The following is a 56,187-nucleotide window of genomic DNA, read 5'->3' as shown; positions in this document are numbered from 1 at the left end:
GCTGCTCCATGAGCTGACCGGGTACCTGCAACGCACCGGCTTGGAGGACCTGGACGAGCTGGACGTAGCTCTGTCCCCGCTGATCGAGCGGCATGGTGACGTGCTTGAGGTGTGGTCGGCGGTGGCGTGGCCTACAGCCTGTCTCTCAGACATCACGGCAGGGCTGGCTCACGAGTCAGATCGCAGTTTGGGCCAGGCAAGCAGACGATTGGTCAATGACAATCGCCATGTGAATGATCGATTCAGCTTGGCCCTGTCAGCGTGGGGTGTGCTGGTCTCGGCCGTGCTTGCAACTGATGCGCTGCGGGCGTATCTGACCGACGGTGAGTCGGCGTGGTTCGCGACATGTACGTGTCTACTGCTGGCCTCCACTGTCTGGCAGCTCGTGCGTGACATCCGCCGACGTCGCAGGGCGCAAAGCGAGACGAGCTGACTTCCACATGCCGGTCACCGCCTGCTCGAGAGCAGAATTGCGGCACGGTGGAGTGCGGCCTGGTAAGTGAGGGCGAGCTTGTCGGTTCGCATGGCCAGGCGGCGCCACTGCATTAGGCGGTCGATGCACCGCTCGACGGCATGGCGCTTGTTCTACGCCTCAACGTCGAAGCTGGGCAGGCGGCCTCCCCCGCGGCCACGCCGGAGGCGGTGTCCGATCTGGTCGGCGGGCTGCGGGACGACCGCCTGGATCCTGCGGCGCCGAAGATGCTCGCGCGGTGGCGCGGGAGGAGTACGCGCGGTCCGCGAGGACGACTGCCGGTAGGGTCCTCGGCCTCCCGGGTCCGGTTCGTGGGACAACGGGACTCTGGCCCGTGAGTGGGCCTACCTCCGCGACTACACCAGCGAACGACATCGCCGCGCCGCGGTCGCCGACTTCCTCAACTACTACAACCACGAGCGCCCACACGCCGCCCTCGGCGGCCAGCCACCGATCAGCCGGACCGCCGGCAGCGACTACCTAGTCACCTTCGACGCACCGCGCGAACGCCCGAAGCATTCCCTCAGCGCCCTGGACGACCTCCCGACCATGACACCTAGTGGACGATGCGCGCGACCGCCCCGTCTTTGGGGTCCCCGTACCTCGAGATCAGCTGCTCGTCGCTCAGGCGGTCAACTTCTTCGCTTCGTTGGACGGGAAAGATCACGTGGGTGTCCTTGTCCGTCCAGTACTCGACGACCCTGTGCGTGTCGGTGGCTCGGCTCATGCTGTGGCTCCCTTGCGGCGCGTGGGGTTCAGGGTGCGTCTGTGCACGTTGAGGGTCAATAGGGAAAGGGCCTTCCGTTTCGACTGGCGGAAGCGTATGTTCCGTTTACCTCGCGACGGCGCCCTTCGAGGGCGCCGGCCCGCCGGTCCCGGGGCGGCGGGCCACGCGGGGGCTAAATGCCTTTTTCCCTGCCCGACTCACGCTGGTCGAACGTCGCCGGGTTCCCGCGCCGCGTCGGCCTGCGCCGGCTTCAGGCGATCGGGGTCCTGATCTTGTACCCGTGAGCCCGGTTCGCGCAGGGCGGCGATCGGCGCGAGTTCGGCGCGGGTCCGGGCCCACAGGACGAGGTCCGTAGGCGAAGACGGGTACGGCCGCGCGCCGGCCGCGGCGGGCGCCGCGAACGGCATCAGCGACAGCCCGGTCGGCACGCCTCCGCCGGCGATCAGCGCGGAGCCGACGGCTCGTCGGTGATCCGGTGGGCGACAGCGTTCCGGCCCGCGTGCGTGACGGCGGCCGCCAGCACGGCCGCGGTGACGGCAGGGGTCACACGGAGGGCTCGCGCACGTCCACGACGGTGGCGCCGGCGTGCTCGACCAGAGCGGCGGGCTCGATCGGGAAGACGGCGTGCGGGGTGCCGGCGGCGGCCCACACCACGTCGTGCCGCAGCAACGCCCGGTCGGCGAGCACCCGTGTGCGCGTACGGTGCCCGAACGGCGGCACGCCTCCGATGGCGTACCCGGTCGACTCGCGTACGACGTCCGCCTTGGCCCGGGTGACCTTCTCGGCGCCGAGTTCCTTGCGGACGAGTTCCACGTCGACCCGGGAGGCGCCGTCCATCAGCACCAGCACCGGGACCCCGTCGGCCGCGAAGATCAGCGACTTGCAGATCTCGCTCAACTCGCACCCGATCGCCGCGGCGGCCTCCGCGGCGGTACGGGTCGCGTCCGGGAATCGCCGAACCCGCGCGGTCAGCTTCCCGAGCCCCAGCTCCTCCAGGGCGGAGGCGAAACGAGGGTGGGCTCCGGAGCCCCCGGAATCGGCGTCAGTGGCGGCTGTCGTCGTCATGGAGGGGCACGCTAACGAAGCAGCCGAGGCGATGCGAGTGGTTAACGCCACAGTCCATGACGGCACGAGAAAGCCGGTGAGGGCGCCCCGTCCCCACGGACCCTCACCGGCGGTCTGTCAGGCGCCGTGCGTCAGGCGCGTACCAGTTCCCGGTCCTCGTCGTCCTTGCCGGCGTTCTTGTCGGACAGGGCGCGCAGGCCCTCGCCCTCGACGTCGACGTTGGGCAGGACGCGGTCCAGCCACCTCGGCAGCCACCAGGCGCGCTTGCCGAGCAGGGCGAGTACGGCCGGGACGATGGCCATGCGGACGATGAACGCGTCGAAGAAGACGGCGATCGCGAGGCCGAAGCCGATCATCTTGATCATGGACTCGCTGGAGCCGATGAAGCCGGAGAAGACGGCCATCATGATGACTGCGGCGGCCGTGACGACCCGCGCCCCGTGCCTGAAGCCGGTGACGACGGCCTGGCTGGGCTTCTCGCCGTGGACGTACGCCTCCCGCATCCGGGTCACGAGGAACACCTCGTAGTCCATGGCGAGGCCGAAGACGACGCCCACCATGAAGATCGGCATCATCGACATGACGGGGCCGGTCTCCTCGACGCCGAGCAGGCCGGACAGCCAGCCCCACTGGAAGACCGCGACCACGGCGCCGAGCGCCGCCATCACGCTGAGCAGGAAGCCGAGGGCCGCCTTCAGCGGGACCAGGATCGAGCGGAAGACCACGATCAGGAGGAGGAAGGCGAGGCCGACGACCAGGATCAGATACGGGATCAGCGCGTCGTTCAGCTTCTGCGAGACATCGATGTTCATCGCCGTCGAGCCGGTGACCAGGACCTTGGCGTTCGTGGCGGCGGTGATCCCGGCGCCCTGGTCACGGATCGCGTGGACCACGTCCTCGGTGGTGGTCGAGGACGGCTTGGAATTCGGGATGACGGTGATGGTCGCGGTGTCGCCGGCCGTGTTGGCCTTGGCCGGGGTCACCGTGACGACGTCCTTGAGACCCTTGATCTCGCTGTCGACCTTGTCGAACGCGGACTTCGGGTTGGCGCTGTCCTTGGCGTCGACGACAACCATGAGCGGGCCGTTGAAGCCGGGGCCGAAGCCGTCGGAGAGCAGGTCGTAGGCGCGGCGCTGGGTGGTGGAGGTCGGCTGGGAGCCGTCGTCGCCGAGACCGAGCTGCAGGGAGGACGCGGGGACCGCCGCCGCGCCGAGGCCGACGACGCCGAGCAGCAGGACGGCGACCGGGCGCCGTACGACGAAGCCGGCCCAGCGGGTGCCCATGTTGGGCCTGCCGGCCTTCTTCGCGGCGCGGCCGCCACCGAGCAGCTTGCTCTTCTCACCGGCGGGCTTGATCTTGCGGCCCGCGTAGCCGAGCAGCGCCGGGATGAGGGTGAGGGCGATCAGGACGGCGATGGCGACCGTGCCGGCGGCGGCCACACCCATCTTGGTGAGCATCGGGATGTTTACGACGGAAAGGCCGACCAAGGCGATCACGACGGTCAGACCGGCGAAGACGACGGCCGAGCCCGCCGTGCCGACCGCGCGGCCGGCGGCCTCCTCGCGTTCGCGGCCCTCGGCGAGTTCCGCGCGGTAGCGGGAGACGATGAACAGCGCGTAGTCGATGCCGACCGCCAGGCCGATCATCGTGGCCAGCGTGGAGGTGGTGGAGCCCAGGTCGAGGGCGCTGGCCAGGGCCGTGATCGTGGAGACGCCGATACCGACGCCGATGATCGCGGTGAGCAGCGGGAACCCGGCCGCGAGCAGCGACCCGAAGGTGATGACCAGGACGACCGCGGCGATCGCGATACCGATGACCTCGCTGGACCCGGTCCCGGGCGTGGCGCTGAGCGCGTCACCGCCGATCTCCACGGTCAGCCCGGCGTCCCGCGCGTCCTGCGCGGCGGCCTTCAGGGCGTTCCGTGAGGAGTCCTCCAGCTGCATGCCGGAGACCTTGTACCTGACGGAGGCGTACGCGATCGTGCCGTCCTTGCTGACGGCCTTGCCCTTGTAGGGGTCGGTGACCGAGTCCACCTCGGAGCCGTCGGCCAGTTCGTCGACGGTCTTCCTGACGGTCGCCTTGTTGAGCTTGTCCGTCATCTTCTCGCCGGCCGGCGCCTTGAAGACCACACGCGCGGTGGCGCCGTCGGAGCTGGTGCCGGGGAAGCGCTGGTCCAGCAGGTCGAAGGCCTTCTGGGCCTCGGTTCCGGGGATGGAGAAGGAGGTGTTGCCGGCGGCGGGGGCACTGGCCGCGCCGACACCCGCCAGGGTCAGCAACGCCACCCATATGAGGGCGACGAAGTGCCGTCGCCTGAAGGCGAGTCGGCCCAGTTTGTAGAGGAACGTGGCCACGAGGGCGTACTCCCGGTCAGGTCGTGGGGTATTCAGGGCAGGGGTGATCAACCCGGTGGGTGGCAGGGCTGATCGGCCCGACGACGTGAGCGGAGGCGTCAGGTGGGCTGTCTGTGGGGAATGGTCAGCGGGTGGCCGCGCCGAGGGCGGGGAGCACGACGGCGTCGATGTACTTCAGGAGGAAGGCCTGAGTGGGCGGCTGCTCGTCCAGGAGCGTGCGGGCGACGAACGCGCCGAGCATCATGTGCATCATGAAGTCGATCGCCGGGTTGTCCGCGCGGACCTCGCCCCGGTCGATCGCCCGTTGCACGATGTTGCGCAAATCCGCCATCTCGGGCTCGACGAGATGCTCCTTGAACGCTTTGAGGAGGTCCGGGTTGGCATGGACCGCCATGGCGAGCCCTCGCATGAGCGCGGAGTTCTGCTCCATCTCGCAGTCATCCGAGCGCAGGGTGACGGCACGCAGATCGCCCTGGAGCGACCCGGTGTCGACCTCGCCGAGCCGGGCGCCCGGTTTGTTGTACCGCACCGCCTTGGCCACCAGCTCGGCCTTGCCGCCCCACTGGCGGTAGAGGGTGGCCTTGCTGGACTTGGTACGGGAAGCGACGGCGTCCATGGTGAGGGCGTCGTAGCCGACCTCACGAAGCAGATCGAGCACCGCCTCGTACAGCTCGGCCTCACGCTCGGGCGTGATGCGACTGCGACGCGCCGTTGCGACCTCAGTCATGCCACTCACCCTTTCCGCTCCGTCTGGCGCCTTCGTGCGTACACGACGAAGATACCCCGAGATCTAGAGAAACGAAACCGTTTCGTACGTGCACTGTCTCACGTGCGCAGACGACGCGCGCGCTCCCACGAGTTGCTGGCCCCCTGTACCCGGAAAAGCATGGGGAGGTGAGCTATCTGCGCATGCCGCATCTCCACGGTGACCTCCTGTGCTTCGTGGCCGAGGACGACCTCTGGCTGACCTCGCTGAACGCCCCGGGCCGCGCCTGGCGGCTCACCGTCGACCGCACCAAGGTCGGCCATCCTCGCTTCTCCCCGGACGGCCGTCGGGTCGCGTACACGAGTTGGCGCAGCCTGGTGCCCGAGATCCACCTGGCCGACGTGGACGGCGGCCCCGGGCGGCAGCTGACGTACTGGGGCAGCGCCGACACCCAGGTCTGCGGCTGGACTCCGGAGGGCGACATTCTCGCGGTGGCCTCACAGGGGCAGCCGTTCTCCTACTTCACGTGGGCCTACAAGGTGTCCCCCGACGGCGACCCTGGACGCAAGCTGCCCTGGGGGCCGGTCTCCGACATCCAGGTCGCCGACATCGAGGGCGAGCGGAAGACCCTGCTGCTCACCGGCACCCCGCCGCACGAACCGGCCACCTGGAAGCGCTACCGGGGCGGCGCCATGGGCAGGTTGTGGCTGCACGGGCAGCGGCTGCTCGCCGGCATCGGCGGCCATCTGCACTCCCCGATGTTCGTCGCCGGCCGGATCGCCTTCCTCTCCGACCACGAGGGCATCGGCAATCTCTACTCCTGCGCCTACGACGGCTCCGACCTGCGCCGGCACACCGACCACGACGCCTTCTACGCCCGCCACGCCGCCAGCGACGGCACCCGGGTGGTGTACCAGTGCGCGGGCGACCTGTGGCTCGTCGACGACCTCGGCCCGGACTCGGCGCCGCGCAGGCTGGACGTACGGCTCTCCGGGCCGCGCGCCGGGCGCCGCCCCTACCAGGTGCCGGCCGCCCAGCACGTCGACGGCGTCTCCGTCGACGAGACGGGACGGGCCAGCGCCGTCGTCGTACGCGGCAGCCTGTACTGGCTCACCCACCGCGACGGCCCCGCCCGCACCATCGCCGACACGCCAGGGGTACGGGTGCGGCTTCCGGAGATGCTGGGCTCGACCGGGCAGATCGCCTACGTCACCGACGCCGACGGCGAGGACGCGATCGAGATCGCCCACCTGCCCCGGGCGAGCGGCGACCGGCCACCGCGCCGGCTGGCCTCCGGGAAGCTGGGCCGGGTTCTTGAACTGGTGTCCGACCCACTGGGCGAGCGGCTGGCGGTGGCGGCGCACGACGGGCGGCTGCTGCTCATCGACGTGACCGAGGGGGTTGAGGGCGTCGAGGGATCTGTTGATTCCGTTGATGCCGTCAATGCTGTTGATGCTGCGGATACCGCGGATGTTGATTCCGCCGACGCCGTTGATTCTGTTGACGATATTGACCATGTTGATGCCGCCGCCCCTGCCGGCATTGAGTCTGTTGACGGCGAGGACGCCGACGACGGGGTGACCGAGTTGATCCGGTCGATCAACGGTCCGGTCCGTGACCTGGCCTTTTCACCGGACGGGTCATGGTTGACCTGGTCGCATCCAGGGATCGGCCGTACGCTGCGGCAGATCAAGATGGCCCGCATCAGCGACCGGCTCGTCATCGACGTCACCAACGGCCGATTCGAGGACGAGAACCCGGTCTTCACACGCGACGGCCGCTATCTCGCGTTCCTGTCCTGGCGCGGCTTCGACCCGGTGTACGACGTGCACACCGGCGACCTGTCCTTCCCGCTCGGCTGCCGCCCGTACCTGGTCCCGCTCTCCTCGGCGACCCCCTCCCCCTTCGCCCTCAGCCCCGACGGGCGCCCGGCGGCGGGCGGTCTGGACCCCGTGGAGGACGAGGGGCCCGGCGAGGGCGGCGCTGTCACGGTCGAGGTGGAGGGCCTGGAGAGCCGGGTGACCCCGTTCCCGGTCACCGCCTCCAAGTACTCGGCGCTGTACCCGGTCGCGGGCGGTGGCCTGGTCTGGCTGCGCTGGCCGATCTCCGGCGCGCTGGGCGAGACCTTCGTCAACCCGGCCGACACCAGCGGCCGGCCGACCCTGGAGTACTTCAACATCAGCAAGGCGAAGAAGTCCGAACTCGTCGACCACCTGGACTGGTTCGCGGTCAGCGGCGACGGCAGCCGCCTGGTCGTCGTGGACGAGGGCGAGCTGCGGGCCGTGCCGTCGACCGAGTCCGGCGACGCGGACACGACCGTCTGGATCGATCTGCGCCGCATCCTGCACCAGGTCGACCCGCCCGCCGAGTGGCGCCAGGCGTACGCCGAGGCCGGCCGCCTCACCCGCGACTACTTCTGGGACCCCGGGATGTGCGGCATCGACTGGGACGGGGTGCTCGACCAGTACCGCCCGCTGGTCGAACGGGTCGCCTCCCCCGACGAGTTCGCCGACCTCCTGCGCGAGGTCCTCGGCGAACTGGGCACCTCGCACGCCTATGTCGCCCCCGCCCGCCGCAACGAGGGCCCCCCGCACTACCAGCGCTTCCAGGGCCTGCTCGGCACCGACTTCGTACGCCGGGAGGGCCGCTGGATCGTCAAGCGGATCCTGCCGGGCGACTCCTCCGACTCCAAGGCGCGGTCACCGCTCGCGGGCACGGGGATCCGGGAGGGCGCGGTGCTCACGCACGTGGACGGCAGGCCGGTGGATCCGGTGACCGGCCCGTATCCGCTGCTCGCGGGCGCGGGCGGTACGACGGTGGAGCTGACGTTCGTGCCGGGCGACGGCGAGCCGGGCCCGCCGCGCCGGGTCGCCGTCCTCCCCCTGATCGATGAGCGGCCGCTGCGCTACCAGGACTGGGTGGCCAAACGCCGCGCGGTGGTACGGGAGGTGAGCGGCGGCAAGTGCGGCTATCTACACATCCCGGACATGGGCGGTTCGGGCTGGGCCCAGTTCAACCGCGACCTGCGCATGGAGGTCTCGCGGCCGGCGCTCATCGTCGACGTGCGCGGCAACGCGGGTGGCCACATCAGCGAACTGGTCGTCGAGAAGCTCACCCGGACCATCCTCGGCTGGGACCTGACGAGGAACGCCCAGCCGGTGTCGTACGCCTCCAACGCCCCGCGCGGCCCGATCGTCGCGCTCGCCGACGAGGCCACCTCCTCCGACGGCGACATGATCACGGCTGCCATCAAGCTGCTCAGGCTCGGGCCGGTGGTCGGGCAGCGCACCTGGGGCGGGGTCGTCGGCATGACCGGGCGGCACCGGCTGGGCGACGGCACGGTGATCACGGTGCCGATGAACGCGGCCTGGTTCGAGGACTACGGCTGGTCCGTCGAGAATTACGGCGTCGCCCCCGACGTTGAGTCCCTGCGCACCCCGCTGGACTGGGCGGAGGGCCGCCACGTCGAGATGGACGACGCGATCCAACTGGCCCTCGACCTCCTGACCGACCACCCGGCAGCAACTCCACCGGACTACAGCGACGTCCCGGACAGATCCCGCCCGAAACTCCCCCCACGGCCGACGTCTACTTGAGCGCCCCCAAAAGGGCGCGGGGAACTGCGCGAGCAACCACAACGGACCCGCACACGCCCCCTTACGGCACCCCCGCTCCTCCATCCAGCCGCCCAAAAGCGCAGGGCGCCCTCCAAAGAGAAGGGCGCCCTGCGTACTTCGGTCAAGCCAGTGCAACGACTACGCGTCGTAGTCCTGGTCGAACCGGTCCTGCATCTCCTGCTCGGTTTCTTCCAGGTTCTGGCGGCCGCGCTCACGCATCTGCTGGCCGCGCTCCTGCGCCTGCTGGCCGCGCTCCTGCGTCTGCCGGCCACGCTCCTTCACCTGCGGGCCACGCTCCTTCACCTGCGGGCCATGCTCCTGCGTCTGCTGGCCACGCTGCTTGGCCTGCTCCTGGCCCTCGCGCATCTTCTGCTTGGCCTGCTCCTGGCCCTCGCGCATCTTCTGCTTGGCCTGACCCTGAATCTTGTCGGCCTTGTCCTTCATACCCATGTGGGTTCACTCCCGTGGGTGGGTGAGGGGATTGGCCCATCGGTGGGGCCTCGACCAGACTCACACGGAGCGCTACAGCCCGCATTTCGATCAATGACGCTGCGTAGCGCGCGCCTCCTCGTCAGCCGCCCCACCTGCGCCGACGAGCCCGGTGCGCATGCCCTGCAAGCGGGGCGCGAACCGCTTCATCTCGCGCTGCCCGACCGTCCCGATCAACGCCGGCAGGTACCCGCGCACGCCCTGCATCCCCCTCAGCCACCACTGCCCGTACACGTGCGCCGAGCGCCGTTCGATCCCGGCCACGATCCGGTCCACCGCCGGGCCGAGCGCATACGTCTTGTTCGACGGCCACGGCAGCCGCTGCCGCAGCTCCCGCATCACCTCGTCCTGGTCGGCGCCGCGCACCATGTCGGTGTCCGTCCAGGACAGGTACCCGACCCCGACGCGCACCCCCTGGTGGCCGACCTCGGCGCGCAGACTGTGCGCGTACGCCTCCACGCCCGCCTTGGACGCGCAGTACGCCGTCATCATGGGCGCCGGCGTGATCGCGGCCAGCGACGCTATCTGCAGCAGATAGCCCCGGCTCTCCGTGAGCACCGGCAGGAACGCGCGGGCCGTCACCGCCGAGCCGATCAGGTTGACCTCGATCACCCGCCGCCAGGCCTCGGGATCCGACTCGGCGAACGGACCGCCATTCGCCACACCGGCGTTGGCCACCACGATGTCGGCCTTCCCGAACCGCTCCTTGACCTCCCGCGCCACCCGGCTCATCGCCTCGTGATCGGTGACGTCGGCGTACCAGTAGGCGCTGTCGGTGTGCAGACGTCCGCAGACCTCCTTGAGCGCCTCCTCCTCCAGCCCGACCAGCGCGACCTTCGCCCCGCGCGCGGAGAGCTTGCGGGCGAGCAACTCGCCGACCCCGCGCGCCGCTCCGGTGACGACGGCGACCTGTCCTTCGAGACCGACCCTGCTCATGAGCCCTCCTTGATCTGCTCGGGCGCCTCGGCGCCGGCTCGGCCGGGGGTGTCCGTCACATACGCGGTGACCAGTTCCCGGATCTTTCCGTTGACCAGTTCCGGCGCCTCGACCGGGGTCATGTGGCCCATGCCGGGCAGCTCGGTGAGACCGAGGGAATGCGGCAGCGCCGCGGCCAGCGCGCGGGCGTGCGCAGGGGGCGTGAGCCGGTCGGACGCGCCACTGATGACCGCCGTGGGCGCGCGCAACTCCCGCACGCCGCCTTCAAGGTCGAGGTGTGCGAGGACGAGCGCCCAGGCGTGGCGGACGGTGCGCGGGCAGGCGTGCACGATCCGCGCGCACGCCTCCACCATGTGCGGGGCGGAACCGGCGCCCATGGTGGCGTACTTGAGGATGCTCAGGGCGACGGGCGTGACCGGCCCGAGCGGGGCGCGCGAGGCCAGGACACGCGTCGTGAGCCAGGTGCGCACAGCTCCGGCGCGCAACGGTATGACGCGCGCCTCCGCGACCAGCCGCGAACTGCCGGTGCTGCACAGCAGGACCGCGGCGGCATGCTCACGGAAGCGCGGGCGGGCGGAGGCCGCCATGACGCTCATGCCGCCCATGGAGTGCCCGACGATCACGGCCCGCTCCCCGCGCGCGAGCGTGTGCCCGAGCACCGCTTCGAGGTCGTCCGCCAGCGCCTGGGTGGTGCACGCGGGGCTCGCGGGACTGCGCCCGTGCCCTCTCTGGTCGTACGCGATGACCCTGTGGTCGGTGGCCAGTTCCCGTATCTGCGCCGCCCAGAAGGCGGTCGAGCAGGTCCAGCCGTGGGAGAGGACGACGGTGGGCGCCTTCTCGGGGCCGTGCACCTCGACGTGCAGGCGCGCACCGTCAGCGGAGACGGCGGTGAGTTCACGCGCGGGCGCGGGCGGAGCGTACGGTCCGGTGGTCACGTGGGTGAGCCGGCTCACGCGCCCACCTCCGCGCCGGACCTGGCGCCGTGCGCGCCGGCCGCCCCGCCGGTCAGCGGCGCGCGGATCACCTCGTACTCCGCGAGGTCCACCCGCTGGGTCGCGCGCCGGAACTCCGACGTCGTGCCGGGCCAGATGGTGGTGTTGCGGCCGCTCGCGTCCAGGTACCAGCTGGTGCAGCCGCCGGTGTTCCACACGGTGCGCTTCATGCGGTCCTGGACCTTTTGGTTCCAGGCGGCCACGGCCGCGGGGCGCGCGTCGAGGGCCGCACGCCCCCCGAGGACATGGAGCTGGCGCAGATAGTCGGCCATGTAGTTCAGCTGGGACTCGATCATGAGGATCATGGAGGAGTTCCCGAGGCCGGTGTTGGGCCCGATGATCGTCATCCAGTTGGGGAACCCGGCGGCGGCGGCGCCGCGCAGCGCCTCCATGCCGCCCTTCCATGCCTCCGCGAGGGTCCGCCCGTCGGCGCCGACGACCCGCTCGGCGATGGGCATGTCGGTGACGTGGAAGCCGGTGCCGAAGATGATCGCGTCGACCTCGGCGGTGCTGCCGCCGGCGGCCACCAGCGTCGATCCGCGGATCTCGCTGAGCCCGCTCGCCACCACGTCCACGTTGGGCTGCGCCAGCGCCGGATAGTAGGTGCTGGACAGCAGGATCCGCTTGCAGCCGATGCGGTAGTCAGGGGTGAGCTTGGCGCGCAGCGCCGGGTCCTTGACGGCGCGGGCCATGTTGCGCTTGGCGAGGCTCTCGACCAGGCCGAGTTCATCGGGGCGCTTGGTGAACGCCTGGACCTGGAGCTCGCGGATGCCCCACAGGAACCCGCGCCGGGCCTGGGCGGTGAAGGGCAGCGCCCGGTGCAGTCGGCGTTCGGCGGCGCCGATCGCGCGGTCCACGCGGGGCATCACCCACGGGGGCGTGCGCTGGAAGAGGGTGAGTTTCGCGACCTCGGGCTGGATGGCGGGCACGATCTGGATCGCGGAAGCGCCGGTGCCGACCATGGCGACCCGCTTGCCGCGCAGGTCGTAGTCGTGGTCCCAGCGGGCCGAGTGGAAGACCTTGCCGGGGAAGGAGTCCAGCCCAGGGATCTCGGGGATCTTGGGGTCGGACAGCGGCCCGGTGGCGGAGACGACGACGTCGGCGGAGAGCGAACCGGCGGCCGTCTCGATGTCCCAGCGCAGCTTCTCCGGGTCCCAGGCCATCCGCCTGACCTCGGCGTCGAAACGCAGGTGCGGCCTGAGCCCGAACACATCGGCGACGTGCTCGAGGTAGGCGCGGATGTGCTCCTGCCCGGAGAAGGTGCGCGGCCAGTCGGGGTTGGGCGCGAAGGAGAAGGAGTACAGGTGGGACGGCACGTCGCAGGCGCACCCCGGGTAGCTGTTGTCCCGCCAGGTGCCGCCGACGCTGCCGGCCCGTTCCAGGACGACGAAGTCGGTGATCCCCTCCCGGCGCAACCGCACGGCCGCGCCCAGTCCGCCGAACCCGGACCCGATCACCGCCACCCGTACCTGCTCGTGCTGGGCCATCCGGAGCCTCCACGCATCGACCATGATTACGCCAGTGAACACTGGCGCAATGGGACTGTAGGGCAGCTCCGTACTGATGGGTAGGGGGCGCGCACAGGAAAGTTACCGGCGGTACAACATAGGCTTCGCACGTGGCAGACGACGGTGGACGAAGCACCTCCGCGGACCTCGGCCGGCTCCCGGGCCAGGGCCGACCGCGCGAGTACCGCATGGAGGAACTGGCCCACCTCGCCCGCATCACCGTGCGCACCCTGCGCTTCTACCGCGAGCGCAAGCTGATCCCGCCGCCGCGCCGTGAGGGCCGTATCGCCTGGTACGACGACCATCACCTGGCCCGGCTGCGCACGATCTCGGCGCTCCTGGAGCGCGGCCACACCCTGAACGGCATCGCGGAGCTGGCGGAGGCCTTCGACCACGGCCGCGATGTGGCCGACCTGCTCGGCGTCGGCACCCCCACCGAGGAGGAGCCGGTCCGCCTGACCCCCGAGGAACTGGCCGCCCGCTTCGAGGGCGAGGCCACCCCGGAGAACCTCGCCGCCGCACTGGACCTCGGCTACCTCGGCACCGACGGCGACGACATCGTCCACATAAGCCGCCGCCTGCTGGACTCCTCGGAGGCCCTGGTCCGCGAGGGCTTCCCGCTCGCGGAGGTCCTGGCGGCCGGCCGAAGCGTCCGCGAGCACGCCGACGCCCTCGCCGAACTCTTCGCCGAACTCGTCCTGCGCCACGGCCCGGAGGAGGACATGGAGCGTCTGCGCCCACTGGCCCGGAGCGTGGTGGAGGCGGAGGTGTCACTGGCCCTGGACCGCCGGATGAACAAGCGGGACCAGTCCGTCAGAGGTCGTACACAACAGTGACCGGCGCATGGTCCGACCAGCGCTCCGCATGGGTGGCCGCGCGCTCCACGAACGCCTTGACCGCCTTGCCGGCGAGTCCGGGCGTGGCCATCTGGTAGTCAATGCGCCAGCCGGTGTCGGCGTCGAAAGCCCGCCCCCGGTACGACCACCAGGAGTACGGCCCCTCGATGTCCGGATGCAGAGCGCGTACGACGTCGACGTACCCGCCGTCGGCCGGGTCCAGGACGCTGCCGAGCCAGTCCCGTTCCTCCGGCAGGAATCCGGAGTTCTTGGTGTTGCCGCGCCAGTTCTTCAGGTCGGCCCGCTGGTGGGCGATGTTCCAGTCACCGCAGACGACGACCTCGCGCCCGTCGGCGGCGGCCCGCTCGCGCAGCCCCCTCAGATGGGCGAGGAACTCGCCCATGAACCGGTACTTCTCGTCCTGCCGCTCGGTGCCGACCTCCCCGGAGGGGAGATAGAGGGAGGCGACGGTGACGCCGGGCAGGTCGGCCTCGACATAGCGCCCGCTCGCGTCGAACTCCTCGGAGCCGAAGCCGACGCGCACGCTGTCCGGCTCGCGCCGGGTGTACAGGGAGACACCCGCGCGCCCCTTGGCGGCCGCGGGGGCGTGCACGGCATGCCACCCGCCGGGCGCGCGCACCTCTTCCGAGAGCTGCTGCGGCTCCGCGCGCACCTCCTGGAGGCAGAGCACGTCCGCGGAGGTCTCCGCGAGCCACTCCACGAAGCCCTTCTTCGCCGCGGCCCGCAGCCCGTTCACATTCACCGAGGTCACAGTCAGCACCAGGGCACGATACCGGCACACTGGACCGAGTCCGATGTCCACCGCGCTTTCGCCTGCACGAATATACGATGCCTCACATGAATATACGCCCCGTTGCCTTCGACCACCCCGACGCAGTCAAGCTCAACGACGAGGTCCAGGCCGAGTACCACCTGCGTTACGGCGACGGCGGCGACGCCACGGTCCTCGACGCGGCCGACTTCGCACCGCCGAACGGCGTCTATCTGATCGCGTACGACGAGTCCGACCGCCCCGTGGCCACCGGCGGCTGGCGCAGCCGGGACGAGAACGGCGAGGGCAACGAGGACGGTGACGCCGAACTCAAGCGCATGTTCGTCATCGCGGACATGCGCGGCCGGGGCCTGGCCCGCCTTGTGCTCGCGGCCCTGGAGGACGACGCCCGCGCGGCCGGCCGCCTCCGCATGGTCCTGGAGACGGGCACCAAGCAGCCGGAGGCCATCGCCCTGTACACCTCCAGCGGTTACGAGCCGTGCGTGAAGTTCGGCTATTACCGCCACTACGACTCGAGCCTCTGTTACGCGAAGCCCTTGCGAGCGGACGTGTAATCCGCGTCACACCCGGCCGCTCGGAGCGGGGCGGCCATCCGGCTCCCCGCCGCGGCTGTCGAGGGCGTGGATTCGCCCCGGGCGGTGCTGTTCAAGTCGCTGAGCCAGACCTCGTCCCGGCGCTGGGCATGGCGTGCATCGTGGTGCCGCCGCGCCGGCCCCAACTGCCGCACCGAGCCGACCGGGTGACCGCCCGGTCCTCGCCCCTGGGCCAACTCGCCTTTCGGCGCCCACCGGGTCGGGGGACCCCGGGAACGACGGAGATCCCGGCGATCGTCATGATCGCCGGGATCTCATCGTGCAGTGGACCTGAGGGGATTTGAACCCCTGGCCCCCTCGATGCGAACGAGGTGCGCTACCGGACTGCGCCACAGGCCCTTGCAACGAGTGAAACTCTAGCATCCCGGTCGGGGTGCTTGGAAATCCGTTTCCTGACTGGTCAGGGCCGGGTCACGCGTGGCGTCTCGCGCCCTGCTCGTGTCACTCGTTGGCCGCGCGCGGGCGCTCGCCGTCCTCGTACTGGTCGAACAGGGGCGTGCGGCCACGCTCGCGCGCCCGGCGCGCGGAGGCCGCGCGGCGCGCGTCGGTCCGGCCGCCCGCCGGCTTGTCGTCGGCGGTGGGCTCCGGCGCCTCCGCCTCGGTCTCCGGCGCGACCGGCTTGGTCTCCTGCTCCGGCGCGACGGAGCTGGACCGCGCCGAACTCCAGGCGTCGGGCGCCCCCAGGTCCACGTCGGAGGTGGCGCGGGGCGCGACCGGCGCGGTCACGTACGTCGGCAGTGGCACGGGCACCGGGTCCCAGCTGTCCCCGTGCCCGGGCCGCCGCTGCCGCTCGCGCTGCTGGTCGACCCACTCGGCGTGGTCGGTCTGTTCGACGAGGGCGCGCCGGTCCGCGGCGAGCGCGGACAGGCCGGAGTCGGTCTCGGCCCCTGGTCCCTCGCCCGGTTCGTCCGCCACCGCGCCCGGGTCGACGGGCGGGCGCCGCCGCGGCTGGCGTTCCCGCAACCGCTGTGCGGCGGCCTCGGCCTGACGCCGGTCCATCTGGTAGGCGAAGCGTCGGCGTTCCTGTGCGCGCAGGTAGGCGATGTAGGCGCTGAGCATGACGGCGGGTACGCCCGGAGCCCACAGGAACGCCAGTCCCCCGACGGCTGCGAAGATCGCGCCCAGGGTGAATGCGACGAAGAGCAACACGGTGGTGCGCCGACGGCGCGCGAGCACCTTCGTGCGCCGGGCGCGTGCTGCGGCCGACGGCGTCAAGGGCGCGCGCCGGGCATCCGGAACTCGCTTGCGCGCGGAGGCGGATGCCGGGGCGGGCGTGGCGCCTGCCTGACGGGTCGGTGCGGACGGGGACTTGGGCGCCGGCGTGACCGCCTGGTCGCGGGCCGGTTCCTGGCGCCCCAATGCCTCGGGCTCCGCCCCGGCCCGGACCTGACGGCGGGTCGGAGGCATGGCGAAGGCCCGGACGTCCACCGAGTCGGTGACGGCGTCCGGGTCACCGGCGTCCCGCTCCTCCTCCGAGGCGGAGCGTGCCCGCAGGTCCCTGGCGTACCGGCGCTCCATTCCCGCCCGTCCGGACAGCAGCCGGATGGCGGTGCTGAAGCGTTCCGTCGGACGGGCCTCGTTCAGCTCGTCCTGCCTACGGAGCCACATCGGCACCAAGTAGGCGGCCCAGGCCCCGACAATGACTGCGTAGATGAGGCCGCTGCTGCTCACGCCTCACACGGTAGAGGGGTTTGCGTGGGGCCATCTGCCAATTGCGCCGGTGTGTCGCACGATCTGGCTGATATTTCGAGCTTTTTTTGTGACCGATGCATCAGCAGGCCGTCGGAGCCGCGAATTCAATGCCCTGAGATGGTCACCAGACGATCATTTTCGAACATGCATTCCATTTTTCGGCTAGGCGGGATTCCCTGGAGTGTTCTGCGGATTCCGGGGCACGTTCGGAGTGCCCGTCGTGCCCGGTGCCTTCGGGGACCCGCTCCGGGAGCGTTCCCGCCGCCAGCGGCCGAGCAACCCCTCGGGCACCTCTTCCGCGGTGAGGGCGAAGACGAGGTGGTCGCGCCATGCTCCGTCGATGTGGAGATAACGCGGCCGCAGCCCCTCCTCACGGAATCCGAGTTTTTCCACGACCCGGCGGCTGGGCCGGTTCTCGGGGCGAATGCAGACCTCGATGCGGTGCAGACCGACCGTGCGGAAACAGTGGTCAACCACGAGCGCGACGGCCGTCGGCATAACCCCGCGGCCGGCCACCCCCTGGTCCACCCAGTAGCCGACGTGTCCCGAGCACATCGACCCCCAGGTGATCCCGGCGACCGTCAACTGCCCGACCATGCGCCCCTGGTACTCGATGACGAACGGCAGCATGCGGCCCGCGTTCGCCTCGGAGCGCAGATGCCGGACCATCTGCCGGTAGGTCGGCCGGTGCGCGATCGGGCCGCTGGGCGTGGGCGGCGGGATGGTCGCCTCCCAGGGGCGCAGCCAGTCGCGGTTGCGCCGGTTGACCTCACGCCAGGCACGTTGGTCGCGCAGTCTTATGGGCCGGAGGACGACATCGCCGTCCACCAGCACCACGGGCCAGGATGGGCTGTTCAGCTCGCACCCCCGGTGCTGGGTCTGGGGTGGTCGCCGCCTCGGATCTGGTCGACGGCGTGCGCCAGCAGCGGTTCCAGGACGGCCAGGCCGTCCCGCACCCCGCCGGTGGACCCCGGAAGGTTGACGATCAGTGTCCGGCCGGCCACCCCGGCCAGGCCCCGGGAGAGCGCGGCGGTGGGCACCTTCTCCCGTCCGAACGCGCGGACTGCCTCCGCGATGCCCGGTACCTCGTAGTCGAGCACCGCGCGGGTCGCCTCGGGCGTGCGGTCGGTGGGTGAGATGCCGGTGCCTCCGGTGGTGACCACGACGTCGTACCCGGCCTCGACGGCCGCACGCAGGGCGGCCGCCACGGGATCCCCGTCGGGCACGACCCGCGGCCCGTCCACGGCGAATCCGAACCCCTCCAGGCCCGCCGCGATCAGCGGTCCGCCCTTGTCCTCGTAGACACCGGCGGCGGCGCGGTTGGAGGCGGTCACCACCAGCGCGCGATACGGCGCGCGCGGCGCACCACCGGCGGACGGCCCGGCGCTCACGCCCTGCTCCAGTCGCCCGACTTGCCGCCTGTCTTCTCCTCCACGCGTACGTCCGTGATGACCGCTCCCTTGTCGACCGCCTTGACCATGTCGATCACGGTGAGCGCGGCGACGGTGACCGCCGTGAGGGCCTCCATCTCGACGCCCGTGCGGTCCGTCGTCTTCACGGTGGCGTGGATCTCCACGGCGTCGTCCGCGACCGACAGGTCCAGTTTCACACCGGAGAGAGACAAGGGGTGGCACAGCGGGATCAGGTCCGGGGTGCGTTTGGCGCCCATGATGCCGGCGATGCGCGCGGTGGCGAGGGCGTCGCCCTTGGGGACGCCCTCGCCACGCAGCAACTCGATCACGCGGGGCGAGACGAGGACGCGTCCGCTGGCGCGTGCGGTTCGTGCGGTCACGTCCTTGCCGGAGACGTCGACCATGCGGGCGGCGCCTGCGTCGTCGATGTGTGTCAGGCGGTCTGGCGCAGGGCGTCCGGGGGTCTCCCCCCGGGAAGGATCAGTCATGCTGTGTGGCGCTCCCGGTCCGGGCCCGTCGCGGTGCGGCGCTCGGGCCTGCTGTGCGCGACACGGTACCGCCAAGCCGGCGCGCGCCACCGGGCAGGACCGCCCGGCGGACGGGTACGCGCGCGGGTCAGCCGAGCAGGACGACCTCGACCTCGCTGCCGGGCTCGACGGACTCCACGTCCTCGGGTACGACGATCAGCGCGTCGGCGTGCGCCAGGGCGGCGATCAGATGCGAACCGGCGCCGCCCACGGCGGTCACCTCGCCGCCGGCGTACGCCCCGCGAAGGAACTGCCTGCGCCCCTTGGGCGAGCCGAGCGCCTGGTCCGCCTTGAGGGTCGCCGTGGTACGCGGCCGGTGTACGTCCGGGAGGCCCATCAGGGTGCGGATGGCGGGGCGGACGAACAACTCGAAGGAGACATACGACGACACGGGGTTGCCGGGCAGGGCCAGCAGGGGCGTGTGCTCGGGGCCGATGGAGCCGAAGCCCTGGGGCTTGCCGGGCTGCATGGCGAGCTTGCGGAAGTCGATGCCGCCGCCCGCCTCGTCCTCGTCGCCGACGTGCGCCAGCGCCTCCTTGACGACGTCGTACGCCCCCACGCTCACGCCGCCCGTGGTGACCAGCAGGTCGGCGCGGACGAGTTGGTCCTCGATGGTGGCTCGCAGGGTGTCGGCGTCGTCGACGACCGCGCCCACCCGGTAGGCGATGGCGCCCGCGTCCCGGGCGGCGGCGGTGAGGGCGAAGCTGTTGGAGTCGTAGATCTGGCCGCTGCCCAGCTGCTCACCGGGCTGGACGAGCTCGCTGCCGGTGGACAGGACGACCACGCGCGGGCGCGGGCGCACGCGTACCGAGCCGTGGCCGATGGCGGCGAGCAGCGCGATCTGCGGCGGGCCGAGGACGGTGCCCGCCTCCAGCGCACGGTCGCCGGCCCGCACGTCGCTGCCCTTCGCGCGCACGTGCGCACGCGCCTCGGCCGGCCGGTGCACGCGTACGTGCCCCTCGGCGCCCTCGGGTGCCGAGCTGCGCGCCCGCATCCCCCCGACCGGTCCCTCGCCGAGCCCGCCGTCGGTCCACTCGACGGGGACGACGGTCTCGGCGCCGGGCGGCAGCGGGGCACCGGTCATGATCCGGGCGGCCTGGCCGGGGCCGACCGGGGTGAGCTCCGCCGCGCCCGCCGCGACGTCCCCGACGACCTCCAGGACGGCCGGGAACTCCTCGCTCGCGCCCGCGACGTCCGCGACCCGTACCGCGTACCCGTCCATGGAGCTGTTGTCGAAGGGCGGCAGCGAGACCGGCACCATGACGTCGTCGACCAGGACGCAACCCTGGGCGTCGAGGAGTTGCAGCTCGATGGGTTCCAGGGGGCGGACGGTGGTGAGGATGTCCGCCAGGTGCTCGTCCACCGACCACAGATGGTCCGGGCCGGCGGGGCGGGTCGCGGCGCTGCTCAACTCTGCTGCATCTCCTCGGCTACGTAACTGCGAAGCCAGGTCCGGAAGTCCGGGCCCAGGTCTTCACGTTCGCACGCGAGCCTGACAATGGCACGCAGATAGTCGCTGCGGTCGCCGGTGTCGTAGCGGCGGCCCTTGAAGACGACGCCGTGCACGGGGCCGCCGACCTTCCCCGCGGCGGTAGCCGCTGATGAATACGTCTGGGCGAGCTGCTGGAGAGCGTCGGTGAGCTGGATCTCGCCGCCGCGGCCCGGCTCGGTGCGCCGCAGTATGTCGAAGACGTGCGGGTCGAGGACGTAACGGCCGATGATTGCGTAGTTCGACGGTGCGTCTGCCGCGTCCGGCTTCTCCACCAGGCCGGTCACCCTGACGACGTCGCCGTCGACGGTGGTCTCCACCGCGGCGCAGCCATAAAGATGGATCTGCTCGGGGTCGACCTCCATGAGCGCGATCACACTGCCCCCGTACTGCTCCTGGACCTCGACCATGCGCTGGAGCAGCGGGTCGCGCGGGTCGATCAGGTCGTCGCCGAGCAGGACGGCGAAGGGCTCGTGGCCCACGTGCGGGGCCGCGCAGAGCACGGCGTGGCCGAGACCCTTGGGGTCGCCCTGGCGGACGTAGTGCATCGTGGCCAGGTCGCTGGACTCCTGAACCCTGGCGAGCCGACCGGCGTCGCCCTTCTTCTGGAGCGCCGACTCCAGCTCGTAGTTGCGGTCGAAGTGGTCTTCGAGGGGACGCTTGTTGCGTCCGGTGATCATGAGGACGTCGTCGAGCCCCGCCGACACGGCCTCCTCGACCACGTACTGGATCGCCGGCTTGTCGACAACCGGCAGCATCTCCTTCGGAGTGGCCTTGGTGGCCGGCAGGAACCGGGTGCCGAGGCCTGCCGCGGGAATGACAGCCTTGCTGATCCTGGGGTGCGACTGAGTCATGTCCGCAACCTTATCCGGTGCCTTTGCGAAGAATCTGAGGCTCCGGTTAATTGGAACTCATATGAGCAGATAAGAACGGATGCGGGGACGACCTGTGCGGCACGGTGAGCCTGGGGGCGAGACTGACAAGCGAATGTTTCGGCGAGAATTCCTGGAGGTGAGGAACAGGTTGACGACGGATGTCGTCAGGGAGTCTGCCGACGCGCTGGCCGAGCACGCTCTGGAACTGCCCGAGCTGGCGCGTGCACGCACGGTGGCGGCGTACGTCTCCGTCGGGAGCGAGCCCGGCACCCTCACGCTGCTCGACGCGCTGGTCACGCGGGGCGTACGCGTCCTGCTCCCCGCGCTCCTGCCGGACAACGACCTGGACTGGGGCGCGTACGCCGGGGAGGGCTCCCTCGCGCGCGTCCAACACGGCGGGAAGCTGGCGCTGTTCGAACCCTCCGGTGAACTCCTCGGGCCGGACGCGGTGCTCTCCGCCGACGTCGTGCTGCTGCCGGGGCTCGCGGTCGACGCGCGCGGGATGCGGCTGGGGCGCGGCGGAGGGTCGTACGACCGCGTACTGGCGCGTCTGGAGCGCGCGGGCGCGCGCCCGGCTCTGGTGGTGCTGCTGTACGACACGGAGGTCGTCGAGCGCGTGCCGGCGGAGGCGCACGACCGGCCGGTGCAGGCGGCGGTGACGCCGTCGGGCGCGCGCCGGTTCACGGCCCTTTGACGCAGTGGACGCGCGGGGCGGCGGCAGGCGGCGGTATGTGAAACGGCCCACCACGCACGCGTGGAGGGCCGTTTCAGCGGCGTGCTGTCCGCGGAGTCAGGGCTTGAGGACGAGCGTGTCGCCGGTGCTCTTGTCGACCGCCTTCTCCGAGAACGACCACGGGAGCAGCTCGCCGTCGGCCCACTTGTTCGTCTGGTCGGTGTAGTGGGCGCTGAAGGCGTGGCCGGAGGATCCGGTGAGGTTGATCCACTTGGATTTGTCCAGGTCGTCGAGGTTGACGACCATCCGCATGGAGGGGACCCAGACAACGCCGTAGCCGCCGGCGGCGTTCCAGCCGGTCGCGTTGACCGTGGCCTCGCCGCCGCTGAGCTTCCACGGGCCGCGGTTGAGGACGTACTGGACGATGCTCGGGCCGTCGGTGCCCAGGGTCTGGTTCTTCAGGAACAGCCGGTGCAGCCGGCCCCAGCTCCAGGTGTCGATGTCCTTGCCGAGCTTGGCGGTCAGCTCCCAGCGCGCGTCGACCATGGCGCGGGCGAACAGCTCGTCCATGTTGTCGGCCTTGGGGCGGGTGCCGGACGCGGGCGTCTTCCACCAGTCGCTGTTCGGCTTGTCCATGAGGGTGCGGACCACCTCGAACCAGCGGTCGCCGCCGTCCGGCTGGGCCTGGGCGGCGTCGCGCTCGCCGCACTCGCGCACCTTGGTGTCGTCGTCGACCGGACCGGTGTTGTCGACCTTGTCGACCCACAAACACTGGCCCTTGACCCGCAGTTCCTTGGGCAGTTTGTTGCCGAAGGCGAGCTTGAGGATGTTGCGCCAGACCGAGTTGAAGTAGGCGGCGGCAGCGGAGTCGGCGTCCTGGGTGTAGTCCCAGCCCTCGAGGAGCTTCTGGGCTTGACGCACGTCCTTGTCGTCGAGGTTGATCTTCAGCAGCCTGGGCACCAGCAGCTTGGCGATCTCACTGCTGTTGTCCAGCTGCATCTGGCGCATGTCGTCGGTGGAGATCTTGCCGCCGTCCTTGATCTTCGACTCGATCAGGTCGGTGATGCGCTGGCTGCGGGTGCCGTAGCCCCAGTCCGTGGTGAGCGTGTAGGGGTACTTGTCCTTGTCGACCACGGCCTGGTTGGCGGTGACGATGTAGCCGCGCTTCGGGTCGTACTCGTAGGGCAGTTCGTCCTGCTTGATGTAGCCGGTCCACTGATACTTGGAGTCCCAGCCCGGCGCGGGGATGGAGCCGTCGTCGGCCGACGAGCGTGTGGGGATCCTGCCCGGCAGGGTGTAGCCGATGTGGTTCTTGGTGTCGGCGTAGACCAGGTTCTGCGAGGGCACGTCGAACTGGGCGGCCGCGTCGCGGAAGCTGCTCCAGTCGGACGCCTTGTCGAGGGCGAAGACGGCGTCCATGGTGGTGCCCGGTTCGAGCGCGGTCCACTTCAGGGCGACGCCGTAGCCGTCGCCGCGGTCGGGTGCGGCGGTGTCGACGGAGGCCTTCTTGCCGACCTTGACGAGTTCGTCGTTGCGGTCGGACAGCAGGGGCATGCCGTCGGCGGTCTGCCGTACGACGATCTTCTTCGACGTGCCGCCGGCGACCTTGATGGTCTCCTCGCGGCTCGTGAAGGGCTTGGTCTTGCCGTCGTACAGGTAGCCGTCGCCGGAGAGCTTCTCCAGGTAGAGGTCGGTGACGTCGACACCGGAGTTGGTCATGCCCCAGGCGATGTCGGCGTTGTGGCCGATTATCACGCCGGGCATGCCTGCGAAGGTGTAACCGGTGACGTCGTACTGGCACTTGCTGGAGACCGACGTGCAGTGCAGGCCCATCTGGTACCAGACGGACGGCAGCGAGGCCGACAGGTGCGGGTCGTTGGCGAGCAGCGGCTTGCCGGTGATGGTGTACTTGCCCTGGACGACCCAGGAGTTGGAGCCGATGCCCTGGCCGTTCACACCGACGGCCGTGGGGACGTTGTCCAGGACGTTGTAGAGGCCCGCCAGCTGGCTTGTGAGCGCCGAACCGGTGGCGGATGAGGTGGAGGAGCCGCTGGTGCCCGTCGAGGTCCCGGAGCCGCTTGTGGAGCCGCTCTGCTCGAACGTCTTGGTGAGCTGGTCGTACTGGCCCTCCTGGACGATCGCCTTGTTGCGGCTGTACGGGTAGTCCGGGTAGAGGTCCTTGATCTGCTGCGGGCCGAGGCGGCTGGTCATCAGGGCGCGGTCGATCTCGTCCTGCATGTTGCTGCGCAGGTCCCAGGCCATCGCCTTCAGCCAGGAGACCGAGTCGACGGGGGTCCACTGCTCGGGCTTGTAGTCGTTGGCGAAGCCGAGGGCCGCGTACTCCAGGGAGATGTCCTTGCCGTCCTTGCCGTCCAGGTAGGCGTTGACTCCCTTGGCGTACGCCTGGAGGTAATTCTTCGTCGCGTCCGACAGCTTGGTGTCGTACTCCTGCTTCGCCACCCGGTCCCAGCCCAGGGTGCGCAGGAACTCGTCGTCCTTCACCTGGCCCTTGCCGAACATCTCCGACAGGCGCCCGGACGTCATGTGGCGCCGCACGTCCATCTCGTAGAACCGGTCCTGCGCCTGGACGTAGCCCTGCGCCATGAAGAGGTCCGCGTCCGACGACGCGTAGATCTGCGGGATTCCGTTGCCGTCCCGCTTCACGGTCACGGGTCCTGAGAGGCCCTTGAGCGTGAGCGAGCCCTTGGTCTGCGGGAAGGACGCACGGACCGTGCTGATCGACCAGTACGCCCCGTAGGCGATGCCTCCGACGATGGCGAGAACGAGCACCAGAACGATCAGGCGGGCTTTGCGCCCCTTCTTCCTGCCGGACTTGCCAGGCTTGTCACCCGTTGTGGCGGTGGTGTTGGGGGGCATCGCTGTCCTTGCTGTCCTAACGCGAGCGGCAGGCGGTCCTGGAGTGCTGGAGCAACCATAGGCGCAGGGCCCCGCGCGCCTTGACGCGGAGTCGGGAACCGGCGGGCAGGGGCGTTCGATCTTGCCTCGCGAAGCGTCAAGAAAGCGTCAAGAGTTAGGTAAGGTAACGAAGTACTTGGGGTGCGGTGTGCCGTAGCCCCGGATCTTGTGTACGTGAGCTTCCGCGTCGCCCGCGCGCGAGCCGAGGGAGGGAATCGCCACTGACTGTCCACCACCTCAACCAGCTCCTGCTCGTCTGCTCCCTGGTCCTGCTCGTCGCCGTCGCGGCGGTCCGGATCTCCTCGCGCAGCGGGCTCCCCAGCCTGCTCGTGTACCTGGGGATCGGCGTCCTCATGGGCCAGGACGGCATCGGCGGCATCCACTTCAACAACGCCGAGCTCACCCAGGTCATCGGATACGCGGCCCTGGTCGTGATCCTGGCCGAGGGCGGTCTCGGCACGAAGTGGAAGGAGGTCCAACCGGTCCTGGCGTCCGCTTCCGTGCTGGCCCTGGTCGGGGTCGGCGTGAGCGTCGGGGTCACCGCGGCGGGCGCGCACTATCTGGTCGGGCTGGAATGGCGGCAGGCGCTCATCATCGGAGCGGTGGTGTCCTCGACGGACGCGGCGGCGGTCTTCTCAGTGCTCCGGCGCATTCCCCTTCCCGCGCGCGTGACGGGCATGCTGGAGGCGGAGTCAGGCTTCAACGACGCCCCGGTGGTCATCCTGGTCGTCGCCTTCTCCACCGCGGGCCCGGTCGAGCACTGGTACGTCCTGGTGGGCGAGATCGCCCTGGAACTAGCGATCGGCGCGGCCATGGGCCTCGCGGTCGGCTGGCTCGGCGCCTGGGGCCTCAGGCACGTCGCGCTGCCCGCCTCCGGCCTCTACCCGATCGCCGTGATGGCCATCGCGGTCACGGCGTACGCCGCCGGCGCGCTGGCGCACGGCAGCGGCTTCCTCGCCGTCTACCTCGCCTCCATGGTGCTCGGCAACGCCAGGCTGCCGCACTGGCCCGCCACGCGCGGCTTCGCCGAGGGACTCGGCTGGATCGCCCAGATCGGCATGTTCGTCCTGCTGGGTCTGCTGGTCACCCCGCACGAGCTCGGCGACGACATCTGGCCGGCCCTGATCATCGGGCTCGTGCTCACCATGGTGGCGCGGCCCCTGAGCGTGTTCGTCAGCCTCGCGCCGTTTCGCGTGCCCTGGCGGGAGCAGACCCTGATGTCCTGGGCCGGCCTGCGAGGCGCCGTCCCCATCATCCTGGCGACGATCCCCATGGTGAACGGCGTCGACACCAGCCACCGGATCTTCAACATCGTCTTCGTCCTGGTCGTCGTCTACACCCTCGTCCAGGGACCGACGCTGCCCTGGCTGGCCCGCAAGCTACGGCTCGGCGACGGCTCGGAGGCCGCCGACCTCGGCATCGAGTCCGCGCCCCTGGAGCGGCTGCGCGGGCACCTGCTGTCCGTCTCGATCCCCGAGGGCTCCCGGATGCACGGCGTCGAGGTCAACGAGCTGCGGCTGCCCGCAGGAGCCGCCGTCACCCTGGTCGTCCGCGAAGGAAAATCGTTTGTGCCCCTGCCCACGACGGTGCTGCGGCGCGGGGACGAACTCCTCGTGGTCGCCACCGACCCGGTGCGCGACGCCGCGGAGCGGCGGCTGCGCGCGGTCGGGCACGGGGGCAAGCTGGCGGGCTGGCTCAGCACGAACGGGACGGCGGGCGCGGGCCCGCCCTCCGGGCGGTGAACGCGGGCGCGCGCGGGACGGCCGCAGGCGTGCGCGACGGCGCGGGCGTGCGGAGCGGCTGCGGGCGTGCGGAGCGACGGCGGGCGCGGGGGTCGCGGGGCACGTGTTAAGGGTGCGTTTCGGGCGGTTCACGCCCCCGCCAATCCCAGGTGAACGACCGCCGTGGTACCCGTTTTCACAGGTGTACGAGGCGTTGAGCCCTGTACGATGAAAGCACCCTGATCGAACCAACTCTGCCTGACGCAGAGCTGGCGCGACCGTATGGCGGCCGGATCGCTCTTCGCAGCGGACACCGGTATCTACCGCAGTTCCGCGCAAGAGGACAGCTCTCGGCGCCCCCGCACGGGCGCGCTACCAGGCGGCAGAAAGGCACGGGCCGTGGCATCCACGGTCACCACCGAGCCGTCGGAGAACTCGGCGGCGCCGTCCCGCCCGGGGTACGGAAAGCTGCTGCGCACCCGCGGCGCCTGGACGTTCCTGCTCCCCGGTTTCGCGGCGCGCCAGCCGTTCGCGATGCTCACCATCTCCATCGTGCTGCTGGTGCAGCACACCACCGGCTCGTACGGCGCCGCGGGCGCCGCCGCGGCGGTCACCGGTGTCTCCATGGCGCTGTTCGCGCCCTACAGCGGCCGTCTCGCCGACCGCTACGGGCAGCGCGCGGTACTGCTTCCCGGAGTGCTGGTCCACACGCTGTCAGGTCTCGCCCTCACAGCGCTCGCGCTGGCGCACGCGCCCCTGTGGGCGCTGTTCGCGGCAGCCGTGCCGACCGGCGCCTCGGTGCCGCAGATCGGCCCCATGGTGCGCGCTCGCTGGGGCGTGAAGCTCCAGGGCTCACCCCTCATGTCCACCGCGGCCGCCTTCGAGTCCGTCACGGACGAGCTCACCTTCGTCTTCGGCCCGCTGCTCGCGACCGTCCTGTGCACCGCCGTGACCCCGGCCGCCGGTCTGGTCACGGAGGCCGCGCTCACCCTGGTCGGCGGTCTCCTCTTCGCGGCGCAGGACAGCACCCAGCCGCGGGTGACCGGCACCGGCCACGCGCGCGTGCAGCGCGTCTCCGCGCTCCGCGTCCCCGGCGTGCGTGTGCTGATCGTCGCCTTCCTCGGCATCGGGTCCGTCTTCGGCGGCATGCAGGTCTCCCTCGCCGCGTTCACCGAGTCGATCGGCGAGCCCGGCCTGAACGGCGTCCTGTACGGCACCTTCGCCGCGGGCAACATGCTCTCGGGCATCGTCTGCGGCGCGATCGCCTGGAAGGCCGCCCCGCACCGGCGCCTGGTCGTCGGCTACACGGCGCTCGCGCTGACCGCGTCGGCGCTGTGGACGTCCCACTCCGTGCTCCTCCTGGCCGGCCTCGGTCTCGTGGTCGGGATGTGCATCGCACCCGCGCTGATCACCGGCTACACGCTGGTCGAGGGCCTGGTCCCGGCCGGCGCCCGCACGGAGGCGTTCACCTGGCTGACCGGTGCGGTGGCGCTCGGCCAGGCGGCCGCGGTCACGGCCGCCGGACAACTGGAGGACCGCCTGTGGGGCGGCGCCGGGTTCCTGGTGCCGATGGCGGGCACGGTGCTCGCCCTGGTGACCCTTCTGGCACTGCGCTCGCGGCTCGTCACCCGGCCCCGGAACCGTACGGTCGCACGTGGCGTCGGTCACCGCGTACCGGTGGCGGTGGACTGATCCTCGGGAATACGTCACTATAGACCGTCGTTAGCACTCATCGAGTGAGAGTGCCAGGAGGAAGACAGTGCCGACCTACCAGTACCAGTGCACCGAGTGCGGCGAGGGCCTCGAGGCGGTGCAGAAGTTCACCGATGACGCCCTGACCGAGTGCCCCAACTGCGGTGGCCGCCTGAAGAAGGTGTTCTCCGCCGTCGGCATTGTCTTCAAGGGCTCGGGCTTCTACCGCAACGACAGCCGCGGCTCCTCGTCGGGCAGCAGCCCCACGACGAAGCCGTCGAGCTCCGGCTCGTCGTCCACGTCGTCCGACTCGAAGTCGGCGTCCTCGTCGGGCTCGTCGGGCTCGACGGGCTCGACGGGCTCGACGTCGTCGTCGGGCTCCGCCAGCAGCTCCGCCGCCTGAGGCTCCTCCTCCCGGACCCCGCCGTCGTGCGACGGCGGGGTCCGAGGTGTTCCGGGGCACCGGCTCCTGCGTGTTCCGGCGGCCAGCTAATGTGCTGGGCATGGTGAACGCAGAGATCGGCGTAATCGGCGGCTCCGGCTTCTATTCCTTCCTCGAGGACGTGACCGAGGTCCAGGTCGACACGCCCTACGGTCCGCCCAGCGACTCCCTCTTCCTCGGTGAGATCGCCGGCCGCCGGGTCGCCTTCCTGCCCCGCCACGGACGCGGCCACCATCTGCCGCCGCACCGCATCAACTACCGGGCCAACCTCTGGGCGCTGCGCTCCCTCGGCGTGCGCCAGGTGCTGGGCCCGTGCGCGGTGGGCGGTCTGCGCCCCGAGTACGGTCCGGGCACGCTGCTCGTGCCGGACCAGTTGGTGGACCGCACGAAGTCCCGGGCGCAGTCGTACTTCGACGGGCTGCCGCTGCCCGACGGCGCCGTGCCGAACGTGGTGCACGTGTCCCTGGCCGACCCCTACTGCCCCACGGGGCGCGCCGCGGCGCTGAAGGCGGCCCGGGGCCGGGACTGGGAGCCGGTGGACGGGGGCACGCTGGTCGTGATCGAGGGACCGCGCTTCTCGACCCGCGCCGAATCGCTGTGGCATCAGGCGCAGGGCTGGTCCGTGGTGGGTATGACCGGCCATCCGGAGGCGGCGCTCGCCCGTGAACTGGAACTGTGCTACTCGTCGTTGACGCTGGTCACCGACCTGGACGCGGGCGCCGAGACCGGTGAGGGCGTCTCGCACGACGAGGTGCTGCAGGTGTTCGCGGCGAACGTGGACCGGCTGCGGGGTGTGCTGTTCGACGCGGTGGCGGCCCTGCCGGAGAACGCGGCACGGGACTGCCTGTGCACAAACGCGCTCGGCGGTATGGACCCGGGGTTCCCACTGCCGTAGCGCGGCCCGCTGGGCGGTCCCGAGCGCCCGGCTCCTGTGGAAAAACGGGCGGAACTCCTCCTTCGGGTGGCGGAGTTGTCCACAACCCGTGGGTAGCCCACCGGCTCCGGCGCGTTTCGGCGCGAGGCCTCATCGTGGCCTCGCAAGCCGATTCCTCGTCGCAGGTGGTGATCCACATGTCCGTTCCCCCACCCTCGTCTCCCGCCTTCCCTCCTCCCCTTCGTGTCCCGCGCCCGCTGGGCGGGGACGCCCCCGCCACCTGTGAGGTCCCGCACTTCGAGCCGGTGCGCGTACGCGGCGGAAGGTACGGGCTGGGGCGGCTGTTCCAGCACCGCGGGCGGGCCCTCGCGGCCGCCCTGGCGGTCACGGCGGCGGCGCTGGTCGCGGCCGGACCCCGTGCCGCCACGGATCCTCAGCGCGCCGAGCGGCCCCGGAAGCATCCGGTCACTCAGCCGGTACGCCGGCACGCCCCGCCCGTGGACATGGTGACGGCGCCGGTGCGGATCGCCGACGCCGCCACGGTCCGGTTGCTGCGCCCGGGCGACCGGGTGGACGTCATCGCCGCCGGGGATCCCGCGACGGGCGGGGACGCCCGGGTGATCGCGCGCGGGGTGCGCGTGACGGAGTTGCCGGAGCCGGTCGTGGGGACCTCGGAGAGCGGGGCGCTGGTCGTGCTCTCGGTTCCGCGTGCCGCCGCGACACGGCTGGTCGGCGCGAGCGCCACGGCCCGGCTGGCGGTGACGTTGTGCTGAACAGCCTGGGGAGATTTCTTGGCCGAATCCTGTCAAGTCCCTCGTTCGAGCTATCGGATTGGGCTCAATGGGCGCACGGTGACGTAGGTTGCGGAGGGCTTTGTTCCACACCCTGTGCATGCGAGGAGAGTCCCCGAGGTGAGCGAGAAGAAGGAACCGGGCATCTGGCACGGCTTCAAGGCCTTCCTGATGCGTGGCAACGTCGTCGATCTGGCAGTCGCGGTGGTCATCGGCGCCGCCTTCACGAACATCGTCAACTCGGTGGTGAAGGGGCTCATCAACCCGCTGGTCGGCGCGATCGGCACCCAGAACCTCGACAGCTACAGCACGTGCCTGAAGGAACCGTGCACGCTGAACCCGGACGGCACGGTGAGGAGCGGTATTCAGATCATGTGGGGCTCCGTCCTGGGAGCCACGCTGAGCTTCGTGATCACCGCGGCGGTCGTGTACTTCCTGATGGTCCTGCCGATGGCGAAGTACCTGGCCCGGGTGGAGGCCCGCAGGAGGGCGAAGGAGGGCACGCGCGAGGTCGTCGAGGTGACCGAGCTGGAGGTGCTGAAGGAGATACGCGACGCGCTGGTCGCGCAGCGCGGGTCCGGGCACAACGAGCGCTAGCGGCGCTGCCGCGGGCGGTCCGGGCGACGGCGCGGGCCGCTCGGAGGTGGTGGGTCCGGGCGACGGCGCGGACGGCTCAGATGTGGTGGGGCGGCTTCTCGTCGAGGAAGCGCTTGAGGTCGGCCGCGGAGTCGCCCTCCGGGCGATCGCCCCAGCCGCGGTCCGTGTCGTCCGACGACTGCCGGTCCAGCGGGTCGTCGAAGATCAGCGCGGCCTTCGGGTCGCGCGGCTCGGGCTCGGGGGCGGCTGTGCTCATGCCTCAAGGGTACGGTCCGCACGATTCCGGCCCGGCCGAGGCATCCGAAGGCCCCGGGCCTGCCGCCCGGCCTGACCGGGCCGAGGCCGAAGATGTCGTGGCCGTGGGAGAGGGCGACGAGCCCGAGTCCTTCGTGGGCCCGGATCTGCTCACCGGATTCCGCGCGTTCCTGGACGAGCAGGTCAGGGGGCTGTTCGAGAGCGTGGAGCCGGCCCCCGGCGCCACGACGGCCCCCGAGCCGTGCCCGGATGCCGTCCAGGCGGTCGCCGGCGTTGCCCGCCCGGGCGTCGCCCGTGCCCGCGTGCACACCGTCCGGCCGGCGGTCCCGAGGGGACCGCACCCGCACCCCTCTCCGCTGGGGAACACGCTCGTGAACTCATTCACAAGCTTTCGGTGCCCTTTTCTGCTGTGCTGGACGCATGACGTCGAGTTCCGTTCCGGCGCCCGCCACCCAGGGCGCATCCCACCCCCTTCGGCCGCTGCGCCGGCTCACCGCGCGCGGGCGCGACGAAGCCCACCGCGTCGCCTCGCCGCTCGAGCTCTTCTTCGACCTGTGTTTCGTGGTGGCCATCGCGCAGGCGGGTGCGGAGCTGGTGCGCGCCGTCGCGGAGGGCCATCCCGGCGAGGGCATCCTGAACTACGCGATGCAGTTCTTCGCCATCTGGTGGGCCTGGATGAACTTCACCTGGTTCTCCTCGGCGTACGACAACGACGACGCGCTCTACCGGGTCGTCACCCTGATCCAGATCGCCGGCGTCCTGGTGCTGGCGGCCGGTATCTCGCAGGCCTTCACGGACCACGACTACATGATGGTCTGGCTGGGCTACGTGATCATGCGGCTGGCGATGGCCGCGCAGTGGCTGAGAGCCGCGCGATCGGCCGAGGGCGCGGAGCGGACGATGGCGCTCCGGTATGCGGGCGGTGTGCTGCTGTGCCTGGTCGGCTGGCTCGGTCTGGTACTGCTGCCGGAGCACGCGCGCCCGTGGGTGTTCCTGGTGATGGCGGTCGCCGAGATGTGTGTGCCGTTGTACGCGGAGAAGGACTACGCCACCTCCTGGCATCCGCACCACATCGCCGAACGCTACGGACTGTTCACGATCATCGTGCTCGGGGAGACGATCGCGGCGGCCACCGTCGCCGTGAAGTCGGCCGTGGCCGAGCATGACGCGCTGGGCGAGCTGCTGCCGATCGCGACGGGCGGCCTGCTGATCGTCTTCTCCGCGTGGTGGATCTACTTCGTGGTGCCGATCCACGGCCATCTGCGCTCCAACAGGCAGTCGTTCCTGTGGGGTTACGGCCACTACCTGATCTTCGCTTCGGCGGCGTCGATCGGCGCGGGCCTGGAGGTGGCCGTCGAGCAGGCGGTCGGCAAGGCGCACATCTCGACGCTGGCCGCCTCGGCGGCCGTGACCCTGCCGACGGCGCTGTACCTGCTGACCGTGTGGGCGCTGCACTCGCGCTACTTCAAGGTCGGCATCGCCCAGCAACTGGTGCTGCCGGTGGCGGCGCTGCTGGTGATCTGCTGCACCTTCCTGGACGAGTGGGCGGTGCCGGCGGCGGGCCTGGTTTCGGCGCTGTCGGTGGCGGCCGGGACGAGCCTGACGGCGCGCACGGCCGGCCGCGAGCGCCCGGCGGACGCCACCGCGGCCGCCTCCTGACGCTCCGGGGCCACGGCGGACTGGGTCAGACTGGCCGTCATGACAGTTGACGCATTGACGGACGTGGCCGGGCTGCGGGTGGGGCACGCGACTCGCAGCGGCGGCGGCTGGCTCACCGGCACCACGGTGGTCCTCGCTCCCGAGGGCGGCGCGGTCGCCGCGGTGGACGTGCGCGGCGGCGGTCCAGGCACCAAGGAGACGGACGCGCTCGATCCGCGCAACCTGGTGCAGCGGGTGGAGGCGATCGTGCTCACGGGCGGCAGCGCCTACGGGCTCGACGCGGCATCCGGGGTGATGGCCTGGCTGGAGGAGCGGGGGCGCGGGGTGCGGGTGGGGGCGGATCCTGCGCACGTGGTGCCGGTGGTGCCCGCCGCCTGCGTCTTCGACCTGGGGCGGGGCGGTGACTTCCGGGCCCGGCCGGACGCGGCCACGGGGCGTGCGGCGGTGGAGCAGGCCGCGGCGAGCGCGCTCGGGGCACCGGTGCGGGAGGGGTGCGTGGGGGCCGGTACGGGCGCCACGGCCGGGGCGCTGAAGGGCGGGGTGGGCAGCGCGAGCGCGGTGCTGGACTCGGGGATCACGGTGGCCGCGCTGGTGGTGGCCAACGCCGCCGGCGCGGTGATGGATCCGGAAACGGGCGCGCTGTACGGAGAGTTGTTCCAGGGGCGCGTGGAGTACCCCGAGGAGCGGGTGCACGAGGCCGCGGGCCGGCGGCTCGCCGAGACCGCCTCCGACAACGGCCTACCGCCGCTCAACACCACACTCGCGGTGGTGGCGACCGATGCCGGCCTCTCCAAGGCGCAGGCGCAGAAGCTGGCCGGGACGGCGCACGACGGGATCGCGCGTGCCGTGCGGCCGGTGCACCTGCTGCACGACGGGGACACGGTGTTCGCGCTGGCGACGGGCGCGCGCACGCTCGACGAGAGCCCTCTGGCGCTGAACGACATCCTCGCGGCCGGCGCGGACCTGGTGACGCGCGCCATCGTGCGCGCCGTACGGGCCGCCGAGTCCGTGGACGGGCCGGGCGGAGTGTGGCCGTCCTACGGGGAGTTGTACGGGGCGCGGTGACAGCGGCGAGGGGCGCGCCCGACTCTGGGCCGCCCCGCTGATTGTCCCGGTTCTGTCACGTGATGGCGTTCATGGCCGTTCGGGGGAACCCCAACCCGCGCCTGCGCCCTCTTTCTCCACGCATTGGAGCAGATCACTCACATCACAAGAACCTGGAGCAGCCCGTGACAAGGCCGGACATTGCAGCGCGGCGCGCACTGGGGGCCTGTGCCGCCCTGATGGTCGGCGCCCTCACCCTGACCGCCTGCGGCGGCAACGCCAACGCCAAGAGCAACGACAGCAAGGGCGGGCAGGACGGCGCCGCCAGGACCTCGGCCGCGAAGATCGTGATCTCGGCGAAGGACGGTTCGACCGGCGCGTCCATCAACACGACCGGCGTGCAGGTCAGCGACGGCAAGCTGACCGACGTGAAGATGACCGTGGCGGGGTCGGGACAGGCCGTGAACGGCACCGTCTCGGCGGACGGCGGCACCTGGAAGCCTAAGGGGCAGCTGGAGCGCGGCACGAAGTACGAGATATCGGTCACCGCCAAGGATTCCAAGGGGCTCACGGCGGCGGCCAACTCCATCTTCACCACCGTCAATTCGGCGAACAGTTACATCGGGACGTACACGCCGGACAACGGGGCGACGGTCGGTGCGGGGATGCCGGTGTCGTTCAACTTCGACAAGGTCATCAGCGACAAGAAGGCCGTGCAGTCGCACATCACGGTCACCTCCGGCAGCGGCCAGCAGGTGGTGGGGCACTGGTTTGGGTCGCAGCGGCTGGACTTCCGGCCGCAGGCGTACTGGAAGGCCGGCTCCAAGGTCACGATGAAGATCGACCTGGACGGGGTCGAGGGCGCGAACGGCGTCTACGGGGTGCAGAAGAAGACGGTGACCTTCACCGTCGGGCGTTCGCAGGTCTCCACGGTCGACGCGAACACGCAGACCATGACGGTGGTGCGGGACGGCAAGACGCTCAAGACGGTGCCGGTGTCGACGGGCAGCCCGCAGCACACGACGTACAACGGGCAGATGGTGATCTCCGAGAAGTTCATCCAGACCCGGATGAACAGTCAGACGGTCGGCCTGGGCGGGGAGTACGACATCCCGGACGTGCCGCACGCGATGCGGCTGACGTCGTCGGGGACGTTCATCCACGGCAACTACTGGTACAACAAGGGCAACCCGCCGTTCGGACGCCAGGGCACCAGCCACGGCTGTGTGGGGCTCGCGGACGCACACGGCGCGCAGGGGGACACGACGGCCAAGTGGTTCTACGACAACTCCCTCATCGGGGACGTCGTGATCGTGAAGAACTCTCCCGACAAGACCGTGCAGCCGGACAACGGGCTCAACGGCTGGAACCTGTCGTGGAGCGAGTGGACCGCCGGAAGCGCCGTCTGACAGGCGGGTTTTGACAGATCGTCGGGTCGCGCGGGAACTTTTCGCGCGGCCCGCGCGTTTTTCCGGCGTACGTTTTCTCGGTTCCCGGACATGATGTCCGACCGAGGAGCTACGGTATGCACCCACAAGGTGACATGCAGCAACGCCGGGAGAAACCTTGAGCGTTCCGTACGAGACGGCAGCGTGCGAGCCAGCCGAGTCGCCCGAGTCTCCGGAGGAGCATCTCGCGCGGCTCCTCGGCCGTGCCCTGAACTCCTTCGAACTGCCCGACGAGGCGATAAGGCAGCTGGACTGCGCGCTGGCGCACGACAGTTCGCTGCACTCCGCGCACCACAGCGCGGGGCTGCACCGGGAGACGTACCGGCACACCTGGCTGCTCGCCGACGGATCGGCGGTCACCCTGTGGGAGCTCGTGCACAACACCGCGCCGGGCAGCGACCCGCAAGCGGAGGTGTACGTCGACGAGGAGGAGCTGCGGGCGGCGACGGCGCGGCTGCCGTTGCCGCAGGACACCCCGGACTTCGAGCTGCCGGTGCTGATGACGCTCGCGGCGGTCCCCGAACCCCGGCACGCGTATGTGCCGGACGACTCGGCGGACCACGCGCGCCGGCTTCTGCGCCGTGCGGAGAACCCCGACCGGCCGGGGGCGGAGACTGCTCAGATGCTGACGGCGGCGTTCGCGCACCAGATCACCCAGGCGTTCGGGCGGCCGGGGCAGGCGGGACGGGGCGGCCTGATCTTCTCGCTCTACGAGCACGCGTTCCTGCTGAGTGACGGCCGGGAGCTGTCCCTGTGGGAGGTCGAGCACACGGCGACGCCCGACGGCCGGCACATGTGCGAGGTATACCCGACGCAGAACGCGGCCCGTGAGGCGATGGAGCGGCGAGCAGCGCGGCGGTCCTGACCCCACCGCGCGGCGCCTCAGCGGCCGCCGAGTCGGCGTACCAGGCCGGCGAAGGCGTCCCGTTCCGCCGGGGTGAGTTCCACGGACTCCCGTGGCGGGCCGGCCTGGAGCTGGTGCGGGTGGACGGGGAGGACGGGGGCCGTGTGCCAGGCGTTGGCGTCGCGGCGGGTGTGGCGCAGCACGCGCATCAGGACCACCACCCAGCCGACGGTCGCCAGGGCGAGGGCGGTCACTCCGATCAGCTGGAGGGGCGCGACGTGCTCAGGCATGCGCCCCAGTACACACCACGGTCCGGGACTTTAGCCCCGGACCGTGACGTATCTCGCAGGTGCCGTGAACAACTCACAGCGAATCAAAGGGACAAGAGGGTGCGGGTGATCAGGCCGCGACGGGCTGCTTGGTCTCCTTCGTGGTGGCCGGGCCGGCGGCGGTGGCGCCCGCCGGGGTCTGCGGGGCCGGCTTGCGCAGGCCCTTCAGGATGACGACCAGGGCTGCGGTGACACAGACGCCGGCGGCGATGGCGATCAGGTAGAGGAACGGGTTGCCGATCAGCGGGACCACGAAGATGCCGCCGTGCGGGGCGCGCAGGGTGGCGCCGAAGGCCATCGACAGGGCGCCGGTGACCGCGCCGCCGACCATCGAGGACGGGATGACGCGCAGCGGGTCGGCGGCCGCGAACGGGATCGCGCCCTCGGAGATGAAGGAGGCGCCAAGGACCCAGGCGGCCTTGCCGTTCTCGCGTTCGGTCTCGGTGAAGAGCTTGCCGCGCACGGTGGTGGCCAGGGCCATCGCCAGCGGCGGGACCATGCCGGCCGCCATGACCGCCGCCATGATCTTCATCGCGGATTCACTGGGGTTGGAGACCGCGATACCGGCGGTGGCGAAGGTGTACGCGACCTTGTTGACCGGCCCGCCGAGGTCGAAGCACATCATCAGGCCGAGCAGGGCGCCGAGCAGGACGGCGTTGGTGCCGGTGAGGCCGTTCAGCCAGTCCGTCATGCCCTTCTGGGCGGACGCGATGGGTTTGCCGATCACCACGAACATCAGGAAGCCGACGATCGCCGAGGAGATCAACGGGATCACCACCACCGGCATGATGCCGCGCAGCGCCGCTGGGATGTTGACCTTCTGGATGCCCATCACCACCGCACCGGCGATCAGACCGGCCGCCAGACCGCCGAGGAAACCGGCGTTGATGGTGAGGGAGATCGAGCCGCCGACGAAGCCGGGGACCAGGCCCGGCCGGTCCGCCATGCCGTAGGCGATGTAGCCCGCCAGGACCGGGACGAGGAAGGCGAACGCCACGCCGCCGATCTGGAAGAACAACGCGCCCCAGCTGTCCGTCTGCGTCCACACGAAGTGGTCCATGACCGACGGCGCCTTGTTGATCTTGTAGCCGCCGATCGCGAAACCGATGGCGATCAGCAGACCGCCCGCCGCGACGAACGGGACCATGTAACTCACGCCGGACATCAGCCATTTGCGCAGCTTGGTGCCGTAGCCCTCGCCGGCGTCCCCGGCGCGCTCGACCGGCGTGGCCGGCGCGGAGCCGGAGGTCGCCTCACCGCGGGCGGCCTTCTCACGGACCTCGCCGATCAGTTCGGCGGGGCGGTTGATGCCCGCCTTCACTCCAACGTCGACGGTCGGCTTGCCGGCGAAGCGGTCCTTGTCGCGCACGGGCACGTCGTGCGCGAAGATCACGCCGTCCGCCGCCGCGATGACCTTGGGGTCGAGCCGGGTGAAGCCGGCCGAGCCCTGCGTCTCGACGACGAGTTCGATGCCCGCCTCGCGGCCCGCGTTCTCCAGGGACTCGGCAGCCATGTAGGTGTGGGCGATGCCGGTGGGGCAGGAGGTGACGGCGACGATACGGAAGGGACGCTGACCCGAGCCCGAGCCCGAGCCCGCATCGGTGGCCGAGCCCGCGTCCGTGCCGGCCGCTGCGGTGCCGGCGGAGGCCGCCACCGGCGCCGCAGCGGTGTCCTGGGAGGCGCTCACGGCGCCCTCGGGGGCACGCGCGGCACCGTCCGCGCCCGCGCCAGCGGCGCTTTCCGCGCCGGACGCGCCGGTCGCAGAGCTCGCGCTACCGGCGCCCTCGACCGCCTGCGCGCCCCCAACGGCCCCGGCGCCCGTAGCGGCCTCCGCGCCCTTCGCGGGTGTCTCGTCCCCGCGGATCAGCGCCGCAGCCGTCTCCGCGTCGCCCACCGACCGCAGCGCGTCCGTGAACTCGCCGTTCATCAGCTGGCGCGCCAGTGAGGAGAGGATCGTGAGGTGGGCGTCGTCGGCGCCGGCGGGGGCCGCGATCAGGAAGATGAGGTCGGCGGGGCCGTCCGCCGCGCCGAAGTCGATGCCGGCGGCGCTGCGTCCGAAGGCGAGCGTCGGCTCGGTGACGTGGGCGCTGCGGCAGTGCGGGATGCCGATGCCGCCGTCGAGCCCGGTCGGCATCTGGGCCTCGCGGGCGGCCACGTCGGCGAGGAAGTCCTCCAGGTCGGTCACCCGGCCCAGGGCCACCATGCGCTCGGCGAGGGCGCGCGCCGCCGCTTGCTTGGTATCGGCGGACAGGTCGAGATCGACCAGGTCCGCGGTGATCATGTCGCTCATCGCGGGCTCCTATGCACGCGTATCGCCCGGGGTGTGGGGTGGGCGGTTTCGGGGACGGGGGTGCCGTGGGGGGCGGGGTGGGGGACGGGGCCGGGGAAGCCCCGCCTCCCGGGGACGGTGGGGCGGCTCAGGGTGCCCCGCCGGCCCGTCGGCGCGGCGAGTAACGAGGGACCTCGCCACTCCTGGGCCGGTTGTCGGCGGGCGGCGCCGGGGAGAAGCGCGGCGGCGTGCAGGATCGTACGAGGGTTCATGACACCGGCTCCGTCAGTTCGCGGTCGACGGGGACGCGGTCGGTGACGGTCACCGCCGTGGGGTCCAGGTCGGCGGGGGTGGGCATCACGCTGCCGGGCAGCTGGACGGCGGCGGCGCCGTGGGCGACGGCGGAGGCGAGGGCCTCGGGGCCGCTGCCGCCGGCGATGAGGAAACCGGCGAGGGAGGAGTCGCCGGCTCCGACGTTGCTGCGGACGGTGCCCACGCGGGCGCTCGCGAACCAGGCGCCCGTGTCCTCCACGAGGAGCTGGCCGTCGGCGCCCAGGCTGGCGAGGACGGCGCGTGCGCCCATGCCGCGCAACTCCTCGGCCGCCTTCAGCGCGTCGCCGACCGTCGCCAGGGGGCGCCCGACGGCCTCCGCGAGCTCCTCGGCGTTCGGCTTCACCACGTCCGGGCGCTCGCGCAGCGCTTCGAGCAGCGCGCGCCCCGAGGTGTCCAGCGCGATGCGCGCGCCCCCAGCGTGCGCCCGGGCGACCACATCGGCGTACCAGGACGGCGCGAGCCCCCGGGGCAGGCTCCCGCAGCACGCGATCCAGTCCGCGTCACGCGACTGCTCGCGCACCGTCTCCAGGAGCAGTTCCTGCTCCGCCCGCGAGAGTTCCGGACCCGGCGCGTTGATCTTGGTGAGCACCCCGTCGGACTCCGCGAGGGCGATGTTCGAGCGGGTGGCTCCGGTGACCGGGACCGGCGCCACCTCGATGCCCTGCGCGTCGAGCAGATCGGCGACGAGCGCCCCCGGCGCACCACCCAGGGGCAGCACGGCGACCGTGCGCCGGCCGGCGGCCGCGACGGCGCGTGAGACGTTCACGCCCTTGCCGCCCGGGTCCATGCGTTCGCCGGTGGCGCGGATGACCTCGCCGCGCTCCAGGGAGGGGACCTCGTAGGTGCGGTCGAGGGAGGGATTGGGGGTGACGGTGAGGATCACGGCCGTACCGCTCGCGCTGTCCTTGGTGCTCATGCTCGTACTACTTCCGTGCCGCCGCGCTCGATGGCGGCGGCGTCGTCGGGGCTCAGCCCGCTGTCGGTGATCAGCAGGTCCACGTCGCTCAGGTCGCCGAAGCGGGCGAAGTGCTCCTGGCCGTGTTTGACGGAGTCGGCGAGCAGGACCACCCGGCGGGCCGCGGCGACGGCCGCCCGCTTGACCGCGGCCTCGGCGAGGTCGGGGGTGGTGAGGCCGTGGTCGGTGGAGAAGCCGTTGGCGGCGACGAAGAGGACGTCGGCGCGGATCTCGCCGTACGCGCGGAGCGCCCAGGCGTCCACGGCGGCGCGCGTGCGGTGCCGTACGCGCCCCCCGACCAGGTGGAGCTGGATGCCCGGGTGGTCGGCGAGGCGGGCCGCGATCGGCAGGCTGTGCGTGACGACGGTGAGGGACGCCTCCAGCGGGATGGCCGCGGCGACGCGGGCGACCGTCGTACCGGCGTCGAGGATCAGGGTGCCCTCGGTCGGCAGTTCCGAGAGAGCGGCCTTGGCGATGCGGTCCTTCTCGTCGGCGGAGGTGGACTCGCGTTCGGCGAGGTCCGGCTCGAAGTCGAGGCGGCCGGCCGGGATGGCACCGCCGTGCACCCGGCGGACGAGGCCGGCGCGGTCGAGGGTCTTCAGATCGCGGCGGATCGTCTCCGCCGTGACCTGGAACTCCTCGGCGAGCGAAACGACATCCACCCGGCCGCCGTCACGGGCGAGCCGGAGGATCTCCTGCTGCCGCTCCGGTGCGTACATGCCCTGCGCCTCCGCTCCAAGATACGTCCGGTTGATATCCGGTCATGTCCGACTGCGTCTGACTCGTGTCCGAGTTTGTGGTTTCGCTTGGAGGCTACGCCCGGATTTCCAGAAAGTAAACAGGTTCGGGCCTTAATCGGGCGTGATCGGACTTCGATGCTGTTCAGAGGGGGCGAGGGGCACTTGCATCGCGCATGTGGAAGGGCCCGACACCTCCCGGTGCCGGGCCCTTCGCCAGATCACGCTCAGACACGCGCCCAGGCGGCCTCACGCGGACTCAAGGCGGACTCACGCGGGCTCACGCGGGCTCAGTGGACGAGCTCGCGCTCATTCTCCGGTCGCGCCGGGAGCGGCTCCCGCGTGCCGGCGCCCTCCAGGTGCTGCGCGGGGCGCTTCGGCAGGGCGGACATCAGCAGGAACATCACGGCCATGACGCCGGCCACCCAGAGCAGCGCGTGCTGGAAGGCGTTCGCGAAGGCCGGGCCGAGCCGGGCGGGGGTCAGGCGGTCGTCGATGACGCCGAAGAAGACGACCGAGACCAGGCCGAGGCCAAGCGCGTTGCCCATCTGCTGCACGGTGTTGATCAGGCCGGAGGCGGACCCGGCGTGCTCCCGCGGCACCTCCGACAGCACCGCGTCGGTCAGCGGGGCGACGATCAGGCCCATGCCCACGCCCATCACGACCAGCGGCAGGGCCATCTGCCAGGAGGCGATGGCGAGGCCGTAGCGGTCGGACTCCCAGATGTAGAGCAGCACGCCGAGGCCCATCACCAGGGCGCCCGCCTGGAGCACCTTGCGGCCGAAGCGCGGGACCAGTTTCTGCACGGACAGGCCGGCCGCGACGGAGACGGCGATCGAGAACGGCACCCCGGTCAGACCCGCGTGCAGGGGGCGCCAGCCGAGGCCGACCTGCATGTACAGCGTCCAGACCAGGAAGAAGATGCCGAGCGCGACACCGAAGACGGTCTGCACGGCGATGCCCGCGGCGAAGCTCTTCACCCTGAACAGGGACGGTTCGATGAGCGGGGAACTGTCGCGGGCGGCCTTGCGGCGTTCGTACGCCACCAGCGCGCCGAAGACGACGAGCGCCCCGGCCATCGACGCGTACCCCCACAGCGGCCAGCCCAGCTCGCGGCCGCGGGTCAGCGGGTAGAGCAGCATCAGCAGGCCGAGGGTGACCAGGGCGACACCGACGAGGTCCAGTTTCAGGGCGTGCGGGGCCTTGGATTCGCTGATGTAACGACGGCCGAGGAGGAGGGCGGCGGCGCCGACCGGGAGGTTGATGAGGAAGATCGGGCGCCATTCGAGGCCGAAGAGGTTCCACTCCGTGAGGAGGGCGCCGAGCAGCGGACCGGAGACCGCGCCCAGGCCGACGATCGCGCCGAACATGCCGAAGACCTTGCCGCGTTCGTGCGCCGGGAAGGTGGCGTGCACGATCGACAGGACCTGCGGGACCATCATCGCGGCCATGCCGCCCTGCAGGATGCGGGAGGCGACCAGCATCTCCGGGTTGGCGGCGAAGCCGCACAGGGCCGAGGCGAGGGTGAAGCCGCCGACACCAATGAGAAAGACTCGTTTGCGGCCGTGAATGTCGCCGAGTCGGCCGCCGGTGATCAGGCCGGCCGCGAAGGCCAGGGCATAGCCGGCGGTTATCCACTGGATCTGGCTGAAGGAGGCGTGGGCGCTCCGCCGGATGGACGGGATGGCGATGTTGACGATCGTGACGTCGACCAGGTCCATGAAGGCGGCGGTCATGACGATGGCCAGGGCGAGCCAGCGGTGCGCTCCGCCGTAAGCGGCCGAGGATTCGAGCGCCGTCGAGGTGAGTGTGGTCTGTCGGTCATCGGCGGGCGGTGGCTGAGCGTGCGGCGCCCCGCGCCCCTGCCGGGCGCTGATGTCGCTGGAGGTCATGTCGCTGGAGGTCATGTCGGCAAGCTAGGGGCACATTAGGCCAGATCCCGTCCTAGTCGGCTGGCATGCTCGGACGCATGACAACGGATACTCCGGCTCGGCTTCTGCAGCTTCTCTCCCTTCTCCAGACGCCCCGTGAGTGGCCCGGTGGTGAGCTGGCCGGTCGGCTCGGGGTGTCCCGGCGCACCGTGCGGCGGGACATCGACCGGCTGCGGGAGCTGGGGTATCCCGTGGAGGCCAGCAAGGGGGCCGACGGCGGGTACCGGCTGGTCGCCGGGAAGGCGATGCCGCCGCTGCTCCTCGACGACGAGGAGGCGGTGGCCATCGCGGTCGGGCTGCGGGCCGGGGCGGGGCATGCCGTGGAGGGGGTGGACGAGGCCTCCGTGCGAGCGCTGGCGAAGCTGGAGCAGGTGCTGCCGACCCGGCTACGGCACCGGGTGACCACGCTTCAGGCCGCGACCACGCCGCTGACCAGTGGGGACGGGGCGAGTATCGCGCCGGAGACGCTGACCGTGATGGCGTCGGCGGTGGCGGGGCGGGAGCGGTTGCGCTTCGCCTACCGGGCGGCGGACGGAAGCCAGACGCGGCGGCAGGCCGAGCCGTACCGGCTGGTGTCGACCGGGCGGCGGTGGTACCTCGTGGCGTACGACCTCGATCGCGACGACTGGCGGACGTTCCGGGTCGACCGGGTGAGCGAGCCGTTCGCGACCGGGGCGAGGTTCGCTCCGCGGGAGATGCCGACGGGGAGTGCGGCGGAATATCTGCGGCGGTCGATCCAACGGCAGCAGGAGAGCTACGAGTTCGTGGTCGCGTTCGCCGGGACGGTGGAGGAGGTGGGCGCTAGGGTGCCGCGGTGGCTGGGGGCGCCGCTGGACGAAGGGGGCGGATGGTGCGTGGTGCGGGGGACTACCGGGGATCCGATGGACTGGCTGGCGGTGCGGTTGGTGATGGCGGGGTGTGAGTTCCTGGTGCGGGAGCCCCCGGAACTCGTGGAGTGCGTACGGGAGTTGGGGGGCCGGCTGGTTCGGGCTGGTGGCGGTGCCTGAGTGGGTGGGCGGGGGCACCTGCCAGGCCATTGAGGCACCGAGGAGGGCACGACTGCCCGCGGCCAGGTTGAGCACCCGTGCCGACTACGCCTACGCCTGCTCCCCCCAGGCGAACCCCCGCAGATCCCCCAAGTTCCGCAGCGCCAGCGCCGCCGGTCCCTCCGCACCCGACGGGGACGCCGTGCCCGCGGCCCAGGACTCCACCGCCACTCGGACCGCCGCGCTGGCCACCGCCGAGGCGAAGCGGAGGTGGGGGGTGGGGGCGACGTTGTCGGGTGCGGTGTCGGGTGTGATGCCCCGTGCGGTGTCGGGTGTGATGCCGGGTGCGGTGTCGGTTGCGGTGTCGGGTGTGATGCCGGATGCGCTGCCGCGTGCGGTGCGCTCCGCCAGGATCGTCATCAGGAGGTCCTCCGAGGACTGGCAGACCTCCGCCCACACCTTGCGCAGGGCCGGGCTGGTGCCGGCGAGGCGGATCAGCGTGCGGACCCATTCCCAGGACGCCGCGGAGACACCCACGCCGGGGCTCAGGGTGTGGTGGACGGCGTGTTCGAGGGCCTCAGGGACCGAGAGGGCCGCCGGGGCCGCCCGTACGGCCTCTGCCCAGCGCTGGGCGCCCGCCGCGTAGAGCGGGGCGACCGCTTCCTCCTTCGTGGCGAAGTAGCGGTAGAACGTGCGGGGGGCGATGCCCGCGGCCTGTGCGATGTCCTCGGCGCGGGTGGCCCGCAGGCCCTGCCGTACGAAGAGGCCCGCGGCCGCGCGGGCGATCTCCATCCGGGTCTCCGCCTTGCGCCGCTCCGTCAGGGAGACACCGGAAGGATCCTGCCGGGGGGTGTTGCCGGCGGTGCTGGGGGTGCTCACTTCGGCAGGCTATGCCTCTGTGGCAGAATCTGCCATCCGGTGGTTCACCCCGTGGTTCAGGTACGGGGTGAGCCACCGTTCCAGCATGTCGGGGAGAGCCAGAGCCCGGCAAACGAGCCGGGCGATGCCCGAGCGATGCCGAGCGATCGCCGAGCAATGCAAGCAATGCCGAGCCGGGCGTTGCCAAGTAGCCGAGCCGAGCATCGCCAAGTAATGGAGCCGGGCTCCGGCGCCCGGGGGGGGTAGGCGCCGAAGCCCGGCTCTGGGGAAGTCCCGGCGCCGGGGGGATGGTGCGTCGGGACGTGGCTCACTGAGGGTTTGTCGTATGTCGTTGAAGGTCGGCGCGGGCCGCCGCGGGGAACCGACCGGGCACAAGTTCACCGATGCCGACTCTCCGAAGCCGGCTCGCCCGAACCGACTGCCCCGGCCAGGACTCTCAACTCCCCGGCCCGGATTGGTTGTTCCCTACACGCTGGGCCCTGAAGCGGCGGTACCGCGCCATGTTTTGCGCCGTCTTTCGCCACCCGGCGCACGCGCTGGGCGTGAGCGGAGCCACGCGCGCGCCCCCAGGCGCGCGAGCCCCCGCGGACGCGGGAGCCCCACGCGTACGGACCTGCTCACAACGCCCTTACGCCGCCGGCTCGAACCCCGTGCTGCGGGCCAGCTTCTTCAGCTCCAGCAGCGCGTGCTTCTCGATCTGACGGATGCGCTCGCGGGTCAGTCCGTGCTCCTTGCCGACCTCGGTCAGCGTGCGCTCGCGGCCGTCCTCGATGCCGTAGCGCATCTTGATGATGGAGGCCGTGCGCTGGTCCAGGCGGCCGATCAGGTCATCCAGTTCCTCGCTGCGCAGCAGGGTCATGACGGACTGCTCGGGGCTGACCGCCGAGGTGTCCTCCAGCAGGTCGCCGAACTGGGTCTCGCCCTCGTCGTCCACCGACATGTTCAGGGAGACCGGGTCACGGGCCCAGTCGAGGACGTCGATGACGCGCTCCGGGTTGGAGCCGAGCTCGGTGGCGATCTCGGCGGGCTCCGGGTCGCGGCCGTGCTCCCGGTTGAACTCGCGCTGGACACGGCGGATCCGGCCCAGCTCCTCCACCAGGTGGACGGGGAGCCGGATGGTCCGGGACTGGTCGGCGATGGAACGGGTGATCGCCTGGCGAATCCACCAGGTGGCGTACGTGGAGAACTTGAAGCCCTTGCGGTAGTCGAACTTCTCGACGGCGCGCACCAGGCCGGCGTTGCCCTCCTGGACCAGGTCCAGCAGGGGCAGGCCGCTGCGCGGGTAGCGTCGGGCGACAGCCACGACCAGGCGGAGGTTGGAGCGGATGAAGACGTCCTTCGCCCGCTCGCCGGCGGCGACGAGCGCCTCCAGCTCTTCACGGGTGGCGTCCGACGCGGACTCCTCCTCGCCGTCGAGGACCTGCCGCGCGAACACACCCGCCTCAATGGTCTGGGACAGCTCGACTTCCTTGGCGGCGTCGAGCAGCGGTGTGCGCGCGATCTCGTCGAGATACATGCCGACCAGATCCCGGTCGGCGATCTCGCCGGCATGGGCGCGAACACTGCTTGCCGAGTCGGCCGTCTCGCCGGTGGCGGACTTACGACGGGCGACGGCACGGGTTGCCATGCGGTGCTCCCTTGCGATGGTGGGCGGGCGGGTGGTCCTATCCGGTTATCCGGTTCTGCTCGGTCTTCCGGTGCATGCTCGGCACTCGGCCGGCGGCGCCGCGGAAGTCCACTCCTGGAACTCCCGACGCCTCCTCGGGTGCCCTGCATCCGAAGGAAACAACGACTGGAATCCGGACAGAATTCCCATGCCGCCCCCCGATTTTTCTGATCATGCAGTACCCTGTGCGGCCTACCGAGGGGGCGTGTTGTCGTCGGAACGTACAGAGGTGCAGGTCAGACCGGGAGTCGAGGGGGACCTCGAAGCCCTCACAGAGCTCTACAACCACTACGTACGTGAGACGCCCATCACGTTCGACACGGTGGCCTTCACGCCGGAAGAGCGCCGTCCGTGGCTGCTCTCCCATCCGGAAGACGGCCCGTACCGGCTGATGGTTGCCACGTCAGCGGACTCTCAGGAGATTCTCGGGTACGCCACATCCAGCTCTTACCGAGCGAAACCCGCCTACCGGACCTCGGTGGAGACCACGGTCTACGTCGCCCCGGACGCCGGCCGGCGCGGTGTCGGCACGCTGCTCTACAAGGCGCTCTTCGAGGCGCTCGCGGCCGAGGACCTGCACCGCGCGTACGCGGGCATCGCGCAGCCGAACGAGGCGTCCACCCGGCTGCACCAGCGCTTCGGGTTCCGCTACGTCGGCACGTACCGCGAGGTGGGCCGCAAGTTCGGCCGCTACTGGGACGTGGCCTGGTACGAGCGTCCGCTCTAGGGAAGTGCGGGCAGAACGTCCGCTCCGGGGAAGCGCCGGCAGAAGCGGTCAGCTCAGCCGAACTGCACCGACCGCTTGGCCATGCCCATCCAGAACCCGTCGATCACCGACTTCTGTGCGTCCAGCTCGCCGCCCGCCTCCGCGGCGCCCATGGTGACGAAGAGCGGGGCGAAGTGCTCGGTGCGCGGATGGGCGTAGCGGCCGGCCGGGGCCTTGTCCAGGAAGTCCAGCAGGGCGTCCCAGTCGCGTCTCTCCAGGGCCCGGTGTCCCCAGTCGTCGAACTCCGAGGACCAGGACGGCACCCCAGCCCCGGTGTGGCGCAGGGCGGCCAGGTTGTGGGTGAAGAAGCCGGAGCCGACGATCAGCACGCCTTCGTCGCGCAGCGGGGCGAGCCGGCGGCCGATCTCCATCAGGCGGACCGGGTCGAGGGTGGGCATGGAAATCTGGAGTACGGGGATGTCCGCGGCCGGGAACATCTCCACCAGCGGTACGTAGGCGCCGTGGTCGAGTCCGCGGTCCGGGATGTCCTGCACGGGGGTGCCGGGGGCGTGCAGCAGCTTGCGCACGGACTCGGCGAGCCCGGGCGCGCCGGGGGCCGCGTACCGGACCTTGTAGTAGTGCTCGGGGAAGCCCCAGAAGTCGTAGACGAGGGGGACGGTCCGCACGGCACCGAGGGCGAGGGGGGCCTCCTCCCAGTGGGCGGAGACCATCAGGATCGCCTTGGGGCGGGGCAGACCGGCGCTCCAGGCGGCCAGTTCCCCGGGCCAGACCGGGTCGTCGGCGAGCGGCGGGGCGCCGTGGCTCAGATAGAGGGCGGGCATGCGTTCCTGAGAAGGGGCGGGTCGCTCCTGAGCGGCTGCGGTCATGACGGCGGCTCCCTCCACGGACGGGGACTTCCCCTCGGCCCGCATACGTCCACTTACGTTTTAAGTCTCAAGCTTTCCGGGAAACACCGTACACCCCACTTGTTTAACATTCAAGGAGAGGCCTCGTACAGTGGGATGCATGAATACGGCATCCACATCCGCCATCGCCCGGCACCGCTGGCTCAGCGAGGACGAACAGCACGTCTGGCGCGCGTACCTGCACGCCACGACCCTGCTGGAGGACCATCTGGACCGTCAGCTCCAGCGGGACGCGGGGATGCCGCACATCTACTACGGCCTGCTCGTCACGCTCGCCGAGGCGCCCGGGCGGCGGCTGCGGATGACCGAGCTGGCCATGAAGGCGAAGATCACCCGGTCCCGGCTCTCGCACGCCATCGCCCGCCTGGAGAAGAGCGGCTGGGTGCGCCGGGAGGACTGTCCCTCCGACAAGCGTGGCCAGTTCGCCGTCCTGACCGACGAGGGCGCCGAGGTGCTGCGCCGCACCGCGCCGGGTCATGTGGCCGCCGTACGGCAGGCGCTGTTCGAGCGGCTGACCCCCGAACAGCAGCAGACCCTCGGCGAGATCATGCAGATCGTCGCCGAGGGCCTGCAGCCGAGCGATGCGGGCGCGGACCTGCCCTGGCTCCGCTGAGGAGCCCGGGACAGGCCCGCGTGCGGGTACCCGTTTCGGCCGGTGGGGTCGCTCAGAGGCTCAGTGGGCGACCACCGGGACCGCCAGCTCGTCCTCCGCGCCGTCCCCGGAGGCCACCGGGGAGGTGCTCGGCGTGCCGGCGGTGACCAGGGTCACCACGATCGCCGCGGCCAGCACCAGCATGCCGACGGCGAACCAGATCGCGTTGGTGTAGCCGTGCACCTGACCCTGAAGCTGGACCAGCTGCTGCTGCGACCTGGAGGTCGCGGTGGCGATGTGGTCCTTGATGTACGCCGTCGTCGCGGACGCGGCGATCGTGTTCAGCAGGGCGGTGCCGATCGCGCCGCCCACCTGCTGCGAGGTGTTGACCATCGCGGAGGCGACACCGGCGTCCCGGGGCTCGACGCCGAGCGTGGCCAGGGACATGGCCGGCATGAACGCCGTACCCATGCCGAGACCGAGCAGCAGCATCGCCGGCAGGATCGTCGAGGCGTACGACGAGCCGATCTCCAGCTGGGTCATCAGCAGCATGCCCACCGCGGCGACCACGAAGCCGGGACCCATCAGCAGACGGGCCGGCAGGCGGGTCATCAGGCGGGTGCCGATCTGGGTCGAGCCGACCATCATGCCGACGATCATCGGCAGGAAGGCGAAGCCGGTCTTGATCGGCGAGAAGCCCTTCACGACCTGGAGGTAGTAGGTCAGGAAGAGGAAGGTGCCGAACATCGCGATGACGGCGATGCCGAGGGAGAGGTAGATGCCGCCGCGGTTGCGGTCGGTGATCACGCGCAGCGGCAGCAGCGGGGCCTTGACCCGGGTCTCGGTGACCACGAACGCGAGCAGCAGCACCACGGAGGCGACGAACAGGCCGATGGTCGTGGCGTCGCTCCAGCCGTTGGACTCGGCGCGGGTGAAGCCGTACACCAGGGAGACCAGGCCGAGGGTGGACAGGAGCACACCGGGGATGTCGAGCGGGTTGCGGTTGCGGCCGCCCTCCGGCTCGCGGATGACGAAGTACGCGCCGAGCGCGGCGACGATCGCGAACGGGATGTTCACGAAGAACGTCCAGCGCCAGTCCAGGTACTCGGTGAGCACACCGCCGAGGATGAAGCCGACGGCGCCGCCGCCACCGGCGATCGCGCCGTAGATACCGAAGGCCTTGGCGCGCTCCTTGGCGTCCGTGAACATCACGGCGAGCAGGGAGAGCGCGGCCGGGGCGAGCATGGCGCCGAAGGCGCCCTGGAGGGCGCGGGCGCCGAACATCATCGCGCCGCTGGTCGCCGCACCGCCGAGCGCGGAGGCGGCGGCGAAGCCGGTCAGGCCTATGACGAAGGCCCGCTTGCGGCCCCACAGGTCGGCTATCCGGCCGCCGAAGAGGAGCAGACCGCCGAAGGCGAGGGCGTAGGCCGTGACGACCCACTGCCGGTTGCCGTCGGAGATGCCCAGGTCGGTCTGGGCGGAGGGCAGCGCGATGTTCACGATGGTGGCGTCGAGGACGACCATCAGCTGGGCGAGCGCGATGAAGATGAGCGCTTTCCAGCGGTTGGCATCACCGGACCGTGCCGGTGCGCCGGGAGCCTTTGCGGCTGTTTCAGACATGGGGGTACCCACTTCGTGACTTCGTGAATTCATGACGGAAAGCCGGAGGTTCGTGACGGAAAAAGGGATCGGTGAAGCGCAGACGGTGATCGAGCCCGATCGGTGAAGCGCAGTCGGTCGCCGGGCGCAGTCGGCGCAGTCGGTGGTCGCGCGGACGGTGGTCGGTGCGGTTCAAGGGGCGCGCTGCATCAGGGACCGGTACTCGGTCCGAAACTGATCGGCCCCTGTGGGACGGTGCGGTCGCTCTCGGTCGTTCAGGCCTGGCGGAGGTCCTCCATGGTCACGGCCGTGCCCGGCAGGGCGGAGCGGGCCGGGGCCCGCAGTCCGTCCAGGAACAGCTGCAGATGACGGTGGACGAAGCGGTCGTTGACCAGGCAGCCGGTGCCGGCCGGAGGCCGGCTGAGCTGGGCCGCGGCGATCATGACATCGCCGACGCCCACGTCCGGACGGAGCTGTCCGGCCGCCTTGGCGCGGTCCATGAGCTGCCCGATGAGCTGCTCGCACCGCTCACGCGCCGCCTCCAGGTCGGGATGGTTCTTGTCGAAGGTGCTGGAGACCATCGGGCACAGCGCGCTGACCCGCTCGTCGGCGGAGGCGTGCACGAACCGCTCCAGCGCCTCGAAGGCGTCCCCGCTCTCCGCGAGCGCCAACTCGGCCGCTTCCGACGTCCGGTCCATCACGGAGCAGACGACCTCACGGACGAGTGCGTCGCGGTCGGGGAAGTTGCGGTACACCGTGGCGTTGCCGACGCCGGCCCGGCGGGCGATCTCGTCGAGCGGCACATCGGGGCCGTACTCGGTGAACATCTCGCGGGCGGCGGTGACGATCCGCTCCCGGTTGCGCAGGGCGTCGGCGCGAGGCCGGAGTGCCTTGCGCACGGTGGGGGTAGCGGTCGCGGTCTGCACGGCGCACTCCTGGTCTGGTGGTGGTCTGGTGGTCTGGGTGACGCTCTGGGCTTCCACGATCTGGGGATCCGCTCCCCGTTTCGCGCGGACACACGTCTAAACGGGGAAAGGCTCCCCGGTTATTTCCACACCTTCTCCTCATTCTATGTGACCTGAGTCACATCCTCTGGCCTGGGGAATCCCACGATCGGCCTCTCCAGCGCGCGCCCGTCGCCCCGTCGACACAGGGTGATCGAAAGGGTGCAGCCGGAAACCGGCGGCTGCCGTGGCGCGAAAGGTCCGTGCATGCAGCCGCAGCCCAGCCGCCCGATATCCGCGGACCGTCGCACCCCACCGCCCCCTTGCCCGCCCCCCACCCGCGCGATAGGCCGCCGCCGTGCGGTCTCCCTCGCCGCCGTGACCGTGCTGATCCTCGCGGTCGGCACCTCGGCGGGCACCGGACACCTCACGGCGGCACCCACGCCGGCCGGCGCCGGCCCCATCGCGCTGGCCCGTTCCTCGGCCTACGGCCCCTGCCTGATCAGGGGCGGCCACGAGGTCCAGATGACCGAGGGCGTCCCCACCCCGGGCGGCTACTCCCGCTCCACCGGCACCGTGCACGCCCTGACCCTGATGGTCGACTTCTCCGACGCGCCCGGCCAGGGCAGCGCGCTCGACCGCTACCACGAGTTCTTCCCGCAGACCCAGGACTGGTTCCGCACCGCCTCCTACGGCAAGCTCGACTACCGGCCGGCCGCGCCCATCGACCACTGGCTGCGGATGCCCAAGCCGTTCGCGGCGTACGGCATAGAGCGCGGCGCCCCGTTCGACCCCGGCTACCGGCAACTGGTCCAGGACATCGTGGCCGCAGCCGACCCGGACGTGGACTTCCGGTCGTACGACCTCCTGAACGTGCTGGTCACCCCCAACGCCGGCCCCTCCGCCCTGGACACCGTGCTGTCGGTGACCTTCGCCGGCAACTCCGACGCCCCGGTCGCCGACGGGGCCCCGGTCGCCAACGCCTCCTTCGTCTACTCCCGCCAGGACGACGGCTCCGGCTCCTACCCCCAGACCGGCTACCGGGTCCTCCCCCACGAGAACGGCCATGTATTCGGCCTGCCCGACCTCTACACCCAGGAGGGCGGGGGCGCGGTCGGCCACTGGGACATCATGAGCGAGGACTGGGGCGCCGACAACGACCTCCTCGCCTGGCACAAGTGGAAGCTGGGCTGGCTCGACGCCGACCAGGTGAGCTGCGCGGCGGCCCACGGCAGCGCCGACTACACACTGACCCCGCTCTCCCGCGCCGGCGGCCACAAGCTGGTCTTCGTCCCCGTCGACGCCCGCACCGGCTACGCCCTGGAGGTGCGGACCAAGGGCGGCAACGACGAGGAGGTGTGCCGGGGCGGCGTCCTCATCTACAAGGTCGACGCGAACATCGACACCGGCCGCGGACCGATCAAGGTGTACGACGCCCACGGCGACACCGGCGGCTGCACCCGCAGCCCCAACGTCCAGGCGGAACTCTCCGACGCCCCGTTCGGCCCCGGCGAAACCTTCAAGGACCCACGGCACGGGATCGAGGTGCGGGTGTCGGGGGTGGACGCGGCGGGGGACTACCGGGTGCGGGTGACTCGGGGGTAGGCGCTTCAGGCGGGGCCGGACGGGATCGGACGGGGGCGGACGGGGGCGGATGGCGGTCGGACGGGGTCGGATGGCGGTCGGACGGGGTCGGCCACGGTTTACGGTATGCGTGCCCTGATCGGGGCCTGCACTGATCGCCGTACCGGAGAGCCCGCCGTCACGGAGACCACGCAAACCGCCGTACCGGAGAAGACCACGGATACCGCCGTACCGGAGACTCGATGACCGCCCCCCTGCCCTGCGCCAGCACACCGGGCCAGCCGCCCGCCGAGGCGGTGGCCCCACTGATCCGGGGCGTGGCGGTGCTGGAGGCGCTGACCGAGGCGGGCGGGACGCTGAGCGCGAGCGCGCTGGAACGCCGTACCGGCCTGGCTCGTTCCACGGTCGACCGGATCACCGCGACCCTCGCCCGCATGGGATACGTCCGCCAGGCCGGCCGGGACGCGGTGCTCGCCCCCCGCGTGATGGAACTCGGCAACGCCTACCTGGCCGCCCTCCGGCTGCCCGCCCTCCTCGACGCGCACGCCGACGCGCTCGCCGACGAACTCGACGAGTCGGTCTCGCTCGCGGTCGCCGACCGGGACGGCATCCGTTTCATCCACCAGGCCACCCGCCGCCGCGCGATGTCCGTCAGCTTCCGCATCGGCGACCTGCTGCCGGCCGAACGCACCGCGCCCGGCCCGCTGTTCGCGGCCGAGTGGACGGAGGAGGAGTGGGCCGGGTGGCGGACCCGGCGCGCGGCGGATCCGACGGACGCGGGCTTCCCGGCCGTACCGCCGAGGAGCCCCGGTGGTACGGCCGACTTCGAGGCGCGGGCGCAGCGGGCCCGCCACGACGGCTGGGCCCTGGACGACCAGCTGATCGAACCGGGCCTGGTCGCGTTGTCCGTCCCCGTCCGCGACCCGGACACCGGCCGGGTGGCATGCGTGGCCAGCGTGGTCAGCCACACGAGCCGTCACACGGCGGCGGACCTGCGCGAGACGCTGCTCCCCCGCCTCCGTACGGCGGTGACGGCGATGGAGACGGAGCTGCGCGAGGCCCGGCCCGCGGAACCCGGCCCGCCCCCCTCCGGCCTCGCCACCTGGACCACGGCCTCCAAGCACGAACTGGGCCGCGACTTCGTGGAGTCCCTGGCCCGGGGCCTGACGGTCATCACGGCCTTCGGCGAGGGCCGCTCCGCGCTGACGCTGACGGACGTGGCCAGGGCGACGGGCCTGGCGAGGGCGACGGCCCGGCGGGCCCTGATCACGTATGAGTACCTGGGTCTGGTGGCCGCGCGGGACCGTCTGTTCACTCTCACGCCCCGGGTGCTGTCGCTGGGCTGTCCGCCTCTCTCCCGCACCACGCCGGCCCGCCTGGCCGCCCCCCACCTCCGCGCCCTCGCAGACCGGCTGCAGGAGCCGACGGCGCTGGCGGTACTGGTCCCGGGGACCGATCGGGCGGAGATCCAGTACATCGCGGTGGCATCCGCGAGCCGGGTCCTGACCGTGGACATCACGGTGGGCACCCGTCTGCCGGCCCGCCGCACCGCCCTGGGCCGGGTGCTGCTGGAGCTGGACGCGGAACGGGGATACGCCCTGGCGGACGAGGAGTTGGAGTCGGGCCTGCGCTCGATCGCGGTGCCGGTACGCGACCGCGCGGGCCGCCCGGTAGCCGCCGTGAACGTGGCCACCCACGCGGCCCGCCGCACCCTGGAGGAATGCGTGACGGAGGTTCTCCCCGAACTCCGCGCCACAGCGGCCCACATCCAGGACGACCTGCGGATCGTGTCCCGCTTCACGACGGTCGCGATGGCCTGAACAGTGGTGTGCGTGCTGACGGCGGAACAGTGATGCAGAAGCCGATGTGCGCCAGGCGTGGGCATGAGCAGGGACCTCGGCACGGGCATGGGCATGCGCAAGCGGGCCGCGACGTCCCGGCCATACGGCAGTGAACCGGACCTGCGCAAGCTGCGGGTCCTGATGGAGCTGGACCGGCGGGGCGCGGTCATCTCGGTGGCGGCCGCGCTGCATCTGACCCCCCAACCGGCCGATCGCTCCCCGGCAACCCGTCCATCCCCCATGGGGGCATCCGGTACGCTGTGATGGCTCCGCCTTCGTAGCTCAGGGGATAGAGCACCGCTCTCCTAAAGCGGGTGTCGCAGGTTCGAATCCTGCCGGGGGCACCAGGCAAAAGGCCCCGGACCGATCATGGTCCGGGGCCTTTGACATCTACTTTTGACATCAACGCGGGTGGTCGCGGGCGATCACCGACGACCGGGGCGCCTCTTCCTGAGCAGCCGGTCCATGTGGCTCATGGCTTCGCGCTGGGTGTCCTGGACGACGTGGGTGTAGACGTCCATGGTGATGCTGATCTGGGAGTGCCCGAGGATCTCCATCACGACGCGGGGCGCGGCACCGGCCGCCGTGAGGAGGGTGGCGGTGCCGTGGCGGGCGTCGTGCAGCCGGATGACGCGGATGCCGGCGGACTGGGCGACTCGGGTGAAGGAGCGATAGAGGTTGCGCGGCTCGACCGGGCGGCCGGTGCGGGTGGCGAAGACGTAGTCCGAGTCCTGCCACCTCTCCCCCGCCTTGGTCCGGGCGGATGCTTGCCGCATGCGGTGCCAGCGCAGGGGCGCGATGCAGAGGGCGGGCAGTGGGACGGCTCGACGGCGGCGGCTCTTGGGGTCGTCGTCATAGAGGACGCCACGGCGGCGCTGGACCTGGTGGCGGACGTAGAGGACGCGGTTGTCGAGATCGACGTCCGACCAGCGAAGGCCGACGATCTCTCCCCGCCGGAGACCCATGGCGATGGCCAGCACGAAGGCCGCGTAGAGCGGGTCTTTGCGCGAGGCGGCGAGGAAGTCGAGCGTCTCGTCCAGGGTCCAGGGGTGCAACTCGGGCGTGTCCGTGCGGGGCGGCTCTACGAGCTTGGCGACGTTGCGGGTGATGAGTTCCTCCCGGCAGGCGGAGGACAGAGCCGAGCGCAGAACTCGGTGCGCTTCCTTGGCGGTTGCGGCGGTGGCCTCCTTCTCCAGGCGGACGAGGAAGCGGCGGACGTCAGCGACGCCGAGGGATTCGAGGCGCTTGGCACCCAGGAGAGGCACCAGGTAGAGCCGGACGTGTGCCTCGTACTTGTCGAAGGTGCTGAGCTTCCGTCGGGGCTTGATGACGTTGTCCAGCCAGTACGGCAGCCACTCGGAGAGCTTGGCCGACTTGGTGGGCACGGGCACGCCTTGGTCCACCTTGTCGAGCAGCTCGCGGCGCTTGGCGTCGCACTCGGCCCACGTCTTGCCGTAGGCGAACTTGCGAGCGCGGGTGCCGTCCGGCTGGAGGACGTAGACCGCGCACTGAAAACGGCCGTCCTTGCGCTTGGTGATGGTGCCGGCGCCGTTCGGGTTGCGCTTGCGTTGCTGGGCCATCAGGCCGCCGCCTGCATTTCGTTGGCGATGTAGTCCCGGACGGCTCGCGCCGGGATGCGGCGGCACCGGCCGATGGTGAGCGAGGGCAGACGCCGGGAGCGGATCAGGTCGTAGACCGTGGAGCGGCCGAGCTTGAGCCGGGCCATGACGTCCGGGACCGTCAGCAGCTCTTCGTCAGCCATGCGTGGGCTCTCCTTCCGTTCCGGGGGCGGGATCGAGGGATGCGGTAAGCCAGGTCTCGGCAGCACTGAGGCCGGTGCCTGCGAAGACCCAGTGCGCAAGGACGTACGTCGT

Annotated in this window: 51 protein-coding genes, 2 tRNA genes and 2 pseudogenes (2 of these 55 only partly in view); 23 read left to right on the top strand and 32 right to left on the bottom strand. The window is 71.0% G+C overall.

Annotation, left to right across the window (positions count from 1 at the left end):
* Together ABZ396_RS08535 and ABZ396_RS08530 are read left to right on the top strand one after the other, a co-directional pair.
* On the top strand, window positions 1-433 hold the 3' portion of the coding sequence (locus ABZ396_RS08535; protein WP_358926487.1) for a hypothetical protein. Its footprint begins 80 nt before the window's first position; only the last 433 of its 513 coding nucleotides appear in the window; its start codon lies off the left edge, out of view; its stop codon occupies window positions 431-433.
* Between the two features lie 357 nt (window positions 434-790).
* Window positions 791-934 (top strand): annotated as a pseudogene (locus ABZ396_RS08530) (integrase core domain-containing protein); the annotation flags it as partial.
* Between the two features lie 94 nt (window positions 935-1,028).
* On the opposite strand, the gene ABZ396_RS08525 reads toward ABZ396_RS08530, so the two are convergent.
* The 5 genes and pseudogenes from ABZ396_RS08525 to ABZ396_RS08505 form a co-directional block, all read right to left on the bottom strand.
* Window positions 1,029-1,199 (bottom strand): hypothetical protein, encoded by a 171-nt coding sequence (locus ABZ396_RS08525; protein WP_358926488.1) that lies wholly within the window; start codon window positions 1,197-1,199, stop codon window positions 1,029-1,031.
* A 365-nt stretch (window positions 1,200-1,564) separates the two neighbouring features.
* Window positions 1,565-1,746: pseudogene (locus ABZ396_RS08520) on the bottom strand (EamA family transporter); the annotation flags it as partial.
* Window positions 1,743-2,264 (bottom strand): YbaK/EbsC family protein, encoded by a 522-nt coding sequence (locus ABZ396_RS08515; RefSeq protein ID WP_358926489.1) that lies wholly within the window; start codon window positions 2,262-2,264, stop codon window positions 1,743-1,745. The gene ABZ396_RS08515 and the pseudogene ABZ396_RS08520, both read right to left, overlap by 4 nt.
* A gap of 131 nt (window positions 2,265-2,395) precedes the next feature.
* The gene (locus ABZ396_RS08510) at window positions 2,396-4,615 is read right to left on the bottom strand and encodes an MMPL family transporter (protein WP_358926490.1); all 2,220 of its coding nucleotides are present in this window, start codon (window positions 4,613-4,615) and stop codon (window positions 2,396-2,398) included.
* A 124-nt stretch (window positions 4,616-4,739) separates the two neighbouring features.
* Window positions 4,740-5,342 (bottom strand): TetR/AcrR family transcriptional regulator, encoded by a 603-nt coding sequence (locus ABZ396_RS08505; RefSeq protein ID WP_358926491.1) that lies wholly within the window; start codon window positions 5,340-5,342, stop codon window positions 4,740-4,742.
* A 167-nt stretch (window positions 5,343-5,509) separates the two neighbouring features.
* On the opposite strand from ABZ396_RS08505, the gene ABZ396_RS08500 reads away from it, so the two are divergent.
* Entirely contained in the window at window positions 5,510-8,917 is a 3,408-nt protein-coding gene (locus tag ABZ396_RS08500; protein ID WP_358926492.1) for a S41 family peptidase, read from the top strand.
* Window positions 8,918-9,076: 159 nt separating this feature from the next.
* On the opposite strand, the gene ABZ396_RS08495 is transcribed toward ABZ396_RS08500, so the two are convergent.
* The 4 genes from ABZ396_RS08495 to ABZ396_RS08480 form a co-directional block, all read right to left on the bottom strand.
* Complete coding sequence (locus tag ABZ396_RS08495) at window positions 9,077-9,388, bottom strand: hypothetical protein (protein WP_358926493.1); 312 nt, start codon at window positions 9,386-9,388, stop codon at window positions 9,077-9,079.
* 90 nt (window positions 9,389-9,478) lie between these two features.
* The gene (locus tag ABZ396_RS08490) at window positions 9,479-10,363 is read right to left on the bottom strand and encodes an SDR family oxidoreductase (protein WP_358926494.1); all 885 of its coding nucleotides are present in this window, start codon (window positions 10,361-10,363) and stop codon (window positions 9,479-9,481) included.
* Window positions 10,360-11,316: an alpha/beta hydrolase gene (locus ABZ396_RS08485; RefSeq protein ID WP_358926495.1), complete on the bottom strand. Its 957-nt coding sequence runs from the start codon at window positions 11,314-11,316 to the stop codon at window positions 10,360-10,362. Before ABZ396_RS08485 ends, ABZ396_RS08490 begins: the two co-directional genes overlap by 4 nt.
* On the bottom strand, window positions 11,313-12,842 hold the full coding sequence (locus ABZ396_RS08480; protein ID WP_358926496.1) for an NAD(P)/FAD-dependent oxidoreductase: 1,530 nt from the start codon (window positions 12,840-12,842) through the stop codon (window positions 11,313-11,315). Before ABZ396_RS08480 ends, ABZ396_RS08485 begins: the two co-directional genes overlap by 4 nt.
* Window positions 12,843-13,051: 209 nt before the next feature.
* On the opposite strand from ABZ396_RS08480, the gene ABZ396_RS08475 reads away from it, so the two are divergent.
* Window positions 13,052-13,699 (top strand): MerR family transcriptional regulator, encoded by a 648-nt coding sequence (locus ABZ396_RS08475; protein WP_358926503.1) that lies wholly within the window; start codon window positions 13,052-13,054, stop codon window positions 13,697-13,699.
* On the opposite strand, the gene ABZ396_RS08470 is transcribed toward ABZ396_RS08475, so the two are convergent.
* Window positions 13,677-14,480 carry an exodeoxyribonuclease III gene (locus ABZ396_RS08470; protein ID WP_358926497.1) on the bottom strand — a complete coding sequence of 268 codons (804 nt, stop codon included), beginning with the start codon at window positions 14,478-14,480 and terminating at the stop codon, window positions 13,677-13,679. The two genes, ABZ396_RS08475 and ABZ396_RS08470, sit on opposite strands and share 23 nt — an antisense overlap.
* Window positions 14,481-14,557: 77 nt before the next feature.
* Here ABZ396_RS08470 and ABZ396_RS08465 point away from each other — a divergent pair, with 77 nt between their 5' ends.
* Window positions 14,558-15,046, top strand: a complete 489-nt coding sequence (locus tag ABZ396_RS08465; RefSeq protein ID WP_358926498.1) for a GNAT family N-acetyltransferase — start codon at window positions 14,558-14,560, stop codon at window positions 15,044-15,046.
* Window positions 15,047-15,350: 304 nt separating this feature from the next.
* Here the strand turns inward: ABZ396_RS08465 and ABZ396_RS08460 are convergent.
* From ABZ396_RS08460 to galU, 7 genes are all read right to left on the bottom strand, one after another.
* A tRNA-Ala gene (locus tag ABZ396_RS08460) sits at window positions 15,351-15,424 on the bottom strand.
* A 102-nt stretch (window positions 15,425-15,526) separates the two neighbouring features.
* Window positions 15,527-16,756, bottom strand: a complete 1,230-nt coding sequence (gene glpR / locus ABZ396_RS08455) for a gephyrin-like molybdotransferase receptor GlpR (protein WP_358926499.1) — start codon at window positions 16,754-16,756, stop codon at window positions 15,527-15,529.
* 183 nt (window positions 16,757-16,939) lie between these two features.
* Complete coding sequence (locus tag ABZ396_RS08450; RefSeq protein WP_358926504.1) at window positions 16,940-17,611, bottom strand: GNAT family protein; 672 nt, start codon at window positions 17,609-17,611, stop codon at window positions 16,940-16,942.
* A 20-nt stretch (window positions 17,612-17,631) separates the two neighbouring features.
* The gene (locus tag ABZ396_RS08445; protein ID WP_358926500.1) at window positions 17,632-18,168 is read right to left on the bottom strand and encodes a MogA/MoaB family molybdenum cofactor biosynthesis protein; all 537 of its coding nucleotides are present in this window, start codon (window positions 18,166-18,168) and stop codon (window positions 17,632-17,634) included.
* Window positions 18,165-18,677 carry a cyclic pyranopterin monophosphate synthase MoaC gene (gene moaC / locus ABZ396_RS08440; protein ID WP_358926501.1) on the bottom strand — a complete coding sequence of 171 codons (513 nt, stop codon included), beginning with the start codon at window positions 18,675-18,677 and terminating at the stop codon, window positions 18,165-18,167. Before moaC ends, ABZ396_RS08445 begins: the two co-directional genes overlap by 4 nt.
* Before the next feature lie 127 nt (window positions 18,678-18,804).
* A complete protein-coding gene (glp, locus tag ABZ396_RS08435) occupies window positions 18,805-20,127 on the bottom strand; it encodes a gephyrin-like molybdotransferase Glp (protein WP_359184141.1) in 1,323 nt (440 codons plus the stop codon).
* Complete coding sequence (gene galU, locus ABZ396_RS08430; protein ID WP_358926717.1) at window positions 20,124-21,059, bottom strand: UTP--glucose-1-phosphate uridylyltransferase GalU; 936 nt, start codon at window positions 21,057-21,059, stop codon at window positions 20,124-20,126. The genes glp and galU overlap by 4 nt, the downstream gene beginning before the upstream one ends.
* Before the next feature lie 133 nt (window positions 21,060-21,192).
* Here galU and ABZ396_RS08425 point away from each other — a divergent pair, with 133 nt between their 5' ends.
* Window positions 21,193-21,774 (top strand): 5-formyltetrahydrofolate cyclo-ligase, encoded by a 582-nt coding sequence (locus tag ABZ396_RS08425; protein ID WP_358926718.1) that lies wholly within the window; start codon window positions 21,193-21,195, stop codon window positions 21,772-21,774.
* Between the two features lie 96 nt (window positions 21,775-21,870).
* Here the strand turns inward: ABZ396_RS08425 and ABZ396_RS08420 are convergent, their stop codons facing one another.
* Entirely contained in the window at window positions 21,871-24,630 is a 2,760-nt protein-coding gene (locus ABZ396_RS08420; RefSeq protein ID WP_358926719.1) for a penicillin acylase family protein, read from the bottom strand.
* Window positions 24,631-24,815: 185 nt separating this feature from the next.
* On the opposite strand from ABZ396_RS08420, the gene ABZ396_RS08415 reads away from it, so the two are divergent.
* The 6 genes from ABZ396_RS08415 to mscL all read left to right on the top strand — a co-directional run bounded on the left by ABZ396_RS08415 (window position 24,816) and on the right by mscL (window position 30,786).
* On the top strand, window positions 24,816-26,411 hold the full coding sequence (locus ABZ396_RS08415) for a potassium/proton antiporter (protein ID WP_358926720.1): 1,596 nt from the start codon (window positions 24,816-24,818) through the stop codon (window positions 26,409-26,411).
* Between the two features lie 378 nt (window positions 26,412-26,789).
* Window positions 26,790-28,082 (top strand): MFS transporter, encoded by a 1,293-nt coding sequence (locus ABZ396_RS08410; protein WP_358926721.1) that lies wholly within the window; start codon window positions 26,790-26,792, stop codon window positions 28,080-28,082.
* Between the two features lie 67 nt (window positions 28,083-28,149).
* Complete coding sequence (locus ABZ396_RS08405; protein WP_358926722.1) at window positions 28,150-28,485, top strand: FmdB family zinc ribbon protein; 336 nt, start codon at window positions 28,150-28,152, stop codon at window positions 28,483-28,485.
* Window positions 28,486-28,585: 100 nt separating this feature from the next.
* On the top strand, window positions 28,586-29,419 hold the full coding sequence (locus ABZ396_RS08400; RefSeq protein WP_358926723.1) for an S-methyl-5'-thioadenosine phosphorylase: 834 nt from the start codon (window positions 28,586-28,588) through the stop codon (window positions 29,417-29,419).
* Between the two features lie 176 nt (window positions 29,420-29,595).
* On the top strand, window positions 29,596-30,171 hold the full coding sequence (locus ABZ396_RS08395; protein ID WP_358926724.1) for a hypothetical protein: 576 nt from the start codon (window positions 29,596-29,598) through the stop codon (window positions 30,169-30,171).
* A gap of 138 nt (window positions 30,172-30,309) precedes the next feature.
* A complete protein-coding gene (mscL, locus tag ABZ396_RS08390; protein ID WP_358926725.1) occupies window positions 30,310-30,786 on the top strand; it encodes a large conductance mechanosensitive channel protein MscL in 477 nt (158 codons plus the stop codon).
* Window positions 30,787-30,862: 76 nt separating this feature from the next.
* Here mscL and ABZ396_RS08385 read toward each other — a convergent pair whose 3' ends face one another.
* Window positions 30,863-31,042, bottom strand: a complete 180-nt coding sequence (locus tag ABZ396_RS08385; RefSeq protein ID WP_358926726.1) for a hypothetical protein — start codon at window positions 31,040-31,042, stop codon at window positions 30,863-30,865.
* 419 nt (window positions 31,043-31,461) lie between these two features.
* Between ABZ396_RS08385 and ABZ396_RS08380 the strand changes: the two genes are divergently transcribed.
* The 4 genes from ABZ396_RS08380 to ABZ396_RS08365 all read left to right on the top strand — a co-directional run bounded on the left by ABZ396_RS08380 (window position 31,462) and on the right by ABZ396_RS08365 (window position 36,057).
* Window positions 31,462-32,700: a low temperature requirement protein A gene (locus tag ABZ396_RS08380; RefSeq protein ID WP_358926727.1), complete on the top strand. Its 1,239-nt coding sequence runs from the start codon at window positions 31,462-31,464 to the stop codon at window positions 32,698-32,700.
* Window positions 32,701-32,739: 39 nt separating this feature from the next.
* Window positions 32,740-33,765: a P1 family peptidase gene (locus ABZ396_RS08375; protein ID WP_358926728.1), complete on the top strand. Its 1,026-nt coding sequence runs from the start codon at window positions 32,740-32,742 to the stop codon at window positions 33,763-33,765.
* A gap of 164 nt (window positions 33,766-33,929) precedes the next feature.
* Window positions 33,930-35,153, top strand: a complete 1,224-nt coding sequence (locus ABZ396_RS08370; RefSeq protein ID WP_358926729.1) for an Ig-like domain-containing protein — start codon at window positions 33,930-33,932, stop codon at window positions 35,151-35,153.
* 157 nt (window positions 35,154-35,310) lie between these two features.
* Window positions 35,311-36,057: a DUF6227 family protein gene (locus ABZ396_RS08365; protein WP_358926730.1), complete on the top strand. Its 747-nt coding sequence runs from the start codon at window positions 35,311-35,313 to the stop codon at window positions 36,055-36,057.
* Window positions 36,058-36,074: 17 nt separating this feature from the next.
* On the opposite strand, the gene ABZ396_RS08360 is transcribed toward ABZ396_RS08365, so the two are convergent.
* The 5 genes from ABZ396_RS08360 to ABZ396_RS08340 form a co-directional block, all read right to left on the bottom strand.
* Window positions 36,075-36,326 (bottom strand): hypothetical protein, encoded by a 252-nt coding sequence (locus tag ABZ396_RS08360; protein WP_358926731.1) that lies wholly within the window; start codon window positions 36,324-36,326, stop codon window positions 36,075-36,077.
* Between the two features lie 109 nt (window positions 36,327-36,435).
* Window positions 36,436-38,655: a fructose-specific PTS transporter subunit EIIC gene (locus ABZ396_RS08355; protein WP_359184133.1), complete on the bottom strand. Its 2,220-nt coding sequence runs from the start codon at window positions 38,653-38,655 to the stop codon at window positions 36,436-36,438.
* A 247-nt stretch (window positions 38,656-38,902) separates the two neighbouring features.
* On the bottom strand, window positions 38,903-39,850 hold the full coding sequence (gene pfkB, locus ABZ396_RS08350; protein WP_358920745.1) for a 1-phosphofructokinase: 948 nt from the start codon (window positions 39,848-39,850) through the stop codon (window positions 38,903-38,905).
* A 29-nt stretch (window positions 39,851-39,879) separates the two neighbouring features.
* On the bottom strand, window positions 39,880-40,641 hold the full coding sequence (locus tag ABZ396_RS08345; RefSeq protein WP_358920603.1) for a DeoR/GlpR family DNA-binding transcription regulator: 762 nt from the start codon (window positions 40,639-40,641) through the stop codon (window positions 39,880-39,882).
* A 308-nt stretch (window positions 40,642-40,949) separates the two neighbouring features.
* Window positions 40,950-42,395: an MFS transporter gene (locus ABZ396_RS08340; protein ID WP_358920747.1), complete on the bottom strand. Its 1,446-nt coding sequence runs from the start codon at window positions 42,393-42,395 to the stop codon at window positions 40,950-40,952.
* Window positions 42,396-42,628: 233 nt separating this feature from the next.
* On the opposite strand from ABZ396_RS08340, the gene ABZ396_RS08335 reads away from it, so the two are divergent.
* On the top strand, window positions 42,629-43,597 hold the full coding sequence (locus ABZ396_RS08335) for a YafY family protein (protein ID WP_358920604.1): 969 nt from the start codon (window positions 42,629-42,631) through the stop codon (window positions 43,595-43,597).
* 90 nt (window positions 43,598-43,687) lie between these two features.
* On the opposite strand, the gene ABZ396_RS08330 is transcribed toward ABZ396_RS08335, so the two are convergent.
* On the bottom strand, window positions 43,688-44,368 hold the full coding sequence (locus ABZ396_RS08330) for a TetR family transcriptional regulator (RefSeq protein WP_358920749.1): 681 nt from the start codon (window positions 44,366-44,368) through the stop codon (window positions 43,688-43,690).
* A gap of 715 nt (window positions 44,369-45,083) precedes the next feature.
* Window positions 45,084-46,082 carry a sigma-70 family RNA polymerase sigma factor gene (locus tag ABZ396_RS08325; RefSeq protein WP_358920606.1) on the bottom strand — a complete coding sequence of 333 codons (999 nt, stop codon included), beginning with the start codon at window positions 46,080-46,082 and terminating at the stop codon, window positions 45,084-45,086.
* Between the two features lie 247 nt (window positions 46,083-46,329).
* Between ABZ396_RS08325 and ABZ396_RS08320 the strand changes: the two genes are divergently transcribed.
* Window positions 46,330-46,848 (top strand): N-acetyltransferase family protein, encoded by a 519-nt coding sequence (locus tag ABZ396_RS08320; protein WP_358920608.1) that lies wholly within the window; start codon window positions 46,330-46,332, stop codon window positions 46,846-46,848.
* A 53-nt stretch (window positions 46,849-46,901) separates the two neighbouring features.
* Here the strand turns inward: ABZ396_RS08320 and ABZ396_RS08315 are convergent, their stop codons facing one another.
* Window positions 46,902-47,714 carry a class III extradiol ring-cleavage dioxygenase gene (locus ABZ396_RS08315; protein WP_358920610.1) on the bottom strand — a complete coding sequence of 271 codons (813 nt, stop codon included), beginning with the start codon at window positions 47,712-47,714 and terminating at the stop codon, window positions 46,902-46,904.
* A 139-nt stretch (window positions 47,715-47,853) separates the two neighbouring features.
* On the opposite strand from ABZ396_RS08315, the gene ABZ396_RS08310 reads away from it, so the two are divergent.
* On the top strand, window positions 47,854-48,366 hold the full coding sequence (locus tag ABZ396_RS08310) for a MarR family transcriptional regulator (RefSeq protein ID WP_358920612.1): 513 nt from the start codon (window positions 47,854-47,856) through the stop codon (window positions 48,364-48,366).
* 60 nt (window positions 48,367-48,426) lie between these two features.
* Here the strand turns inward: ABZ396_RS08310 and ABZ396_RS08305 are convergent, their stop codons facing one another.
* Together ABZ396_RS08305 and ABZ396_RS08300 are read right to left on the bottom strand one after the other, a co-directional pair.
* Complete coding sequence (locus tag ABZ396_RS08305) at window positions 48,427-49,965, bottom strand: MFS transporter (protein ID WP_358920614.1); 1,539 nt, start codon at window positions 49,963-49,965, stop codon at window positions 48,427-48,429.
* 254 nt (window positions 49,966-50,219) lie between these two features.
* Window positions 50,220-50,870 (bottom strand): helix-turn-helix domain-containing protein, encoded by a 651-nt coding sequence (locus tag ABZ396_RS08300; RefSeq protein WP_358920615.1) that lies wholly within the window; start codon window positions 50,868-50,870, stop codon window positions 50,220-50,222.
* 285 nt (window positions 50,871-51,155) lie between these two features.
* On the opposite strand from ABZ396_RS08300, the gene ABZ396_RS08295 reads away from it, so the two are divergent.
* The 4 genes from ABZ396_RS08295 to ABZ396_RS08280 all read left to right on the top strand — a co-directional run bounded on the left by ABZ396_RS08295 (window position 51,156) and on the right by ABZ396_RS08280 (window position 54,660).
* The gene (locus ABZ396_RS08295; RefSeq protein ID WP_358920617.1) at window positions 51,156-52,493 is read left to right on the top strand and encodes a M6 family metalloprotease domain-containing protein; all 1,338 of its coding nucleotides are present in this window, start codon (window positions 51,156-51,158) and stop codon (window positions 52,491-52,493) included.
* A 221-nt stretch (window positions 52,494-52,714) separates the two neighbouring features.
* Complete coding sequence (locus tag ABZ396_RS08290; protein ID WP_358920619.1) at window positions 52,715-54,292, top strand: IclR family transcriptional regulator C-terminal domain-containing protein; 1,578 nt, start codon at window positions 52,715-52,717, stop codon at window positions 54,290-54,292.
* A 63-nt stretch (window positions 54,293-54,355) separates the two neighbouring features.
* Entirely contained in the window at window positions 54,356-54,577 is a 222-nt protein-coding gene (locus tag ABZ396_RS08285) for a hypothetical protein (RefSeq protein WP_358920621.1), read from the top strand.
* Window positions 54,578-54,584: 7 nt separating this feature from the next.
* Window positions 54,585-54,660 (top strand) — tRNA-Arg (locus tag ABZ396_RS08280).
* Between the two features lie 78 nt (window positions 54,661-54,738).
* On the opposite strand, the gene ABZ396_RS08275 is transcribed toward ABZ396_RS08280, so the two are convergent.
* The 3 genes in view from ABZ396_RS08275 to ABZ396_RS08265 are tightly spaced (each overlapping or abutting the next) and all read right to left on the bottom strand, a layout consistent with a single transcriptional unit that may run on beyond the window.
* Window positions 54,739-55,893 (bottom strand): site-specific integrase, encoded by a 1,155-nt coding sequence (locus ABZ396_RS08275; protein WP_358920623.1) that lies wholly within the window; start codon window positions 55,891-55,893, stop codon window positions 54,739-54,741.
* On the bottom strand, window positions 55,893-56,075 hold the full coding sequence (locus tag ABZ396_RS08270; protein ID WP_358920625.1) for a helix-turn-helix domain-containing protein: 183 nt from the start codon (window positions 56,073-56,075) through the stop codon (window positions 55,893-55,895). Before ABZ396_RS08270 ends, ABZ396_RS08275 begins: the two co-directional genes overlap by 1 nt.
* A protein-coding gene (locus tag ABZ396_RS08265; protein ID WP_358920751.1) for a replication initiator crosses the window boundary here: on the bottom strand, window positions 56,068-56,187 show its 3' end. The gene runs 1,182 nt beyond the window's last position; 120 of the gene's 1,302 nt are visible here — the last part of the coding sequence; the start codon falls outside the window, past its right edge; the stop codon is at window positions 56,068-56,070. The genes ABZ396_RS08270 and ABZ396_RS08265 overlap by 8 nt, the downstream gene beginning before the upstream one ends.

Origin of the sequence: Streptomyces sp. NPDC005866 (assembly GCF_040629895.1) — a bacterium.
Lineage (GTDB): Bacteria > Actinomycetota > Actinomycetes > Streptomycetales > Streptomycetaceae > Streptomyces.
This window is presented reverse-complemented; position numbering and strand designations above follow the sequence as displayed.

Coding starts and splice junctions, on each gene's coding strand:
- ABZ396_RS08525 (WP_358926488.1), bottom strand. CDS start 1,199: ATGAGCCGAGCCACCGACACGCACAGGGTCGTCGAGTACTGGACGGAC.
- ABZ396_RS08515 (WP_358926489.1), bottom strand. CDS start 2,264: ATGACGACGACAGCCGCCACTGACGCCGATTCCGGGGGCTCCGGAGCC.
- ABZ396_RS08505 (WP_358926491.1), bottom strand. CDS start 5,342: ATGACTGAGGTCGCAACGGCGCGTCGCAGTCGCATCACGCCCGAGCGT.
- ABZ396_RS08495 (WP_358926493.1), bottom strand. CDS start 9,388: ATGGGTATGAAGGACAAGGCCGACAAGATTCAGGGTCAGGCCAAGCAG.
- ABZ396_RS08490 (WP_358926494.1), bottom strand. CDS start 10,363: ATGAGCAGGGTCGGTCTCGAAGGACAGGTCGCCGTCGTCACCGGAGCG.
- ABZ396_RS08480 (WP_358926496.1), bottom strand. CDS start 12,842: ATGGCCCAGCACGAGCAGGTACGGGTGGCGGTGATCGGGTCCGGGTTC.
- ABZ396_RS08475 (WP_358926503.1), top strand. CDS start 13,052: ATGGAGGAACTGGCCCACCTCGCCCGCATCACCGTGCGCACCCTGCGC.
- ABZ396_RS08465 (WP_358926498.1), top strand. CDS start 14,558: ATGAATATACGCCCCGTTGCCTTCGACCACCCCGACGCAGTCAAGCTC.
- moaC (WP_358926501.1), bottom strand. CDS start 18,677: ATGACTGATCCTTCCCGGGGGGAGACCCCCGGACGCCCTGCGCCAGAC.
- galU (WP_358926717.1), bottom strand. CDS start 21,059: ATGACTCAGTCGCACCCCAGGATCAGCAAGGCTGTCATTCCCGCGGCA.
- ABZ396_RS08425 (WP_358926718.1), top strand. CDS start 21,193: ATGTTTCGGCGAGAATTCCTGGAGGTGAGGAACAGGTTGACGACGGAT.
- ABZ396_RS08420 (WP_358926719.1), bottom strand. CDS start 24,630: ATGCCCCCCAACACCACCGCCACAACGGGTGACAAGCCTGGCAAGTCC.
- ABZ396_RS08400 (WP_358926723.1), top strand. CDS start 28,586: ATGGTGAACGCAGAGATCGGCGTAATCGGCGGCTCCGGCTTCTATTCC.
- ABZ396_RS08395 (WP_358926724.1), top strand. CDS start 29,596: ATGTCCGTTCCCCCACCCTCGTCTCCCGCCTTCCCTCCTCCCCTTCGT.
- ABZ396_RS08385 (WP_358926726.1), bottom strand. CDS start 31,042: ATGAGCACAGCCGCCCCCGAGCCCGAGCCGCGCGACCCGAAGGCCGCG.
- ABZ396_RS08380 (WP_358926727.1), top strand. CDS start 31,462: ATGACGTCGAGTTCCGTTCCGGCGCCCGCCACCCAGGGCGCATCCCAC.
- ABZ396_RS08375 (WP_358926728.1), top strand. CDS start 32,740: ATGACAGTTGACGCATTGACGGACGTGGCCGGGCTGCGGGTGGGGCAC.
- ABZ396_RS08360 (WP_358926731.1), bottom strand. CDS start 36,326: ATGCCTGAGCACGTCGCGCCCCTCCAGCTGATCGGAGTGACCGCCCTC.
- ABZ396_RS08355 (WP_359184133.1), bottom strand. CDS start 38,655: ATGAGCGACATGATCACCGCGGACCTGGTCGATCTCGACCTGTCCGCC.
- ABZ396_RS08345 (WP_358920603.1), bottom strand. CDS start 40,641: ATGTACGCACCGGAGCGGCAGCAGGAGATCCTCCGGCTCGCCCGTGAC.
- ABZ396_RS08340 (WP_358920747.1), bottom strand. CDS start 42,395: ATGACCGCCGCCTTCATGGACCTGGTCGACGTCACGATCGTCAACATC.
- ABZ396_RS08335 (WP_358920604.1), top strand. CDS start 42,629: ATGACAACGGATACTCCGGCTCGGCTTCTGCAGCTTCTCTCCCTTCTC.
- ABZ396_RS08330 (WP_358920749.1), bottom strand. CDS start 44,368: ATGGAGATCGCCCGCGCGGCCGCGGGCCTCTTCGTACGGCAGGGCCTG.
- ABZ396_RS08325 (WP_358920606.1), bottom strand. CDS start 46,082: ATGGCAACCCGTGCCGTCGCCCGTCGTAAGTCCGCCACCGGCGAGACG.
- ABZ396_RS08315 (WP_358920610.1), bottom strand. CDS start 47,714: ATGACCGCAGCCGCTCAGGAGCGACCCGCCCCTTCTCAGGAACGCATG.
- ABZ396_RS08310 (WP_358920612.1), top strand. CDS start 47,854: ATGAATACGGCATCCACATCCGCCATCGCCCGGCACCGCTGGCTCAGC.
- ABZ396_RS08305 (WP_358920614.1), bottom strand. CDS start 49,965: ATGTCTGAAACAGCCGCAAAGGCTCCCGGCGCACCGGCACGGTCCGGT.
- ABZ396_RS08295 (WP_358920617.1), top strand. CDS start 51,156: ATGCAGCCGCAGCCCAGCCGCCCGATATCCGCGGACCGTCGCACCCCA.
- ABZ396_RS08290 (WP_358920619.1), top strand. CDS start 52,715: ATGACCGCCCCCCTGCCCTGCGCCAGCACACCGGGCCAGCCGCCCGCC.
- ABZ396_RS08285 (WP_358920621.1), top strand. CDS start 54,356: ATGAGCAGGGACCTCGGCACGGGCATGGGCATGCGCAAGCGGGCCGCG.
- ABZ396_RS08275 (WP_358920623.1), bottom strand. CDS start 55,893: ATGGCCCAGCAACGCAAGCGCAACCCGAACGGCGCCGGCACCATCACC.
- ABZ396_RS08270 (WP_358920625.1), bottom strand. CDS start 56,075: ATGGCTGACGAAGAGCTGCTGACGGTCCCGGACGTCATGGCCCGGCTC.